A 56,194-nucleotide genomic window follows, 5' to 3' on the forward strand; every position below is an offset into this window, starting at 1 on the left:
GCAGACAACCTGGCCCAGGCTTGCCCAAGCTGCTGATTAACTGCATGGGCACCGGCACAAGTTGACCCGAGTCACATTTGGCTTTTCCCAACTTATGCTGCCAATAGGTGAGTGCATGGTAGGGGAGAGACTGGCGCCTGCAGTACTCAGCTCTGCTCAGGCCACTTCTCTGAAGAGCTTCAAGGTGCTTTTCCCAGTAACGCTTGCCCCGTGACTCCCTGGATATTGTTTGCTTACTCGTCATGGTCGCCTCCGCAAGATGAATTGGATGCGCGATTATGACATGCTGGTCTCGTTAAGAAAAGATTGGGTTTAAGAGGCGCTTACAAAACGTTATTCAGACAGCTCGTAACAGGACCAGCACAAAAGCAGAGTACAAGCGTTGCTGGGCCGGAGTGAGCCAGTCCGGATCCGACCTTGACACCCAGGTCCCTTGTTGGAGCTCTGGCCTGCCGCCCCAAGGCCGATCGTGGCACCTGGACGGCATAAAAAAAGAGAGCCTGCCCTTTGGGCAGACTCTCTTTCCTCAAACGCTGATCCCACTGCAGCCGCCAAGGCTGCAGTCTGAATCCTTAGATAGGTAGGTTTTCCCCTATCAGGCGGGGTATTTTCCGGAGATATAATCCTTGAGGTAGTGATTTTCCACCTCACTCTCCTTGATCAGGGCCTTGACCACGTCACCGATGGAGATGAGTCCCTTGAGGTGATCCTTGTCCATGATCGGGATGTGGCGGATCCGATTCTCGGTCATGATGGCCTGGATGTAATCGACACTATCCTCTTCAGAGGCAGCAAGGATATCCTTGGTCATCACCCGGCTCACCTTCTGCAGGGCACAATTCTCATCGGTACACCCTTCCTGGATGGCCTTAAGGATATCGTTGGGCGCGATGATGCCCTGGATCTGATCCTTTTCGTCAACCACCAGCAGGGAGCCGATCTTCTCAGCGAAAAACTTGTCGCTGGCTGCCATCAGGGTTGCATCCTGGCTGATGGTATGGACCTTTGAGCCCTTTACTTTGAGTATATCTTTGACTTTCATCTGTTTTTCTCCTCTAGAAAAATACTGTTCCGTGATGGTCCCTTAAACGGCAATCGGATATAAGCTAATTGCAAAGACACAGACCACAAGGATAAATGTGCAGGCAGGCGCAAATTTAAAGTCAGCCGTGTCCTCAAAACCTTCCACCGCCTCATGAAAATACATGTTGATGATCAGGCGGAGATAGTACCACATGGAGAGGATACTGCTGATGATCCCAAAGACCGCCAGGGCGACCTGTCCGGCACTGATGGCGCTGGTGATGATATACAGCTTGCCCATGAATCCTGCTGTCGGCGGGATACCGGCCATGGACAGCAGAAAGATGGCGATGGCTGCTGCCGAGTAGGGGCGTACCCGGGCCAGCCCCTTGAAGTCATCAAAGGTCTGGCGTTTTTCGTTGGCCCCTCCCAGGTAGGAGAGGGCTGCAAAGATCCCCAGGGTTCCTACGGAATAGGCACCGAGATAGTAGAGGATCACGCTTCCTGAGAAGTGCTCGCTGCTCACGGCAACCAGGGCAATCAGGAGGTAGCCGGTATGGACAATACCCGAGGCTGCCAGCATCCGCTTGAGGCTGGTCTGGCCGATGGCGATCAGGTTCCCAACAAACATGGTCAGGATAGAGAGATAAAACAGGTAGTTGACCCAGCCGGCGCGCATGGTCTCATCGACCACCAGGAAGTTGGCAAACACGGCAAAGACTGCGGTCTTCAGACCGGTGGCCATGTAGCCGGTTACCGGGGCTGCAGCACCGTCATAGACATCGATAACCCAGGCATGGAAGGGAAAGGCGGCAACCTTGAACAGGAAGGCCACCAGGATGAAGAAGGCACCGCAGACCAGGGCAGGATTGGTGAAGAAGCCGTTGGCGGCAACAGCCTGACCGATCAGGGCAAACTTGGTGGAACCGACCCCGCCATAGACCAGGGCGGTTCCCATGGTCAGGAAGGCTCCGGCAAAGGCACCGAGCATCAGATACTTCATGACCGCCTCGGCGGCCCGTTTGTTCTGACGATCGTAACCCACCAGGATATAGATGGCCAGGGACATGATCTCCAGGGAGATAAAGACGGAGATCAGCTCCTGGGACATGGTCAGGAGCAACATCCCGCAGGCCGAGAAGGCCACCAGGCTGTAAAACTCGGTGGTGCAGAAGTTATTCTGTTTAAAGTAGCTGTGGGCGCTCATGGAGGTAAAGAAACCACAGGCAAGGATAATCAGGCCAGCTACCTTGGTAAAGTTGCTGATCACCAGCATCCCATTGAAGACCGTGTCATAGGGAACGACTGCGGTCCCGATGGTGTTGGAGAGCTGCACCAGAAAGGCCAGACCAAAGACGCCCATGCTGGCCATGGAGGCCTGTTCAATGGTGACCTTATCATATGCTGCGATCAGCATTAACGCGATGGCGCCGACTCCTGTAATGATGAGCGGCATTAGTAACATAAAATCGTTTGTCATGATAAACCCTGGCCTTATTTCTGCGTTTCAACGGTGGACCCTTGGACAAGGGCGTGAGTATTGTCAGCAAGTGCGATGGTCTTGCCTGCATCAGCAGCCGCCAGATGCAGCTGGGCAGCAGGCTCGATTTTTTCCAGAAATGGTTGGGGATAGAGTCCCATGAAGATGATCAGCAGGATCACCGGCAGGAAGGTGAGCCCTTCGGTCAGGGTGAGATCCTTAAAACCTTCAGAGGCGGGCTTGGTCTTCTCGAAAAATACCCGTTGGAACATCCACAGCATGTAGCAGACGCCGATGATCAGGGTGGTGCCGGCAAGCACGCCAATGAGGACGTTGAACTTGATGGCCCCGAGGATGATCAGGAATTCACCGATAAAGCCAGAGGTACCGGGCAGGCCGACAGAGGCCAGCATGGCAATGGCAAAGAAGAGGGCAAAGACCGGAGCCGTGTAGGCGATCCCGCCCAGGTCGGCGATCTTCCTGGTCTTGACCCGATCTTCGAGGATACCTGCAAAGAGGAAGAGCACCCCGGTGGAAGTGGCGTGGGCCACAATCTGAAAGACGCTGCCGGTCAGGGCCTGGAGGTTCATACAGAACACGCCCAGGGCAATGACGCCCATATGAGAGGCCGAGGAGAAGGCGAACATCCGTTTGAAATCCTTCTGGGCAATGGCGGTGATCCCGCAGTACATCATGCCGATCACTCCTGAATAGGCCAGGAGCAGGGCATAGCGGGCAAACTCTCCATCAAAGATGGGTACCACCAGCCGGATCACGGCATAGACCCCGATCTTTGCCATGATGGCAGAGAGGACAAAGGTGGTTGCCGTGGGTGCCTCGGTATAGGCATCGGGCAGCCAGGTGTGAAAGGGAAAGAGCGGAATCTTGATGGCAAAGGCGATCATGAATCCGAAGAAGGCCAGCACGGCAACCGGACCTGCCATCTGCAGTTGGGTCATCTGGACGATGTTGAAGCTCCACTCGCCAAACTGGGCATGATAGGAGACACCGGTGTAGATGATACCCAGCAGCATCAGTAGGGAGCCGGCAATGGTATAGATGGTGATCTTGATGGTTGCAGGAATCCGGGATTCACCCCCCCAGAGGCCGAGCATGAAGAAGACCGGCAGCAGCATTACCTCCCAGAAGACGTAGAAGAGGATCATGTCGGCTGCACAGACGGCACCGGCCATGGCCCCCTGCACGATCAGCAGGTTGGCATAGTAGCCCTTGGATTTGGTGGTGAAGAGCAGGTAGACCATGGGCAGGAGCACGGCCCCTGCCAGGAGGATAAAGAGGCTGATGCCGTCGATACCCAGGGAGTAATTGATCCCCAGTGAGGGGATCATGGGAATATTTTCGACAAATTGCAGCGGTCCCTGGTTCTTGAACTTGAAAAAGATATCAATTCCAAGCACCAGACCGGCGAAGGAGATGACTCCCCCGGTAAGTCGTGCAATACCTTTTCCCGCCGGCGTGAGCAGTAATACAAGCCCTGCGACGATGGGCAGGAAAATCATGACTGATAGGACATGTTCAAACATTGTTACACCTTACCTAGTTCAACGATTGGGACAGTAACAGGCTCATTACACTCAGCCCAATGATCATGTAGAGGGCGTAGACCCGTACATAACCGACCTGAAAGACCTTAAATGCTGCACCAGCGATCATGTACACCTTGGCGGCCAGGGTAACAGGTCCGTCGGTCACAGAGGGCTCGATGGTTTTGCGGATGGCATCACCAATACGCTTGTAGGGTTGAACAAAGACCGCGTCATAGAGTTCGTCCACATAAAACTTATGATAGGCAAACTTGGCAAAACCCTGGAACTGAGGCTCTTCAGCACCTGCGCCGAACCGTTTATAGGCAGCCCGGATCCCGATGACAAAGGCCAGGACACTGGCGCCGATGGCGATGATCTCGACAAAGAGCGAGGCATGGGGATGATGCTCGGTCAGGCTGGGTGCCAGCCAGTGGGAGACCTGCTGGTGACCGCCGAAGATGGCCGGCAGGTTGAGGAAGCCGGCACAGAGGGCGCCGACGGCCAGGATGATCAGTGGCACGGTCATCACGGCCGGGGCCTCATGGGCATGGTCGTAGGCCTCCTGATCGCGGGGTTCCCCGTGGAAGACCACAAAGATCATCCGGAAGGTGTAGTAGGCGGTCATCCCGGCGACCAGCACGCCGACGATCCAGATCCCGTAGTGGCCTGTGGCCAGGGCGGAGAAGAGGATCTCGTCCTTGGAAAAGAACCCGGCAAAGGGAGGACAGCCGGCCAGGGCCAGGGCCCCGATCAGCATGGTGATGTAGGTCTTGGGCATCTTCTTCTTCAACCCACCCATCTTCCAGATGTTCTGCTCGTGGTGCATGGCATAGATCACCGCACCGGCACCGAGAAAGAGCAGGGCCTTGAAGAAGGCATGGGTAAAGACGTGGAAGATACCTGCAGAGTAGGCGGCAACGCCGACCCCGGCAAACATGTAGCCCAGCTGGCTGACGGTGGAGTAGGCCAGGACCTTCTTGATATCATCCTGAAACATCCCGAAGATGGCGGCCAGCAGGGCGGTAAGGATACCCACCCAGGCCACGATCTCACCGGCGAGCGGTACATGGGCGTAGATGAAGCTGAAGCGGGCGACCATGTAGACACCGGCGGTAACCATGGTGGCGGCATGGATCAGGGCCGAAACCGGGGTAGGACCTGCCATGGCGTCGGGCAGCCAGACATAGAGCGGAATCTGGGCAGATTTACCGGTGGCACCGACAAAGAGGAGCAGACAGACGGTCAGGGCGACTCCGGGAGCCAGCACATGGGCGTTGGCCTTCAGGGACATGAAGTCAAAGCCCTGGGCGCCGATGGCCCAGAAGAGAAAACCCATGCCCAGGACAAAACCCAGGTCACCGATCCGGTTGACGATGAAGGCCTTGTTACCGGCCAGGACGTTGTCGGTATCTTCGCAGTAGAAGCTGATCAGCAGGTAGGAGCAGAGGCCCACACCCTCCCAGCCAACGAACATGACCACCGGACTGTCACCCAGAACCAGGACCAGCATACTGCCCAGGAAGAGGTTGAGGTAGGCAAAGAACTTCCCAAAGTTCTTGTCACCGGACATGTAGCCGATGGAGTAGATGTGAATCAGGGAGCCGATCAAGGTGACGAAGAGCAGCATCAACGAGCTCAGCGGATCGGCCAGAAAGCCCATGCTGATGTTCAGATCGCCGACCTGAAACCAGGTAAAGGCCTCCTGGGTGAGGTAGCGCGCCTCTTCGGGCATGCCCTTCAGGGTAAAGAAGACCCGAAGAGCCAGCACAAAGGAGAGCAGTGGTCCGATACAGGCGAAAACACCGTAGATCTTCTCATGTATTGGCTTTCTTGTACATGTCCCCACATGGAGCAGGCCGAGGACGGCGGCTCCGATGAGAGGAAGGATCGGGATATAACCGAGAAATGTTACATTATGTTCCATGAAATCATCCTTTTAACAGGCTGAATACATTGGTATCCAACTTACCCTTGTGCTTATGCAGCAGTATCACGACAGCCAGTGCAAGCGCAGCCTCAGCTGCAGCTACAGCCATTACCATCAAGGCAAGGACATGGCCGTCCATACTCTCATGCAGTCGAGCCAGCGCCACAAACGACAGGTTGGCGGCATTGAGCATCAGCTCGATTGACATGAAAACCGTAAAGACATTTCGCCGGGAAATGACCCCAACTATCCCGAGACAGAAGAGGATCACGCTGACGGTTAGATAACTCTGGATCATTTATTGGTCCCCCTTTTACCTGCAAGTACAACGGCACCAACCAGGGATACTAAAAGCAGGATAGAGACGATCTCAAAGGGAAGCAGCCACTCGGTGAAGAGCTTAACTCCGACCTCTTTGACCCCTCCGAATCCGGCTCCGGCAATGGTTGCCTCGCTTCCTGGAAGGCTGTTCACGGCTTTGGTCAGCAACATTCCGACCGGGGCGACCACGATGACCCCTCCGATCAGATACTTGAACCGTCCCTCTTCAGCAGGGAGATCCTCTTCCTGGATGTTCAGGAACATGATGATGAAGATAATCAAGGACATAATGGCGCCTGCATAGACAATGAGTTGAATGGCAAAGATTAACTTGGCATTCAACAGGGCATAGAGCCCTGCCAGGGCAATGAGGGTAACCACAAAACTCATTGCGCCGTTCATTGGATGCTTAAATAACACCAGTCCTGCTGCTCCAACTACAGCAAATACTGTAAATAAGATAAATAGCCCATCGGCAAACATGATATCAAGCGCCCCCTTTTTTATACTCTTCTTCGCTAAATGCACCCTTCGTGGCAAGCAGATCGTCCATGGTCATTAACATGGATTCCCGCTTGTATCCGGTCACCGAAAAAATACCTGTATCCATTCGAATTGCGTCTTTTGGGCAGGCTTCCACACAATAGCCGCAATAAATACATTCCAAGAGGTCAATATCAAACTTGACCGGGACCTTCTCGGTCCGTCCGTCGGTCCGCTCACCTGCTTCGATCTGGATGCACTTGGCAGGACAGTTGGTCTGACACATGAAACAGGCCACACACTTCATGGAACCGTCTTCATGGGTGGTCAGCCGGTGACGCCCGCGCCAGCGCGGGGTGATCTCAGGCTTGACCTCTGGATAATGCCGAACGTAAAGCTTGGAATTATCAAGGAAGTTTCTCAGGAAGTGGCGAAAGGTTACTGCCATTCCCTTGAAGACTTCGATGAGATAAAGCCGTTCCTGCAAGGACTTGCCTTGCCGCACTATGGTTTTAACTTTAATGCTCATGGCTGTTCCCTCTTAGCTTAATGCTACAACAATAGCGCTGGTTACAAAGATGTTCAGAAGAGAGAGCGGCAACAGGATATTCCAGCCTAACTTCTGTAACTGATCATACCGAAAACGGGGCAGCGTCCACCGTACCCAGACATAGACAAAACACATGAAGGTGGTCTTGGCCAGGAAGGTACAGACCTGCAGCAGCGCCACCAGGATGTGATCAGCAGCTCCGCCGGAGGCAAAGACCAGGTAGAGGAAAAAGATGGCCTCCACCAGGATAACCAGACCCCAGACGATCTTGATGTAGACGTTGGCCTCGCGTACCCGGGGGTCGTTCTCCCGATCGTAGTGGCTGACGTTGTTCTTGCGGATCCAGGCAGCAACGAACTTGCCGATCACCGGCACGGCGGCCATCACCAGCAGGGCCACCGGTACGGCGAACTTCAGCAGGGTCGCGGTGTTGAACCAGGGGATCTGGTACCCACCGAAGTAGAGGGTGACGATGATGGCACTGGAGGTGAACATGGCCACATACTCGCCCATGAAGAAGATGGTGAACTTCATCCCTGAGTATTCCACATGGTAACCGGCAACGATCTCACTCTCACCCTCGGCCAGGTCAAAGGGCGTCCGGTTGGCCTCGGCAAAGGCGGCGATAATGAAGATGATCACGCCCAGGGGCTGGAGGAGGACCCCCCACATGGGAATGAAGCCAAAGAGCAGCTGTCCCTGGAACTGGGCCATCTCAGAGAGGTTGACCGTTCCGTAGACCACCAGCAGGCTGATGATCGCCAGTCCCATGGGGATCTCGTAGCTGATCACCTGGGCGGCGGAGCGCAGTCCGCCGAGCACGCCATACTTGTTATGAGAAGACCAGCCGGCCAGGATAATGCCGTAGACGGCAAATCCGGCGATGGCCAGGAACCAGAGAATCCCGATGTCCATGGGGATGGCCTGCATCACATACTCTCTGTCGCCCAGCACCAGGGTATCGGCAAAGGGAACCACCGCAAAGGAAACCAGGGCGGTCACGCAGACGATCATCGGTGCCAACACAAAGTAGAACTTGTGCTTAATATGGCCAGGGATGATGTCTTCCTTGAAGAAGAGCTTTACCGCATCAGCCAGGTTCTGGATCAGGCCACCGGCCCGGAAGCCCATGATGTTGGCACGGTTGGGACCCGAGCGATCCTGAAAGAAAGCAGCTCCCCTTCGTTCCATCCAGACGCACACTGCGACGAAGCAGAGTGGAACAAATGCTCCAAAAGCGACTCGTACAATAATTAGTAAAATATCAAGCGACGTCATTACAGCCCTCGTTAACTGGTTAGTGCTAATCCCTGCTCAGGGATCTGTTCAGGTTCGACCTCGGCAAGGGTGGGAACCGCCTTTTTCAGGGCAGCCCAGACCTGCTGATTGTTCTCCAGCTCACCACCGAGTCGGTTGACTATCTCTACTATATCTTCAGGGGGGTCATTCTTGACCACGGCCCTGGCGAACGCCTGCAGGATATTGTCGCAGTTAATGATGGACCCGCTGTATTCCGAGTAGGATGCAGTGGGTATGGCAATGGTGGCCTGCTCGCTGAGGCTGTCGCTGTTGGTGGCGATCACTGCCAGTGTGCAGCTGCCCAGGACCTTGGCCAGGCCATCCTGGTCATAGCTGCAGCCCAGGGCGTTGTCAAAGCTGACCAGCAGGTCGGCTTCGGCCATAGCGGCCTCAAAGGCCTCCCTGGTGGCATCGATGCCCAGCAGAGCCAGGCCGGCCCGGTTGGCGGCCTTATCATCCTGGATCAGGTAGTCATCACCATCTCCGGCCTTGATGTAGCCGTCGCTGAAGCCGAGGACCGTGGCGCCTGCCTGCTCTGCAAAGGCCTTGACCGCAAACTGCTGCTCCAGGGAGCTGCTGGGGGAAACCAGGAACACGGCCTTGGACGCCTGGCTGATGGCGTTGCGGAGGCTGTCAACAGCGGCGCTCTTGATGGCCTCACTGCCGTTGGCCCGCGGGGTAATCAGTCGCTGGTCGTTCTCCCACTTGTAGGTCATCCGACCTTCGTCGCAGATGAAGTAGCCGTTGACCTCCTCGTTGAGCCGCGGCCGAAAGCGGTAGATCACCTCATCCTTATACTTCTCACGGTTATGATCGATGAAGATGTTGCATCCCTTGGAGCAGCCGTGACAGATGCCCTTTTCCTTGGAGAGGAACCAGACCCGCTGCTTGAAGCGGAAGTCTGTGCTGGTCATGGCGCCGACCGGACAGAGGTCGACCACATTGAGGGCATAGCGGTTGTTCAGGGGCTGGCCCGGGAAGATGTTGACCCGGGCGGCATCGGTGCGGTTGACGATCCCCAGTTCACCGGTCTTGGTGATCTCGCGGGTGAAGCGGACACAGCGGCCACAGACAACGCAGCGCTCCTGGTCATGGACCACGCCGCAGCCAAAGTCAAGCTTCTTACCCTTCTTGACCTGGGGAACCGTCATCCGGCTCTCCTGGCCATCATACTTCATGTAGTAATCCTGGAGGGAGCACTCCCCGGCCTGGTCACAGATGGGACAGTCCGTGGGGTGGTTGATGAGTTCCAGCTCCATCACGTCCCGTTGAATTTTCTTGATATGCTCGGCATCGAGCTGGACCTTCATCCCCTCGGCGGCCGGGGTCTTACACGCCGGTACCAGAGGCGGTCTGCCATCTTCGATCCCCACCAGACACATCCGACAGTTACCGTCGGCCCCCAGGGCCGGGTGGTAACAGAGGTGGGGGATCTCAATGCCGACGGCGCTCACAGCGTCAATCAGATTTTTGCCTGATTCGACTTCTACTTCCTGTCCGTTCACGAACAGTTTTACCATTTCTGCCATGGTTCTACCTATTCCTATTGCATTGCGGTTGACAAACGAGCCTATTGAACGTAGGCCTCAAACTCATGCCGGAATTTATCGAGATAACTGCGCACCGGCATGGTACACGCCGCAGAGAGAACGCAGACGGTCTTCATTTCGATGTTGTCGCACAGCTCTCTGAGCAGGTTGACATCATCCATGGTGCCGTCGCCGTTGATGATCTTCTTGACAATTTTCAGCATCCAGCCCAGACCCTCACGACAGGGTGTGCACTGACCACAGCTCTCATGGTGATAGAAATCGATGAGATTCTTGACCAGTTTGACGATATCCACGTCCTCATCGAGGACGACGATGCCGCCGGAGCCGAACATGGTCTTGTGCTCTGCCATGGACTCATAGTCCAGGGTGGTTGTAGCCGCCTCCTCCGGAAGCAGGACCGGGGTCGAGCTGCCGCCGGGGATGACCCCTTTGAGCTTCTTGCCGCCCTTGACGCCGCCGGCAACCTTCTCGATCACCTCCATCAGGGGCAGTCCCAGGGGCAACTCGTACATCCCTGGTTTCTCGACCAATCCGGAGATACCGAACAGGTGGGTGCCAGGGCTCTTCTCGGTGCCGTGGGCCTTGTAGGCATCGGCTCCGTTGGTCAGAATGAACGGCAGGGAGCCGATACTCTGGACGTTATTGATGATGGTCGGGCAGCCATAGAGGCCTTCGACCGCAGGAAAGGGGGGCTTGCTCCGAGGCTGTCCCTTCTTGCCTTCGATGGACTCCAGGAGTGCGGTCTCCTCACCACAGACATAGGCGCCGGCTCCGCGGTGGACGGTGACGTCCAGGCGAAAGTCGTGGCCTGCTACCTTTTCGCCCAGGTAACCGGCGGCATAGGCCTCATCAATGGCTGCCTGCAGGGCCTTGGCCTGGCTGACATACTCACCCCTGATGTAGATATAGGTGTCGTGGCTGTTGATGGCGTAACAGCAGATGATGATCCCCTCGATCAGCATGTGGGGATCTTTGACCAGGATGTAGCGATCCTTGAAGGTGGCGGGCTCGGACTCATCGGAGTTGACCGCCAGATAGACCGGCTTGTCGAGCCCCTTGGGCAGAAAGGACCACTTCAGACCGGTGGGAAAGCCTGCACCACCACGGCCGCGCAGCCCACTGGCCTTGACCTCTTCGATCACCTCGCCGGGTTCCATCGCAAAGAGCTTGTCCAGGGTGGCATAGGCGCCGTTCTTCTTGGCGACCTCTATCTTATGGCCATCTTCGATATCGAATCTAGCGCTGAGTAATTTTACTTCCATATCTGTACGCCCTCCTATTTGCAAGTGGCCAGAAGTGCTTTCATCTTTTCCACGTCCATATCTTCGTGGAATTCGCCGTTGAGCTGGACCACCGGAGCGGTACCGCAGTGGCCGAGGCACTCGACCTCTTCCAGGCTGAACTTGCCGTTGCTGCTGATCTCACCGGGGGCGATGCCGATCTCCTCTTTGAGGTAGTCGACGATCTGCTGTTTGCCCAGAAGGTAACAGGACAGGGTCCTGCAGACGCAGATGTGATACTCACCCATCGGATGGAGGTTGTACATGGTGTAGAAGGTAGCCGCTTCGTAGATCTTGCTGGCAAAGGTACCGATCCGGTCAGCAAGATAGGCCATGGCCTCTGCACAGACCCAGCCTTCCTGTTCCTGGATGAGCCATAGGCCCGGCAGGATCAACGATTCCCGGGTGGGATAGCGCGTCACCAGCCGTTCAAATTCTGCATCACGTTCAGGATCAAACTGAAACGGGGTACCTGTTTCAATTAATTTTGATCTATCGCTCATCTGTCCAGCTCTCCACCGATAATATTGATGCTACTCAGGTTAATGACGGCGTCGGCGATCATTTCCCCCTCAACCATTTCATGGAAACCACCCATGGTGTAGAAACAGGGTGGTCTGACCTTACACTTGTAGGGCTGGCCTGAACCGTCGGAGACAAAATGGAAGCCGAGCTCGCCATTGGCAGCCTCAAAGGAGTCATACCACTCACCGGCAGGGGTCTGAACGCCCTCAAAGACCAGCTTGAAGTGGCTGGCCAGGCCTTCGATGTTGTCGTAGACCTCTGCCTTGGGCGGCAGACAGACCTGGTTGTCGGCGACATTGACCGGTCCCTTGGGAATCATCTTCATGGCCTGACGGACGATGGAGATGGACTGGAAGATCTCTTCGAAACGGACCATGATCCGATCATAGAGGTCGCCGTTGCTGCCCACAGGCACGGAGAAGTCAAAGGCATCGTAGTTATAGTAGGGGCTGTCTTTACGCAGATCAAACTCTACGCCGGAGGCCCGCAGGTTCGGTCCGGTAAAGCCGTACTGGAGGGCACGGTCGCCAGGCAGGACACAGATCCCCTGGGAACGATCGTGGACGATCCGGTTCTTGGCCACCAGGCCCAGGGAATCCTGGACACCCTTTTCAATGGCCTGGAGCTGGTTTTCCAGGTCGGTCTCCCAGCCCTCGTAGAAATCGCGGTACATCCCGCCGATCCGGGTAAAAGAACTGGTCAGACGGGCACCGGTCAGACGGCTGATCAGGTCATAGGCCGACTCTTTCTCGTTATAGAGGTACCAGTAGTTGGTCAGACCGCCCATATCGACGAACAGGGCCGCCAGACAGACCAGGTGATCCAGAGCGCGGTAGAATTCAGAGAGGATGACCCGCATGAATTTGGCCCGATCGGTGATCTCGATCCCCAGCCAGGATTCAACGGCCTTGGCATAGGCCACGTTGTTCATCATGGAGGAGCAGTAGTTGAGCCGGTCGGTGAGCGGGATGACCTGGTTGTAGGTCCGCTGCTCGGCGGTCTTCTCAAAACCACGGTGGAGGTAACCGATCTCGTTGACGTTGGCCACCACGGTCTCACCATCCAAGGCAGTGAGGATACGAATTGCCCCATGGGTTGCGGGATGCGCAGGCCCGATATTCAAGAACATGATCTCGGTATTGATATCTTTCATGGTGGCATCGTCCACGCCTTTGAGAGCCAGACGGGCCTTGATCTCTTTCTCCAGGCTGTCACTCTCGTAACAGACCTGGCGATGATCGATCACATAGTCCTTGCGCAGGGGGTGACCTTCAAACTGCCAGTGATTGAGGATCCGGCGCAGATCAGGGTGTCCCTGGAAGTGGATACCATACTGATCAAAGGTCTCGCGCTCACCCCAGTTGGCGGATTCCCAGAGGTGGGTCGCCGTGGGAATCCCTACCTCGGGATCGGCCACCGGGATCCGCACCTGGACCACCAGGTTCTTTGCCCAGCTGCGCAGGGTATAGACCACACAGAAGCGGGCCTCCTGTTTGGTCGGATAATCAAGGTAGTCGATGGCGGTGACATCCAGGAGCAGCCCGAAATCCAGGCTGGGCTCATTCTTGAGCCGGCTCAAGGTCTTTTCCACCTCTGCCGGCTGTACCGTAATGACTACAGAATCGATGACTGCTTCACAGGCTGCGCCCGGGAAGGCGCCCTGTATGAGTTCCAGTGCTGTGTTATTCATATCAATCAAGAATCCCTTTAAAATCTTTATGGCGATCTTCCAGCACGCTCTCCCCTTTGATCTGATCCTGGATCTTCATCAGAGCATCCAGAACAGCCTCAGGGCGAGGCGGACAGCCGGAAATATACACATCCACCGGGATAATTTCGTCAATCCCCTGTACCGTACAGTAGTTGTCGTAGACACCACCGGAACTGGCGCATGCACCCATCGCCACTACCCATTTAGGCTCCGGCATCTGCTCGTAGATCCGTTTGAGGATTGGGGCCTGCTTGTAGCTGATGGTCCCACAGACAAGCATCAGGTCCGCCTGTCTGGGGGAGAATCGTACAACCTCCGCACCCCACCTCGAGATATCGAGCTGACTGGCTGCAGCACTCATAAATTCAATGGCGCAACAGGCCGTCCCAAAAACCATTGGCCACAGCGAATACTGTCGACCCCAGTTGACCACCACGTCAAGCTTGGTGGTCAGTACCGATTCGCCCAGTTTTGCTTCTAATCCTAACGCCAATTGAGCACCCCTTTCTTTAAGATGTAAATAAGACCTGTTAAAAGCAGGACCATGAAGACCACCATCTCAGTAAATCCGAACCATCCCAACTCACGGATACTGACGGCCCATGGATACATGAACACCGCTTCAATATCAAACAGGAGAAATAGTATCGCGAGCAGATAGAACTTGACGCTGAACTTCTGATCAGCAAAGCCTATCATTCGCTTGATACCACTCTCATAGGGATCGTTTTTTATCTCGCCTCCGGCGCTTGGTCCAAGGAACTTGGCCAAACTCATGATAAGCGGGACAATTACAGCAATGCCGATCAGGGCAATTGCCGAGAGAACCAGTTCTGTTGCCATGGCTTCAACCTCTTGAGTGTGATTGAATTAAAATGAAGCTACTCGGGATTTAGTAGCTTTTTTATATGATATTAATGAAAAAAAAATGAACGGGTATTCATTAACTGTCCACTCGGCATCTGTCAAGGGAAAATAAACAATGGGTCAAAAGTGACCCAAAAAACCAGAAGACGTGTCTTTTTGCCCCACGCGACCACCTTGTGCAAACTCAACCTATTGTTCAGGACCTGCTCGTGTGCTCAGCCGGCGGTTCCCCTGGAAAGGAAAGAGAAACAGGGCGCTCGGCTCAAGCGCTCAGCACTCTGCCCACCCGGGCAGGACCGCTCCAGGCCGCCGCTTCAGCCAAGCCGTCCCTGCCGGCTCATTGCCAAAAAAATTCTCCTTACCACTTCTCCCATGGACGATTGACGCCGACAATGGTAGAAAGTAGAGACTGTAGGGTAGTTTGACAATTTCGTTTTTTCGATCAAGATCAAGGCATGGGAAAATGTCACCGCTGAGATATCCATGCTCTTCTGAGGATATAATTTTTACCTCAAGCCAGTGATTGGCAGAAAAGGCGGTTTTTCAAGGTAGCCTATAGAGAGAGCAGCACAGCGCAACGGTGAGCACGCCCTCCTACCCGGGCAGGGGTATTCTTTCCGCCTCCATCGGAGGGGAAGAGAAGCCCCAAGCTGTTGCCGGGCAACACTCCCTCCCCTGCCCCGGCAACGGGCAGAGCGGGAAACCTCCAGGGAAGCAGATGATCTTGACACGCCCCACCCCACAAATCGACACCGGTCCACGGCTTCCCCCAGCCCTTTGCCCTTTACCCCTTGCCTTCGCACCTGAGAGTCGCTCGCTCTGTTGCAGCTTTCCTCTCTCCCCTGTAACCGGTACCGGCAGCATGACGTTCCCTCATCTTCCTGTCCCCAAACTGAGCTCTGGTGATTCCTATGCCAACTGAATACCTCCCAGGCCGCGCGGCCCCAAGCAACTGGCTGAGTAACTTCGACCGCTACCTGATCGGCGAAGGGACCCATGAAAAGACCTATCAGAAGTTCGGCGCCCACCTCATCGAAGCAGACGGAGAGGCAGGCGTTGTCTTTACCGTCTGGGCACCCAATGCCCGTGAAGTCTCGGTGATCGGCGATTTTAACGGATGGCAGCCCCAGGCCCATCCCATGCACTCCTCGAACTCCGGAATCTGGAGCCTGTTCATCCCTGGTTTAGCTGAACACAGCGTCTACAAGTATCGGGTCATTACCCAGGACCTGCACCAACTGGACAAGGCCGACCCCTACGGCTTTGCCATGGAGGAACGCCCCAGGACAGGCTCGGTTGTGGTCGACCTGGATCGCTACCAGTGGCAGGATCAAGAGTGGCTGGCAGAGCGTGAGCAGCGCCAGGGTCTGGACCGACCCATCTCCATCTACGAGGTCCACCTGGGATCCTGGCGTAAGGAAGAAGACGAACAGTGGGGGAACCGCTATCTCAGCTACCGGGAGCTGGCCGCCACCCTGATCCCCTATGTGGTGGACATGGGATTCACCCACATCGAAATCCTGCCCATTGCTGAATACCCCTTTGACGGCTCCTGGGGATATCAGGTGTTGGGTTTTTTCGCCCCCACCTCCAGGTTCGGCACCCCGGAAGATTTCATGTACTTCATCGATCAATGCCATCAGGCCGGCATCGGGGTGATCCTTGACTGGGTTCCTGCCCACTTCCCCAAAGACGACTCAGGTCTGAATAATTTTGACGGCACCCAGCTCTACGCCCACCATCACCCCTTCCAGGGTGAGCATCAGGACTGGGGGACCATGGTCTTCAACTATGGCCGCAACGAGGTCCGGGCCTTCCTGATCTCCAATGCCCTCTTCTGGCTGGACAAGTACCATATCGACGGGTTGCGGGTGGATGCCGTGGCCTCCATGCTCTACCTGGACTACTCCAGGGAAGAGGGCCAGTGGATCCCCAACGCCTACGGCGGCAGGGAAAACCTGGACGCTATCCACTTCCTCAAGAAAACCAACGAAGTGCTCCATGGGGTCTTCCCCGGGGTCCTGACCATTGCCGAGGAATCCACCTCCTGGCCCATGGTTTCCCGCCCCACCTACCTGGGGGGCCTGGGTTTCAGCCTCAAGTGGAACATGGGCTGGATGCATGACACCCTCCAGTTCATGGAGACCGACGCCCTATTCCGCAAGTACCACCACAACCTGATGACCTTTGGCATGCTCTATGCCTTCCACGAAAATTTTGTCCTTCCTCTGAGTCACGACGAGGTCGTCCATGGCAAGAAGTCCCTGCTCGGCAAGATGAGCGGCGATGAATGGCAGAAATTTGCCTTTCTCAGGGCCTACCTTGGTTTCATGTGGGGTTATCCAGGAAAAAAGCTGCTCTTCATGGGAGGAGAGTTTGGCCAGTGGCAGGAGTGGAACCATGATACCGGTCTGGAGTGGAAGGCCTTAGAGAGCCCCTATCATCTGGGATTGCAGCGCTTCAGCCGTGATCTCAACCGGGTCTACAAGGCTGAATCCTCACTCCACGAACAGGACTTTGACTGGACCGGCTTTTCCTGGATCGATGCAAATGATTCAGATAACTCGGTGCTTTCTTTTCTGCGATTTGGAAAAAATCCTGGTGACTTTCTGATTATTATCTGTAATTTTACTCCTGTTGTCCGCAAAGATTACCGTATCGGTGTCCCCCAGGCCGGAAGCTACAACGAGCTTATCAATTCAGATCTTGGCGTATACTCTGGTAGTGATGTGGTGCGCAACCAGCAACTGGAGGCCACCGCTGAGCCCTGTCATGGTAAGAACTACACCCTGTCTCTTACGCTGCCGGCATCGGCTACACTGATACTTAAACCCTGTTGAGAAAAGGGTATCTTGAACACCTACGTTTTTCACTAACCGTCAAGGAAGAGGGCTAATGTAATCGCAGACATAGGAGGAGCCATGTCTGCGCCGTAATCCTGCATTGTCCGGCCAAGACTCTTTATAAAAAACAGCTGTTCGAGAAGCCTGACGTTTTGTTATTTAACGCAGTACAAACCGCAACCAAAAAGGCCTATGAAAACACGTACGATTATCCTGACAGTGATTGGTATTGTTGTTTACATCATGATCGCCAAATACCATGGCGAGTTGGTGAAAAACAACCCCCTCTCCGATGAAGATGCTGCCCAGCCGATAGCCCAGGTTGAACCGGCAGCCGGCAATGACGCCACCCACGCAACCCTTAGCGAGGCTATCCCAGAGAGCCAGGCGGAACAGGGCCACGAGGAGGCGGCCCCAGCCGGCGGTCACCAGGAAGCTCCTCCCCAGGCCGATACCGCCCAGGCTCCGCCGGCCCACCCGCCCGCAGCCGACCACCAGCCGGCAGTGACGGCCCAGGAGACCCCGGAACCGGCCCCGGACCACGAGGAGATGGCGCTTGTTGCCGCCCAGGCACAACTCAGCGACGACCTTGCCCTGAAGGAGCAACAGATTCTCGAGCTGCTCGAAGCCCAGGAGATCGTTGCCGCCAAGTACCAGCAGCTCCTCCAGCAGACCGAACGTGCCAACAGCGTGATCCTTGAGCTCAAGGGCGAACGCGACAAACTCCTTGAAGTTCTGGAGAATACAGAAGGCACGACCCAGGAGTTGATGGCGGCTCAGCTGGCCCTCCAGGACAACGAGAAGGCCATTGCCACCGCCAACGAACGGATCGTGCTCCTTGGCGAAAAAAACGCAGCCACCCTCGGCCAGCTGGATGAGGCCAAGGCCACCATCCAACAGCTCAAGGCAGCCCTGGTCGATGCAGAGTTGGCCAACACCAAATCAGAAAAGATTGTTCAGGAAAACGACGATAAGTTCACCAGCCTTCAGCAGCAGATTCAGGACCAGATCGGGGAGATCGGCCGCCTCAAAGCCAGGCTGACCGATGCCACCTCCCAGCTGGCAATCACCCGCAACTCCATCAAGAAGGCAGACCTCAAGGCCGAGGCCATGTTTCGCTTTGGTCAGGAAAAGGAAAAGCGGGTTCTGCCCCTGGAAGAAGAAATTCAGGGCCTGAAGATGCAGTTGAGCGAAAAGGAAGCAGCCCTGGAAACGGCCCTTGCCGAAGCGGTTGCCAACCGGGAGCTGATCCAGGAACAATCAACAGCTGTGGACACGCTCCAGCTTGCCGGTGAGCAGCAGACCGCTCAACTGAGCCAGCTTGAGGAGCAGGTAACCGCGCTGAATCAAGAACTTGAAGCTAAAACCACCGAGCTCGCCGCCGGGCTCGAGCTGCTCGAAAAGACCGAGGCTGGTCGCCAGGAGCTGGACCGCCAACTCACCACCCTGGGCGAGAAGGAAGCCGCGCTCCAGGTACAACTCGAGGAGTTGAACACCGCCAGGCAGAAGGCACTTGATCGGCTCGCGACCATGGATACTGCTCTGAGCGAGGCCCAGGGTGCCGCAACTGCTGCCCAGGAAGCAGCCAGCCAGTCCGGTGAGGCCCTGCAGCAGGCCGAGGCTCAGCTGGCAGAACAAACCAACGCCCTCCAGGATGCCGAGACCCGGATCCAGGAGATGGTCACCAAAACCACCACCTTAAGCGAAGAAAACCTCACCCTCTCTGCCAGGGTCGAGGCCATGGAGGCTGATCAGGAGCAGTTTGAGACCCTGAAGGCTGCCTTGGAAGAGGAGAGCAACTCCCTCACCGCCACCCAGATCATGCTGGCTGAGGTAGAGGCTGCCAACCTGGGCCTGTCCGCAGATCTGGAGGCCAAGACCGCAGCCCTGGCCGAGAGCGCCGTTCAGCTGGAGACCATCCCCACCCTGCAGGCCCAGCTCGATGAAGCCAACGCGGCCAGCGCAGCGGTTCAGACTCAACTGGAGGAGGCAACAGCCGCCTCTGCCGCAGTTCAGGCCCAGTTCGACGAAGCCGTAGCCGCCTCTGCCGCTGTTCAGGCCCAGCTCGATGAAGCCGTAGCCGCCTCTGCCGCTATTCAGGCCCAGCTCGATGAAGCCGTAGCCGCCTCTGCCGCTATTCAGGCCCAACTCGATGAAGCCATAGCCGCCTCTGCCGCTATTCAAGCCCAGCTTGACGAGACAAGCACAGCCAAGGCTGCTGTTGAGGCCCAGCTGGCGGAAGCAACTGAAGCCACTGCAGCACTTCAGGCGCAGTTAGACGAGGCCACCGCTGCCGGAGCAGCAGTCCAGGCCCAGCTGGAGGAGGCCACCGCTGCCACCGCTGCGGTCCAAACCCAGCTGGATGAGGCCAACGCTGCCGGTACCGCTCTCCAGAGCCAACTGGATGAGGCCATTGCCAAGGCAGCCAACCTGCAGACCTCCATCAAGGAAAAAGAAGCAGCCCTGGCTGAGAGCCAAAATCAGCTGAGCCAGGCCCAGAGCGGCAATGCCGAACTCACTGCCAAGGTAGAAGAACAGACCAAACAGCTCAATGAACTGAAGGTCGCACTCAGCGCAGTTCAGGAAGAGAAGGTTGCCCTGGGCGAGCAGATTTCCCAGCTCCAGGCTACGGTTACAGAGCTGGAAAAGGTCAAAGATCAACTGGCCGAGACCACCAAGGTATTGAGCGCCACCCAGGCAGAGCTGAAGACCGCCAAAGCCCTGGAAGCACAACTCAGTGAACTCAAAGGGCAGCTGGCTGACCAGGCCAACCAACTGAAAGCTGAACAGAAAGAGCGGAGCGCCGCTCAAAAGAAGGTGGCCGGCGTAGAGGGTCAACTGGAAAAGACCACAGCAGCCCTTGCTGCCAAGAGCGAGCAGCTTGCTCAACTCGAGGAGGCCCATAAAAAGGCCACAGCCAAGGTCAAGGAATTGAACACGGCCAGGGAGCAACAGGCCGCCCAGGCCAGTGCCGCCCAGGAGCAGTTGAAGGCCAGGGAACAGGCCGTAACCGAGCTCAAGGCCCAGCTGGACCAGGCCAAGGCAGAACTTGAGCAGCTCAACAGCGCCGCCGGTGCCGATAAGGAGCAGATCAAGCAGCTCGACCAGACCATCCAGGAACGGAGTGCGGCCCTGAAGGCTGCAGAGGAGAGCGTTGCCGCTCTCACAGAGTCCAACCAGGCCCTCAACCAGCAACTCGCGGCCGCCGCTGCGGCGGCAACCCAGCTGCAGAGTGAAAGCGACGCCATCAGGACAGAGCTTACCGCGCTGAAGGACGAACAGGCGGCTCTCCTCCGTCAGTCCACAGATACCGACAAGGATGGCGTCGTTGACGCCGATGACCAGTGTCCCGAGACCCCTGCAGGGCTTGCGGTGAACGAACAGGGGTGCGAACCTGATACGGACCAGGACGGCCTGGTTGATCGCCTGGACCTCTGCAATGACTCTGCCGCAGACGCCAAGGTGAATCAGTTGGGCTGCGCTGCGGCCAAGCGTATCATCCTCAGCGGCGTGACCTTCAAGACCGGCACCGCCAACCTGACCGATGCTGCCCGCAACAGCCTGGCCAAGGTGGCCGTCATTCTTGGCCAGCTCCCGGAGGTCAGGCTCGAGGTCGCAGGCTACACCGACTCTGTTGGCGATGAAAACCGCAACCTCCAGGTCTCTGAGCTCCGTGCCCAGGCCGTGGTCGCCTACCTGACCGAGCAGGGTATTGCCGGCGAGCGGCTGATCGCCAAGGGCTACGGCATGGCCGACCCGGTGGCCGATAACGCAACCCGGGAAGGACGGGCCAGGAATCGGAGGGTGGAACTCCACCAGATAGTTGAATAGGCCTAAGATCCTTTAGCCTAAACCAGCAAGGCCCTGTCACCAACGGTGACAGGGCCTTTTTTCATTGTCGTTTTAGCTTGCAGGGTACCTGCCTTGTGGCCATTAGGGTACCTTGAAAAAAACTTTTTCAAGGTGGCCAATATTTAAACAACCGACTCTTCGTATGGAAATCACTCAGCTTTCAACAGAACTCCTCTCTTTTTTATTTGTAACCGCCTTTGTCGCTGGCTTTCTTGATACCCTGGCCGGCGGTGGTGGCCTGATCTCACTGCCGGCGCTGATCTTAAGCGGGATTCCTCCACTATCAGCCTTGGGAACCAACAAGTTACAGGGTTCAATGGGCACAGCAACCGCTACCTATGTCATGCTTTCCAACAAAAGAGTGCGCTGGAGCGAAGTCAAACAGCTTATGCTGTCAGCCTTTGTTGGTTCCCTCCTGGGTACCATCGCTGTTCAGTTTATGAACCCGGAGATCTTGAACTTCGTTGTACCAACGGTGCTGGTTGTGATTTCGATCTATTTTCTGCTTGCTCCACAACCAAAGATCGATGGTGGCAGGTCACGGATTTCATCCGCTGTCTATCAGAAGACAGTAGTTCCCCTGATAGGATGGTATGACGGCATGTTTGGCCCAGGTACTGGATCTTTTTTTGCCTTTTCCGGGGTCTCACTCAGAGGTCAGGGACTGATTGAGGCAACTGCAGTGGCTAAGACGCTCAACTTTTCGACAAACTTTGCCTCATTGGCGATCTTTTTGATTGCCGGTAAGGTGGCATGGCTTGCCGGCATGGTCATGATCCTGGGGCAGTTTGCCGGTGCATGGCTCGGCTCCCATTGTCTCTTCAAAATAGATCATAAAATTTTGAGGCTGATCGTTGTTGCCATGTGTCTGCTCATGCTGCTCAGGTATACCTTTTCCATGGGATGGCTCAGCTAAAGGCGGCCTGGAGGCAGATTTCTCCAGGCAGAGTACCCTTTGATTCTTTGAGAAATCGCCTCGATTAGCCACAACCAGGGAAAGAAGATCGGCAGGGTACACCAGGGGCCGCTGCCAAGCTTCAAGGCGGGGAGTTGTGGCTGAGGTTCAAGCAGATCAGAGCAGACGCATGATCACCAGGTTCAAACAGCCGATCACAAAACCCAACAGTGCGCCAAAGAGGTTGATATACTTAAACTGCTCCTCCATGATCGAGAGCAGCAGCTGCTCCAGCTTCAGGAGGTCCAGGGAATCCACCTTCTGGGTGACCAGCTCGTTGATATGAAGCGAGCCCACCAGACCGGGCACCTCCTTGAGCAACATCTTGTTGGTGGTCAGGACGACATAATCGGTGATCCCCTGCTGCACACCTTGGGGGATGACGGCATGGAGGCACCCCACCGGCCGCTCAAGGAGCATATCCGTGGCCCGGCCCACCAGGATATGGAGCAGCCGTTCCAACCCCTCCGGGCGAAAGAACCGCAGGGCCTCGCTAACCAGGGTCTCGGTAAAGGCCGCTGGATCCTCCTGATCCTGGAGCCGTGCCAACAGGGTATCCAGGGTAATTTCACCCTGGTCTAGCCAGGACTCGATGCTCTCCTCCAGGAGGATGGAGCCTGTTTCCCCTGGACCATCACCCCTGACCATGGTCAGCAGCTGCTCCGCCAGCAGGCTGGCCAGCTCCTCCACCTGCTCGTCTCCGGCCCGGGCAAGAAGATCGGCAAGGGGCGTCTCCATGAGCTGTTGCACCTGTGCACTCAAGACCCCGGCAACCTGGGTCGCCATCGCAGGCTCCTGCAGCCAGGCAATGATATCCTCTTCCTTTTCTCCCAGATAGCTCTCAACTGTACTTTCCAGGGAATCCATATCGATAAATCCCCTGGCCATGGCGCCCACCGGGCCCAGGGAATCGATGAAGTGATCCACCCCGGAGAGTATACCGCGAATGATCTTGGCACGGATGGTCGGCTCGGCCAGTTGATAGCCAAACTGGCGCATCAGGGCAGGGGTATGTTCCCCAATCAGCCCCTGAACCATCTCCATGGTCTGTCTGGGAAGCAGTTGTTCCAGACTCTTGCCCTGGCAGGCCGAAGACACCAGCCAGGCGCGGATCATGGCCGCCAGTTGTACCGCGGTCTCAGGCTGGACAAGGATATGGTGGATGATCCGGTTAAAATAGCGGTAGAGGGTGGTCCTGGACTCGGGCGCCAACAGATCGTTGACCTGAAGACCTGCTGCGGCAGCGAGACGGGCCTCAAGGAAGCCGCGGATCTCCTGCTCCCACTGCTCCCCTGCCATGAAGCTGCTGATCCCCACCCCCAGTCGATACTTCAGGGTGGTGACGGCTACCTTGAAGTAGGCCTGAAAGCGCTCGGGTACAAAGGAGGAGACGGGTCCCAACTCCTTGCGCAGCACCCCCTGCAACCTTTGATCCACCAGGCTGTGGAGATGGTTCTGAAAGGGTTCTCTGGAGAGGGCTGTGCCGATCTCGGTGCTGGTCAGGAGGTGTTCCCCCACCATCTCACCGATGTTCACAGCCAGAAGATGACGCTTGGCAGGGATGACCCCCGGGGTCATGGGCAGCCGCATCCCGAAGAGATGCCAGGCCTTGAGCGGCCGGAAGAGCATTCGAATGGCCACCCGGTTGGTAAGATAGCCGATAAAGGCGCCGATAAGCGGTGGTCCGGCATAGCCGGCGATAACTATTAAATCTGCTGACTGCACTTCAAGATCCTCTTAATGATAAATTTTTCGGTCCCTGACCAAAGTAAACAACGATCTCTTCAGGATCCCTGGACAATGGTGATCAATTCCGCGGGATCTCCGATCAGGTAACTGGCTCCGGCAGCCTTGAGCTCTGCTGCCTCCCTGAAGCCCCAGAGAACGCCCACACTGGCGAGACCGGCACCACGGGCCGTGGCCATGTCCACCCCGCTGTCGCCCACGTAGAGTACCTTCTCCCTGGGAAGCTGCAGTTGCTCGATGATCTCGATGGCCCCGACAGGATCGGGCTTCCTGGCAACCCCCTGGCGATGTCCGTACCTGGGATAAAAACGATACCCAGGCAGCAGTTTGCTCACACAGCGCTGGACAAAGGCATCCGGTTTATTGGAAAGGATACTCAAGCCAACCCCCAGCTCCACCAAGGTCTCCAGCATGGCCTCTATCCCCGGGTAGGGAGCGGTGACCACATCCCAGTGGGCGCCATAATCCTCCTTGAACAGCTCGACGGCCCGACCCATGGCGGCAGGGCTACGCTCCTCCGGCGGCAGCATTCGTTCCACTAGTACAGCCACCCCCTTGCCGACAAAATAGCGATAGCTTTCCAGGGGATGGGACGGCAGCCCAAGCAGCTGCAGCACCCGGTTACCGCTGGCTGCCAGGTCTGCCAGGGAATCAAGCAGGGTCCCGTCCAAATCAAAAATGACGGCTTCATAGTTCATCTCGTCTTTTGCTCCTCTTCTCACGGTACTGGCTCTCTTAAGGGTCATTGAAAAATGAGATTTTTTGTTCAAGATCAGCTAAGCGCAGACTCCGAGCATGGTGAGAATGTAACCGCAGCCATCTATCTGATATTCCGAGGATACAATTTTCACCATGAGGCAGACACCATAAGGCGGCAGAGATGGGAAGAACATGCAATGTTTCAAGGTAGCCTAAAATCAGCGCCCAGCCAAATCTACCAGCATACCAGCCAGATGATGGGGTAGTAAATACTTTTCCCTCTACTTGGTTCTCAATCACTCATGGATAAGGCACCATAATTATGCATAAATATACCAAAGAGCCATAAAAAAACACTTTTTTCAAGATCCATCCGCCCTTCCCTAGCGGCTGGAACCCTTGCCTGGAGGCCGATTTGTTTTCCCTTGGAATAACCGGGAGCTTACGCTATATAGTCCTTACAGTTCAGGTGTGAGCTCTCCCGAGCAAGGCTCCTGCCCTGTTTTACCGCCCTGATCCCTTGCCGTCCAGTGGCAAGACTCAGCGGCAGATATGACCCACTCTTTGATCTTGAAAGGCTCCCTTGCCCTGAACCTGCCATGAACCCGTCGACACCTCCTGCAGAGACCATGGTTGACCTGATCAAGGTAACCAAGACCTATCAACCTGATGTTACAGCACTCTCAGAGATTACCTTTTCGGTGAACAGAGGGGAGAAGGTCTTTTTAACCGGCAGAAGCGGCGCCGGGAAGACCACCCTGCTCAAGCTGATCAGTCGAATAGAGCCTCCTACCAAGGGACTGGTGGAGATCGCAGGTATGGATATCGCCAGGATCCCCAGAGGTAAACTCTATACCCTTCGCCGCAAGATCGGCATGGCCTACCAGGACTTCAAACTGCTCCCGGAGCGTAGCGTGGCCGCCAATATCGCCATTTCCATGGAGATCGTCTATCGCAAGAACTCCTTTATCCAGAAACGTACCCGTGAGCTGCTGGAACAGCTCGGTCTCCAATCCAAGCTCAACACCCCGGCAGCCGAACTCTCCCGCGGCGAACAGCAACGCGTAGCCATTGCCCGGGCAGTGGCCAACTACCCTGAAATCATCCTGGCCGACGAACCGACCGGCAACCTGGACGCAGAGACCACCCAGAGGGTCATGGGCTTATTCAAAGAGCTCCAGCGCCGGGACACCACCCTGATCATTGCCACCCATGATCCCTCCATCTACCAGGAGCAGCGGGACCGGGTCATCCGACTCCAACATGGTCTCCAGGACACGTCCCCCCCTGTTCCAGCCCGGCCCAGCGAGGCTGTGGCCCAAGTTGATACCGTTTTATGAGCTTACTCTCTGCAGCCCTGCGTCATACGGGCCGGAACATGGCCAACACCTGGAAGTCCCAGCTCACCACCCTGTTCACGGTCTCTCTCTCCATCCTGATTTTTTCCTTCTTCTACCTGGCCTACTTCAACGGTCTCCTCATCGGCCAGGAGTTGGGGGACGACCTCCGTCTGATCGTCTACCTGGACGAGGACCCTTCCCCGCCCCTGGAGGAGGAGTATCGCCGGAAAATCGAAAAATTTGATCAGGTGGAATCCATCACCTTTGTCAGTCGCCAGCAGGCCTTTGCCAGTTTTTCCAGGCAGCTCGGGGATGACCGGGATATCCTCCTGGACCTGCCCCCTGATTTCCTGCCCCCCTCCATCCAGGTCTCGCCAATCAAGAGCCTGGACAGCCTCTCCAGGATCAAACGCTTCTCCGATTACCTCCAGACCCTGCCCGGAGTCCTCAGGGTCCAGTACGGCAAGGAGTGGATCGAGCGTTTTTACTCCGTTATCCAACTGATAAAGATCGTGGTCATCCTCTCCGGCTGCCTGTTGATCATGACCACCACCTTCATGGTGGCCCACACCATTCGTCTCACCCTGCTCTCCCGGCAAAAGGAGCTTGAGCTGCTCCGCCTGGTCGGGGCCACCAACAACTATATCCGGATGCCCTTTCTGCTGGAAGGCGGATTCCAGGGGTTGCTGGGATCCGGCCTTGGCATGGGCGCGCTCTATCTGCTCTACCGCTGGCTTTTGCTCCGGTTTTCCGGCTCCACCCTGTTTGAGCTCTTCCCCTGCTCCTTTCTGCCGCCCGCAACCATCGCCCTGCTGATGATGGTCGCCACCCTGCTCTGTGCCCTGGGAAGCTTCTCCTCAACCCGCAAGACCCTCCGCTTCTGAGCAGGCCCATGTATCGTTTCCCTCTGCTGATCCTCTGCTGCTGGCTGCCGTTGGCGGCCCTGGCCGCCGAGCCGACCCCTGAAAACCGGAGCATCCAGCGCCACACCATCAACATCGGCAAACTCCGCAAATCGATCAGGACCCATCAGGGCAAGGTTACAGCAAGTGAACAACAGTCCAAGACCCTGCTCCAGGAACTGGAGGAACTCGATCGGACCATCGAGCTCAAACAGGCCGGGATCAGGAAGATCAGGGAGCAGATCCAGCGCCAGGACCTGCTCATCCTCCGCCAGGAGGAGCGGCTCCAGGAGATTGACCGGCAGAAGAAGGAGTTGCAGCAACACCTGCTCAACCGGCTGAAGGCCTACTACTTCAGGGGGAACTCCAGGTTCCTCAATGTCACCTTTTCCGACACAAACCTGCCGGACATCCTTCTCTTCGAAGATGCCTTCCGCTCGCTGGTCACCTATGACCGGTCGGTCTTTGCCGCCTACCGGGCCAAGAAGAGCCAGATTCTCCAGGCCAAGCAGGCCAATGAACTGGAAAAAACCGTGAAGGCGGACTTTCTCAGCCAGGCTGGGGAGGAAAAAAAGGCCTTGGACTTCATTGCCGCAGAAAAGCAGGCCCTGCTCAAACAGACCAAGAAGCGCAAGGATCTCTATGCCCAGGCCCTGGTGGAGATGCACAAGGCAGAGCTTGGCCTCACCTCCACAATCAAGGAGCTTCGCAGGAAAAAAGAACGCAAAACCAAGGGCTTTCTCCTCAGCAAGGGCCAACTCAAACCGCCTGTCGGCGGCAGACTGGTCAGCGGCTTTAAGCGGGATGAGAACGGAGCGCTGAGCCATGGCATCACCATCAAGGCAGAGAATGGGGCCAGGGTGGAGGCGGTCTTCAAGGGCCGGGTGCTCTATGCCGGCTACATGCGAGGTTTTGGCAAGACCGTGATCATCGACCATGGCCTTGAATACTACTCGGTGACCTCACGCCTGGATCGCCTCCAGGTCCACAAGGGTGAGCAGGTAGGCAGGGGCCAGACCATCGGCACCACCGGCAACATCGCCACCCTCTTTGGTCGAGGACTCTACTTTGAAATCCGCCACGGCTCGAGTGCGGAAGATCCGACAGCGTGGTTCACCCCAGGGGCGCTCCTGGCCGACTCGGCCCCTTGAGCATAGTTGAGGGGCTGCCATCGGCTCGACAGAAAAGAGGATAAGCTCAGCTTAGGACCGGCCCCCAGCCGGCCTCGCCCCCATGGCTCAGGCTGGCCTGAAGATGCTGTACATCTCAAAGGCTGCCTGTTTGCACCCATAAATCCATTGATTCTCTCCCCTTTTACCGTTACCCTGAAAGAAGCGCCCCTCCCGGGGATCACAGCTCAAGCCGACAGTCAACCAGAATCGTAGCCATGAAACGACATCCTGCCCCCCTCCCCCTTCAGCCTGCTGCTCCCGGAATCCGCCGCTCCCGACCATGGCAACAGGGCCGACAACAGCTCTGCCGGCTCATCCTGTTCAGCTTCTTCCTCCTTTTGGCGGCCGTTCCGACCCGGGCCGATGACAGCCAGCTCAATCGGGAGACCTACCAGCAGCTGGAACTCTTTGCCAATGTCCTGGCCCTGCTCCAGCAGCACTATGTGGATGAGGTGGATACCAGGGAGGTGATCACCGGCGCCATCAACGGCATGCTCAACTCCCTGGATCCGCACTCTTCCTATATGTCGGCCGAGGATTTCAAGGAGCTGCAGGAGGAGACCCAGGGCTCGTTCAACGGCATAGGTCTGGAGATTACCATCCGAGACGGGATCCTGACCGTGGTCGCCCCCATTGAGGGGACCCCTGCCGCCAGAAAGGAAATAGAGGCCGGTGACCAGATCCTGGCCATCGACGGTGAGCTGACCAAGAACATGAGCCTGCTGGAGGCGATGAAGCGCTTGCGCGGTCCGCGGGACACCAGGGTCACCCTGACCATCTTTCGCCGTACCTGGCGGGAGATGCGCGACATCGAGCTCCAGCGTGCCGCCATCCCGCTGCACTCGGTCAAGGGTATGGAGCTGGAGCCGGGCCTCTTTTACCTGCGCATCTCCACCTTCCAATCCGCCACCACCAGGGATGTTCGCCAGGCCCTCCGTGAGGCCGGCAAGGCAGCAGAGCTCAAGGGCCTCATCATGGATCTGCGCAATAATCCAGGCGGTCTCCTGGATCAGGCGGTCAAGGTCACCGACATCTTCATCGATCAGGGCACCATTGTCTCCACCAAGGGCAAGGACAACAGCCAGGAGATGGTCTTTTCCGCCCACCCCGGCGGCGCCTTCAACCACACCCCCATGGTGGTCCTGGTCAACGGCGGTTCAGCCAGCGGCTCGGAGATTGTCGCCGGTGCACTCCAGGATCATAAACGGGCCATCATCCTGGGTACCCCCTCCTTTGGCAAGGGCTCGGTGCAGACCATCCTTCCCATGCCGGGAGGTGCCGGGGTCCGTCTGACCACGGCCCGTTACTACACCCCCAACGGGACCTCCATCCAGAACACCGGGATTCAACCGGACATCGAGGTCCCGGCAAGGCCCCAGCTGGACCGCCAAGATGAGCCGCAGCTGCGCGAGCGGGATCTCCCCCACCACCTCGAGGATGCTGCCGGTCAGGAGAAGCCCCAGGCCGACAGCTCAGAGGAAACAGACGGAGATACCTCGCCGGCCCTGGCTGCCAGGCTCAAGGGGGACAATCAGCTCCAAACCGCTCTGATCATCTTAAAGAGCCTGGAGATCGCAGCCGAGCGTCCCTAAAATCCGGCGGACCGGACTGAAGCCGGACTGAATCAGCTCAACCCATATTCCCGAAGGATATGCTCGTTGTTGGTCCAGTTCTTGCGCACCTTGACCCAAAGCTGGAGCCGCACCTTACATCCCAGGAGCTGCTCGATGTCATGGCAGGCCTTCTTCCTGATCTGGGCCAGCATCTGCCCCCGGTGGCCGATCATGATCCCCTTCTGGGAGCTCCGCTCCACCACGATGGTGGCGTGGATGACCACCGGCCGCTGGTCATCACTCTCCTCAAAGGAGTCGATCACCACGGCCGTGGAATAGGGCACCTCCTCCTTGGCCAGCTGAAAGACCTTTTCCCGGATGATCTCACCCACGATGAACCGTTCCGAGGCATCGGTGGGGATATCATCGGGATAGTACTGGGGGCCTTCGGGCAGGCGTCGGACGATCTCCTCAACCAGGAGTTCCACCCCGTCCCCGGTCAAGGCAGAGATGGGCAGCACCGCCTCAAAGGCGTGGAGCTGGCTGTACTCCCGGGTCAGGGGCAGGAGCTGTTCCGGTTTGACCAGGTCGATCTTGTTCAGCGCCAACAGGGAGGGCGCCTTGATATGGCCAAAGTACTCCTGATACTCCTCTATCCGCTTGGCCAGCAGTTTTGCATTCATCTTGGCACAGTCATCCATGAAGAGGACCACATCCGCCTCGGCAAGACTCTCCAGGGCCACCCGGACCATCTCCTGGTTGATCATGTCCCTGGCCTGATGAAGGCCGGGGGTATCGAGGACAATCATCTGGTGGGAGTCCCCGGTGACGATCCCCAGGATCCGGTTCCTGGTGGTCTGCGGTTTATTGGAGACAATGGCAATCTTCTGGCCCAAGAGCTGATTGAGCAGCGTGGATTTGCCGGCATTTGGGGGCCCGACGATGGCAACAACGCCCGAGCGATAGGTTTCCTGGATCACGTTATATCCTTTTTACTGAATCTCAAAGAGTTAGAACTATCTGTTCCCCGGCCGATCCCCTGGGGCCTGGAGAAAAATAATCCAAAGAAAATAATGACAAAGAGGGATATTCCTGCTATCCACTGTAGCTTACCATGACTCCCGAACTTCGCAATGTGTTAGATGATGATCACTCCCGGTACCCTTGTTGAATATCTTGATGGCGGCAAATTTATCTGCTCCCTGGTTCTGAGAATCTCAGAAAAACGGCTCCATCTCATCAATCAAAACGGCAGAGAAATCAGCCTGCCCCAGTCCCGGGTCATCACCTTCTCCCGGCAGCACCATTCGCTGGACTGTTCCCGGGAGCAGCAACTCCAACTCCTCCAGGAGGCGGCCAAAAACCGCTCGGCCCTGGCCGAGACCATCGCCATCGAGGAGTTGTGGGAGATCCTCAGCGAGGAGGAGGATCGAAAATTTTCCTCCCGCTTCCTGGCAGAACTGGCCCTGGGGGACGGCTTTGATGATGAGCAACTGGCCGGCTTTGTCCGGGCGATCTTTGCCGACCGCTTCTTCTTTAAGTATAAAAACGATCAGATCACTGTCCATACCCCGGAACAGGTCGAACACCTCAAAGACGAGTTTGCCAAGCAGCAGGAAAAGGAGCAAATCCTGGAGGCAGGGGCCAGACACCTGCGCACCATCCACCAGGGTGAAAACGTCGACGCAGAGCAGTGGCCTGATCGGGATCGCTGCCTCGACTGGCTCGCCGAATTCGTGCTCTACGGCAACGACTCAGAGGAACCCGCCCTGATCCGCAACCTGCTGAAAAAGGCGGAACTGACCCTGCCGGGCTGCGGCTATCGGGTCCTGGTCAATGCCGGGGTCTGGGACCGGGACGAGAACCTGGCCCTGCTCAAGTCTGAACAGCCCGTGGACTTCCCCCAGACCAGCCTGGACAGCGCCGCCCGGATCAAGGAGCCCAGCCTGGAGGCGCTCCTGGCCGATCCCAAGCGCAAGGATTTCCGGGAACTGGATATCCTGACCATTGACGGCGCCTTTACCCGCGACTTTGACGACGCCCTCCACTTTGAGGAGCTGGAAAACGGCCAGGTCCGGGTAGGCATCCACATCACCGATGTGAGCTACCACATCTCCCCCCAGGACGCACTCTTTGCCGAGGCCCAGGAACGGGCCACCTCGCTCTACTTTCCCGAGGGCCATGTCCCGATGTTGCCCAAGGGCCTGTCCCTGGATGTCTGCAGCCTGATCAAGGGCAAGATCAGGCCGGCGGTCAGCTTCCTGGTCACCCTGGATCAGGAGGCCAACATCGTTCGCACCCGCATCGTCCCCTCCATCATCCAGGTGAAACGCCAGCTCAACTACCGGGATGCCGATGGCATGCTGGAGTCGGACCCAGCCCTTGCCGGCCTGAATAGGGTCCGGGAACAGCTGCGCCGCAACCGGGTGGCCAACGGGGCCCTGCTGCTGCCCTTCCCTGATGCCAACATCGATATCCGCAACCGGGATAACATCCAGATCTTTCTCTCTCCGGTGGATACGCCCTCGCGCAACCTGGTCTCTGAGTTGATGATCCTGGCCAACGGCGTTGCCGCCGAATACCTGGCCACGCGTGAGGCTCCGGGCCTGTTCCGCTCCCAACCTCCGCCGAAACGGCGTCTGATCGCAGGGGTCAACAACAGCCTCCAGGATATCGCCCTCCAGCGCAGATTCCTCTCCAGGGGGGAACTGACCGCCCACCCTAAACCCCACAGCGGTTTGGGGCTGAACAGTTACACCACCATCACCTCGCCCATCCGCAGGTTCCTGGACCTGGCCATGCAACATCAGCTCAGTCACATGATCCACGGCAAGGGTATCCTCTTCTCCGCCGAACAGTGCAAGACCTTTGCCGGGCTGATCCAACAAAAACTGAGCCGGGCAAACGGGGTGCGCCAGCAGCGCCACCGTTACTGGATCCTGCGCTACCTGGAGGGGAGGGTCGGCCAGCGGCTCAGTGCCCTGGTGGTTGGGCGGGGCCCCAAACGGGTCAACCTGCTGCTCACCGACTGCCTCTTTGACATCGATCTGCCGACAAATCCCCACTTCCCGGTGGAACCAGGCGATACCACCAAGATCACCATTACCCGGGTCAAGCCCATGGAGAATATCTTCAAGGTCGACTGGTAGCCCACCCCGCCATCCGCCCTCTCAGGCGTAGAGCTCGGCATCCTTGAACAGCACCGCCTCCTCATCCTTGGCCGAGAGCTGCGGCTCCCCTTTCAGGGGCCAGTCAATGGCCAGCTGGGGGTCATTCCAGATGATGGCCCGTTCATGTTCCGGGGCATAGTAGTCGGTGGTCAGGTAGAGGAACTCCGCCACCTCGGAGAGGACCACAAAGCCGTGGCCAAACCCGGGAGGCACCCAGAACTGCTTCTTGTTCTCTGCAGTGAGACGGATCCCGGCCCACCGGCCAAAGGTGGCTGAACTCTGTCTGAGGTCCACCGCCACATCGTAGACCTCCCCCTGGATGACCCGTACCAGCTTACCCTGGGCTTGCCTGATCTGGTAATGCAATCCCCTCAGGACATTCTGATGGGAGCGGGAGTGATTCTCCTGGACAAAAACCGTATCCAGGCCGGTCATCTCCTGCCAGCTTCTCTGGTTGAAACTTTCAAAGAAAAAACCCCTGGAATCGCCAAACACCTGGGGCTCGATGACGAGCACCTCAGGAATTTCCGTTGCTGTAACCTGCATAATCTCTTGTCCGCTCCTTATCTGTTGGTATACATTTTCTCATAGTACTGCTGGTAGGAGCCATCCATCACCGCCTCCATCCAGGCGCTGTTGGCCAGGTACCACTCCACGGTCTTGGCAATCCCCTGCTCAAAGGTATAACGCGGCGTCCAACCCAGTTCCCGCTCAATCTTGCCGGCATCTATGGCATAGCGACGGTCATGCCCCAGCCGATCTGTGACAAAGGTGATGCTCTTTCGCCTGGCTTCCCCTGAGGCCAGCAGTCCCACCTTGGCATCCAGCATATCGCAGAGCAGTTCCACCACCTCCAGATTCTTCTTCTCGTTATGACCGCCGACATTGTAGGATTGGCCGACCCTGCCCTTCTCGATCACCGCTGCAATGGCCTCACAGTGATCCTCGACATAGAGCCAGTCGCGAACATTGGCGCCATCACCGTAGACCGGCAGGGCCTTGCCCTGGAGGGCGTTGTTGAGGATAAGGGGTATCAACTTCTCCGGAAACTGATAGGGGCCGTAGTTGTTGGAACAGTTGGTGATCAGAACAGGCAGGCCATAGGTATGGAAATAGGAGCGCACCAGGTGATCGGAAGAAGCCTTGGAGGCGGAATAGGGAGAACGCGGATCATAGGGGGTCTCTTCGCTAAAAAAACCGGTAGCCCCCAGAGAACCGTAGACCTCATCGGTCCCCACATGGAGAAAACGTTGACCTGCGGCCTTCCTGCCCTCGGCCAACCATGATCTCCTGGCCGTCTCCAACAGACTGAAGGTGCCGAAGACATTGGTCTGGATAAAGGCATCGGGATCGCTGATGGAACGGTCTACATGGGATTCTGCAGCAAAGTGAACCACCGTGTCCACGGGATAGTCGCTGAAGATCCGTTCCACCAGGGCACGATCACAGATATCCCCCTGGATAAAGGTGTATCTGGGATCTGCCGCGACCTCTGCCAGATTCTGGAGATTACCGGCATAGGTCAGTTTATCCAGATTGAGCAACTGCCAGTCAGGCTGGGCCTCCAGCATGGAACGAATAAAATTAGCACCGATAAAGCCGCAGCCTCCGGTGACGAGTACCGTCCTTTTCATAGAATTATTCACCTATCTGTTCTCGTTTAGCAGACGACTGATCGCTGCAGCTTCTCTGCCGACAACCGTGCCCGGGAAAATATGGTTATATAGAATACCGCTCCGGATCTGTCAAACCCTGTGGTGTTGCCAGGCCTCTTTAGAGCTCATCCTCCAGATCCTCTTCCCCTTCCCTGGCAAAAATCAGGGCCCCTCCGCTGGTCAGGGCCTGGGCTGTTTTTTTCCTTGCCGCGGTCAGCAGGCGCTGGACGGTTCCTCTGGAAACGCCCATCCGTTGACCGGCCTCCTCCTGGATCAACCCCTCCAGATCACAGAGGCGCAACACTTCCAGCTCATCCTGATACAGGGGGATCTTTTTCAGATCGTGGAGAGGCTCCCCGGCCGGCTTAAACGCCCTCTTACAAAACGGCCCCTGACAACGGCGCTTTTTTTTCGGTCTTGGCGACATACTCCCCCTTATCCTGTAAAATCAATCTAACCGGCGCCAGGCCATCCTCTTGGTCGGTCGAGGGTGTGGATCCGGATAGCCGAAAGCCGCCTGCTCATGCCTGGGCATGTCATACCTATATTGGTGCCATTATACAAGAAAACTACCAGAAAACCGCAGCAGCCGGGACCTTTTCTTGCTGGTTCCGCTTTGCAGCTGGCGCCTACCCTGGCAAATCAACTCTTCTGTTCAGGCTCAAGGATTGCCTGAATAATGAAGACGCCCACCCTGAGACGGAAAGAAAAAGCACCTTTTCAGACTCGCCTTCAGACTCGCCTCATGTTCCCGGACCCCCCTTTGCCGAGCGTTGCCCACACCCGGGCAGAGCCCCCCGGCTGCTCATGGTTTGGCAGATCCGGACAGAGCCTTTTTTTTCAACATCAGCCAGAAAGCGGGCAAAACAACAATTATTCAAGCTGGCACGGCGATTAGGACGGCAAGAGATGGACAAAATCCTGAAGATAAAGTAGAATCACTATTTTTTGAACCATCCCTTTAAGCTACGATACCATCCGGCCCAAGAGCCGCTGATCAGCCCCTATGAAAGCCCTACTACGCCCACTCCTGCTCATCCTCTTCGCCCTCCTGCTCCTGGCCCCCGGCTCCAACGGAGCCGTGAAGGAACGCTCCCCGGAACTCAAGGACATCATCGTCACCACCTCCAACAGCGAGCTGCTGCTCTTTGCCACGGTGGCCAACTGCTTTACCCCGGAGATGATCACCGGCGTCCAGAACGGCATCCCCATTAGCTTTGTCTTTCAAGTTGAACTGAGCAGGGAGCGAAGCAGCTGGTTTGACGCCACCCTGGTAGAGACGGTCATCACCCATACCATGACCTACGACAGCTTAAAGCAGCAGTATCAGATTCAACATTCCAACCGCGCCGGCAAGCTCCGCACCACCCGCTCCCTGGAGGAGGCCAAACAGTTGATGGCCGAGCTCAACGGCATCCATGTGGTGCCCTTAACCGAGCTGGAACCGGAGTCCCCCTATAGTCTCCGCCTCAAGGCCACCCTGGAAAAAAACACCCTGCCCCTGGGGATCCACTATATCCTGCCCTTTACCTCACTCTGGGATTTTGAAACCGATTGGCGCACCGTGGAGTTCCGTTACTAATATCCTCCCAGGAGGGTGCATGCTCACACCTGAACAAAAGAGAAAGAAACAACGCCTGATCCGCTACATCATCGGCGGCTGTATTCTTTTAATTCCGCTGCTGGGCTACCTCCAGCGAGGACTGCTCAAGGGCGACTTCAACCTCCCCTTTTCCAGCACCGTCCTGATCTTTGCCCTGATCAACATCAATGGGTTGCTGCTGCTGCTCATGCTCTACCTGGTGCTGCGCAACCTGGTGGAACTGGTCTTTGAGCGCAACCAGAAGATCCTGGGCTCCAAGCTCCGCACCCGCCTGGTGGTCTCCTTTGTGGCCCTCTCCCTGGTCCCCACGATCCTCCTCTTTTTCATTGCCCTGCGTTTTGTCTCCACCTCCATGGATTACTGGTTCAACTCCAATGTGGAGGACTCCCTCCAGGCCTCGTTAAAACTGGCCCAGTCCATCTTCCATGACACCGAGCAACGGGCAGAGAGTATCGGGGACCAACTGGCGGAGCTCCTCGAAAACGGGACGGTCAGGATCAAGGATCTTGGCGAGCTGGAACAGCTCTTTCGACGGACCCTGGCCATTGCCCCGCCCGGTGCACCGGACAGTATCTCCCTGATGGATCACAACCACCATCAACTTCTCTCCCTCCGCGGCCCCAGGCTCCTCTCCACCGCCCTGCCGGCCATCCCCTCCGAGGCGATGCGCCAGGCAGCCAACAGCAAGGCCACCAAGATCATCACCCTCAACACCAGTGACGGCGAGTTGATCCTGGCCATCGTGCCTGTCCAGCTGGAGCCGCCCCAGCGCTCACCCGCAATCCTGGTCACCTCCCTGCTCATCCCCAGCGACCGCCTGGAGCAGATGCACGCCGTCTCCCAGGGCATCACCGGTTACCGCCAGCTGGTGATCCTCAAGGCCCCGATCAAACTCAGCCTGATCATCATGCTCCTGATCATCACCCTGCTGATCCTCTTTGGAGCGATCTGGTTCGGTTTTTACATTGCCCGCAGCCTGACCGGGCCGATCAATAAACTGGCCCTGGCCACCAGACGGGTGGCAGACGGGGATCTCAACTTTATCCTGGACAAGGAGTCTGATGACGAGATGGGGCTGTTGGTGGATTCCTTCAACTCCATGACCGCCGACATCAATGCCTCCAACAAGAAGCTGGCCCTGGCCCACCAGGCCCTGCAGCAGAGCAACCTGGTTTCCGAACAGCAGCGCCGCTACCTGGAGACCATCCTGGAGAGTGTGGCAGCCGGGGTCATCGCCCTGGACGAGAACAACAAGATCACCACCATCAACCGCTTTGCCGAAGAGTTGCTCCATATCAAGCCCTCAAAACTCGTTGGCAAGGATTTCCACCACTTTCTCCCCAAGCCCCATATCATGATTGTGGAGAGTTTCCTGGCCGAGTTGCTCTCCACCGGGAAGAACTCCATTGAACGACATCTCCGGGTCACGGTCCGCCAGGGAGAGACCCTCTCGCTCCAGGTCAACATCACCCGGATGGTGGACAAGGAGCACAAGCCCATCGGCTTTGTAATCGTCTTTGACAACCTGACCAAACTGGAAAAGGCCCAGCGCTTGGCAGCCTGGCAGGAGGTGGCCCGGCGGATTGCCCATGAGATCAAGAACCCCCTCACCCCGATCCAGCTCTCTGCCCAACGCCTCCGCAAACGCTACCTGGCCTCCATCCAGCAGGATCAGGATATCTTTGATCAGTGCACCACCACCATCGTCAACCAGGTGGAGGAGATAAAACGGCTGGTCAGCGAGTTCTCCGACTTTGCCAGGATGCCCAAGATCAACAAAGAGCGCTCCGACCTGCTCAAGATGGTCGAAGAGGTCTTTGTCCTCTACAAGGAGGCCCATAAACATATCCGCTTCAGCCTGGATACTCCGGAAAAGCTGCCCTTGGCCGACTTTGATCCGGTCCAGATCAAGCGGGTACTGATCAACCTGCTCGACAACGGGGTGGCTGCCCTGGAGAACAGCGGCGAAATCTCGATTTCCCTCTTCCACCGCCGGCAGCCTGACTGCTGGGTCGGCTTCTCGGTGGCAGACAACGGCCCGGGCATCAGCGAAGATGTCAAACTCCGGTTGTTTGAGCCCTATTTTTCCACCAGAAAGTCGGGAACCGGCCTGGGGTTGGCCATTGCCCACACCATTGTCAGTGAGCACAACGGCTCCATCCTGGTCCGTGACAACCAGCCCAGCGGCACGGTCTTTACAGTTGAGTTGCCCCTGGATAGCTGATAAGGTAGGGACAGGCTCCTGCTCCACCAGGCCGTGGTCAGGGGCAAGGCCCAACCCCATACCTTTTAGCTGCGACTCTTTCTCTGTTGTTATGTCCAAGAACATCCTGATCATCGACGACGAAGCCTCCATCCGCGAATCCCTTGCCGGAGTACTGGTGGACGAGGGCTTTGCGCCGCGAACCGCCGGCTCTGCCGAAGAGGGACTCCAACTCCTGGCCGAAGAGGAGATCCAGCTGGTCCTGTTGGACATCTGGATGCCGGGGATGGATGGCCTGGAGGCCCTCAAGCTGATCAGGGAGCGCTACGGCCTGCCGGTGATCATGATTTCGGGCCATGGCACCATTGACACGGCTGTGCAGGCCACCCGCATGGGCGCCTTTGACTTTATTGAAAAGCCCCTCTCCTACGACAAGATCATCCATACCGTTGACAAGGGGCTCCACGTGGCCCGGCTGGAGCTGGAGAACCAACTGCTGCGCGAGAGCGGGCCGGCAAAACCTGATATCACCGGCCGAACCGCTATCGTCGAGACCCTGCGGGAACAGATAGAACGGGTCGCCCCCACCGATGCCTGGGTCCTGATCCGGGGCGGCCACGGCACCGGCAAGGAGTTGGTGGCCCAGACCATCCACCGCCGCTCTCCCCGCCACCTCCAGCCCATGATCGAGGTTAACTGTGCCGCCATTCCCGAAGAGCTGATCGAGTCAGAACTCTTCGGCCATGTCAAGGGGGCCTTTACCGGTGCCACCGAGGCCAAGAAGGGCAAGTTTGACCAGGCCAACGGCTCCACCCTGTTTTTGGATGAGATCGGCGACATGAGCCTGAAGAGTCAGGCCAAGGTGCTCCGTATCCTCCAGGAACGAAAATTCGAACGGGTCGGCGGTGCCAAGACCATCAAGGTGGATGTCCGGGTCCTGGCTGCCACCAACAAGAACCTGGAAGAGGAGATCAAGAAGGGCAACTTCCGGGAAGACCTCTTCTACCGCCTGAACGTGGTACCCATCACCGTTCCCTACCTCAGGGAACGCAGAGAGGACATCCCCCTGCTGGTTGCGGAATTTCTGCGCAATTACCGCCACAAGGGGCTGGGAGAGAAGAGCATGTCACCGGCCGCCATGGCGCTGTTGATGCGTCACGACTGGCCGGGCAATGTCCGAGAGCTGCGCAACATGATCGAACGGCTGGTGATCATGAGCCCCAACGATGTGATCCATGACCAGGATGCGGCCCTGTTCCTGGGCAAGGACCTGCCGCCGGCTGCCCCCATCAGCCTGGAGGAGCATCAACTCCACCAGCTGCCCTTCAAGGAGGCCCGCAAGGCCTTTGAAGTCACCTATCTCAAGGCCAAGCTGGCGGAAAATGAGAACAACATCTCCAAGACCGCCGAACAGGTGGGCATGGAACGGAGCCACCTCTATAAACGGCTCAAGGCCCTGGAGATCGAGGTAGGCAAGTAGGTCGCGGACGCAGCCGCGGCAGGTCTCCGGATGAGAAGGGCTACAACCCCGGGCCCCTTGAACGGCAGGATCTCTTCCAGGAGATCGGCCAGGCCGCTGCTTCGAGCCTGCCCCAGAGAGCGGAGCAGAGAGCTCTCAGCCAAGGTGAACCGTATATACCCCATAAACCTTCAGGGTATCTTGAATAGCCAGAACGTCTATTCAAGGTGCCCTTTACTTATTCCCCATTACCATCTACAGGTGTCCCATGGTTTTTCCTGAATATCGTCCGCGCAGAATGCGGCAGACCGCTACCCTTCGTTCCATGATCCGTGAAACCATCCTGGTTGCCGATCAACTGGTCTATCCCCTCTTTGTCCTCCCGGGTAAAGGCAAACGCGAAGAGGTCCCCTCCATGCCCGGAGTGTTCCGCCTCTCCATCGACCAACTGGCCAAGGAGGCCAAGGAGTGCCTGGAACTGGGGATACGCTCGGTTATCCTCTTTGGCCTGCCGGAAAAGAAGGACGGACTCGGCTCTGGGGCCTATGCCAGAAATGGCATCATCCAGCAGGCCATCAGAGAGCTGAAGAACAAGGCACCCCAGCTCAACGTGATCACCGATGTCTGCCTCTGTGAGTATACCGACCACGGCCACTGCGGCTGCCTCCACGGTGAAGAGGTGGATAACGACGCCACCCTGGAGCTGCTGGCCAAGACCGCCCTCTCCCACGCCGAGGCCGGAGCCGACATGGTGGCCCCTTCGGACATGATGGACGGTCGGATCAGCGAGATCCGCGCTGCCCTGGACGAGAACTCCCACCACATGGTGCCGATCATGTCCTATGCGGTCAAGTATGCCTCGGCCTTTTACGGTCCCTTCCGGGATGCCGCCGACTGTGCGCCCCAGTTCGGGGACCGGCGGAGCTATCAGATGGATCCTGCCAACTGCCGTGAGGCCCTGCGCGAGGCTACCCTGGACGTGGAGGAGGGGGCGGATATCCTGATGGTGAAACCGGCGGTGGCCTACCTGGATATCATCCGGCAGCTGCACGATGAGTTCGACCTGCCGGTGGCGGCCTATCACGTCAGCGGTGAGTACGCCATGATCAAGGCTGCTGCTGCAAAGGGATGGATCGACGAGGAACGGGTCATGGCCGAGACCCTGCTCAGCATCCGCCGGGCAGGTGCAGACATCATCCTGACCTACTTTGCCAAGGATATGGCCCGACTGCTGAGGAAGAACCGTTAAGGCTTAACCCTGCAGTAGATCCCTGCAGTAGAGACCGGCAGCAGCCCCTCTGAAGAGAGCGGGGCCGCTGCCCGGGTCTTGGCCTCTGCTGAAGGCAGGAAGGCGCTTGTGCTAGCGCCCGGACAGACCTGTTTTCCCGTCTCCGGCAGCAGCGGGCCGCGGCCGGCAGAACTCATGGAGACGAAGGCTCGCTACGGCAATGCAGCCGCCCAGGGTATCGGCCAGCAGATCACCGACAGAAGGCTCACGCCCGGGGATGAAGGACTGATGGAACTCATCGCTGAGCCCGTAACAGAGGCAAAAGAGGACAAGCCCGACCATCACCCCGGATGGGTGACGCCGCCGGAACTCAGGGGGCAGGGCGTAGCCGGCGGCCAACCCCAGGCAGGTGTAGACCATGGTGTGGAGGAGTTTATCCAGATTCACCACCCGGGGAAGATCAAAGCTGTGACCGGGTTGGTGGGAGAGATAAAAGATGATCCCCATGACCATGGCCACGGGGATCAGACGTAACAGCTTCTTGGGAGGGGGCAAGCTCATTACCGCTCCTGCGCGCCTTCCCCGGACTCCCCCTTGGAGAGGTGAACCTGCTCCAGCATCTCCGGGGCATAGCGTTTCCTGACCCGACGCACGGCGGCATTGATCTGCTGACAGGGCGCATCCTCCAGACGATGCTCGGCCTTATCTGCATAGGCGGTCAGATAGAGCTGTTTGGCGCGCATCGCAAAGGTGTGACTCCAGTTCATTTCAATGGTCTCACTATCCTCTTCAATGGGCACCTCCAGCGCCCTGCCCGCCTCAGCCACCTGAACCGCATCGGAATCCGTGACCTCCAACAACCAGGCATCTCCTGCCGCGCTGCTGAAAAAGATAAATACCCCCAGCTCAAAGAAACTCTCTCGCTGTTCGGCCGCAGCCTGTTGAATCTTTTCAATGGCCTGGGTCAGGGTCACCCTGATCTGATGCTGCTCCAGGACCTGGGTCTCCAGCTGCCGGGCGCTCAGACAACAGTGTTTATACTTCTTGCCCGAGCCGCAGGGACAGGGTTGGTTTCTGCCGATTTTTGCCATATCTCTATGTTCCTCTTCCGATTTCTCTTCATTGCCAGCTGTAATCAACCATCATGCTCACGCTGCCAGATCCAGGAAAAAGATGTAACAAATTACCGGCCTCCGGGCAACCTGGAAACCGTATCTTCCGGCTGAAGCCAATCCAGGATGGAGCCCCTGGTAACTCGCCGCAGCTCCGGGGGCATGGAGCAAGTCCAGGGCCCCTCTCCTAATCTCTCCTAACCTCTCCTAAAGGCAACAGCCACACCTTAGGAGCACTTGGAGTAGCCGCAGTCCCGGCAGATCTCACAGCCCTCTTCAAAGACCAGCTTGCCGGTACACTCGGGACAGACCGAGGCAAACCCGTGCTGGGTCCCTGCCATGAAGGACTTGAGCAGTTTGCCCAGCTGGGCCGGCAGATCGAGCATGTGGCCGCTGGAACGATCCAGCTGCTTGATGATCTCGTCCATGGGGATCTGGTAGCGCAGGCAGAGGGAGACCAGCCGACAGGTGGTGGTCCACATGGTGGACTTGTCCTTCAGATCCACCCGGTTATCAAAGGGGAACTTGGCAAAGACCTCCATGGGATTCTCATTCTCATCGAAACAGACGATCAGGTAGATGGTATTCTGGTTGGCATCCTTTAGGCGGTAACGCTTGGCGCTGAGCACATCCGGGAGGGTGGCCTTACGCACCAGGCCGGCAGCAGAGACCATGGCGGTCTGCTCCTCGCTCTCGGTGGCGGTGGTGTTGAGGACCTGGTGGTCGCGGGAACCGTCGCGGTAGACGGTCAGTCCCTTGCAGCCCAGCTCAAAACCGAGCTGATAGGAGGTCTCCACATCTTCCCGGCTGGCCGATGAGGGCAGGTTGATGGTCTTGCTGATGGAGGAATCCACCCCGTTCTGCTGGAGGATGCCCTGCATCCGGATATGATTCTCCGGGGAGATATCCTGGGCCGTACGGAAGATCTCCTGCCAGCGTTCAGGGATCTCGTCATGCCCGATCACCGTGCCGCTGGCCGCGACCTTCTCCAAGAGGTCCGGAGAGTAGAAGCCCTCCCTGCGCGCCACCTCTTCAAAGAGCTTGTTCACCATCAGGAAGCGGTCGCCGTCCATGACGTTTTTTTCCATGACAATGGAAAAGTAGGGCTCGCAGCCCGAGGCGCAGTCGGCGATCATGGAGACGGTACCGGTGGGCTGGATGGAGGTCATGGCGGCATTGCGCCGGGCAGGATAGTCGTTGAGCTCCTTATCATAGGCAGGAAAAGGGCCTTTGACCGCGGCAATGGCTGTGGAGGCGACCTCGGCCTCTTTGCGGACAAAGGCCATGGCAGCGGCCGAGGCCTTGCGCCCCTCTTCGGTGCCATAGGGCAGCTCCAGCTGAATCAGCATGTCGTGCATGCCCATCACCCCCAGTCCCACCTTCCGGGTCTTCTGGGTCATCTCGGCGATCTCCGGGATGGGGAACCGGTTGCAGTCGATGACGTTATCGAGGAAGCGGACCGCCAGGTGCACGGTATTGGCCAGCTCATCCCAGTCCAGCTCGCCGTTACGCACATAGCGGCCCAGGTTGATGGAGCCCAGGTTACAGGACTCGTAGGGCAGCAGCCACTGTTCGCCGCAGGGGTTGGTGGCCTCAAACTCACCCAGTTGGGGGGTGGCGTTGTCGCGATTGGCCGCATCGATGAAGAGCACCCCGGGCTCGCCGTTATGCCAGGCCAGGTCGATGATCTTGTTAAAGACCTTCAGGGCCCGCAGGGTATTGACCGCCTTGCCGGTAGAGGGATCCACCAGGTCATACTCCTGGTCGTTTTTCACCGCCTCCATGAAGCGATCGGTGATGGCCACACTGAAGTTGAAGTTGGTGTAGCGATCCTGCTCTTCCTTGGCAATGATGAAGTCGAGGATATCCGGGTGATCCACCCGCAGGACCCCCATGTTGGCGCCCCGCCGTTTGCCGCCCTGCTTGATGGTCTCGGTGGCGGCATCAAAGACCGCGGCAAAACTTAGCGGCCCCGAGGCCACCCCCTGGGTGGAGCGGACCGCGGAGTTCTTGGGCCGGAGCCTGGAAAAGGAGTAGCCGGTGCCGCCGCCGGTCTTGTGGACCAGGGCCCCGTTTCTGATGGAGGTAAAGATCCCGTCCATGGAATCATCCACCGGCAGCACAAAGCAGGCCGAGAGCTGACCAAGATCGGTGCCCGCGTTCATCAGACAGGGTGAGTTGGGCAGAAAATCAAGCTGATAGATCATCTTGAAAAACTCTTCCCGGATCTGTTCATAATCGTCAAGATCCTGATCCACCAGGGCTACGGCATTGGCCACCCGGCGACACAGGGTCTCCCAGTTCTCGATGGCCAGGCCCTGTTCGTCTTTGAGGTAATAGCGGCGGTCAAGTACCGCCTCGGCGGTCTCGGTCAACTGATGTTTCGGCATCTCTTTGGTCATTCTTCCTCCCCTGGATGAAACAGCTTGTTGCGGTGACGCAGTCCTGCCTGGACAGGTGACGCACCTGTTTCACGGCCGAACCAGCCCGGCGGGCCAGCGGCGATCCATCGTATTCGGCTTGTCTGTTACGGTATGAAAATGGACACAAAAAAAATCCACCAAAAGAAGCCTTGGGTTCATGGGCTGAACCCCTCTGCACGGACCCTTAAATCTTGTTCAAAGGTATGCCTGCTCCTCCCTGGTGGAAGATCATGTCCTGCTTGATTGTTGAAAATAAAGACGCACATACAGGAAGAAGAATGGGCTCTGCTCCCTGTGGCATCGACAACAACGTATCACAACATATGGGACGCTTCAACCATAAAGCGCCCCACATATAGTGTTTTTTCCAACTTTCAAGAAAACTCCACATTTTCAATGGCTTCAGGATGGGGAGGGCAAATCTGTCCCTGGCGGAGCTGATCCGGGAGGAAACAGCGCCCCTCTGGGGGGCTGCTGTTCAGAGGGCAAAATAGCAGCGCCAGCGGAGACCAAGCTGCAGGGTTGGCTGGTCAACATCACGCCTGATGGCAGCCTCCGCCACCAGGCTGGAGTTGGTGCTGAGCTGGAAGGTGTTGAGCCACTCCAAGCGATAGAGCAGTCCTGTCGGTTTAAGCAGCAGGGGGGTAAGCTCTGCCCGGATACCGCTCTGCCAGCCCTGGCTGACCCCGGTCCAGAGACCGAAAAAGCACGATGGTCCCAGGTTGAACCGGTCCACCAGTTGATCTGAGGCCAGCACAGAGCCACCCAGGAGCGCATAGGCCATGGACTTCGGAGAGAGGGCCACGCTCCGGCCAAAGCCAAACTCGCCCCTGGCTGCCAGGCTTCGCCGATCGTCTTCAAATCGATACCGTTCCATGGCCAGCCGCCCCTTCCAGGCCAGGGGCTGACTGACCCCGTCTCCGGGTGCAGCAGCAAGGATGTGGACCAGCTCAAGGCCCTCCAGGCTGAGCTGCTCCTGCTCCGGGGAGTAACGAAACCTGGAGGAAAACAGCTCGATCTCCGCCCCTGGATCGTAACCCGGGAGCGGGTCAGAGAGGTCGTGGAGGGCAGGCCGCAGGCCCAGCTCAAGGAAGCTGCGCCCCCCTTCCCTGCCAAACCCAAGCTCCAGCCGAGCAGGCGGATGGCCCTGATCAGGCCGCCTGGCCGGCTGGCTCACCTGGTAGCTCTCGCCCCCGGCTGCAGGCAGGCCCAGGCGGCTGCGCGCCAGATTCAGCTCATGGCCGCGCCTCCCCTGCTCCGTGGCTTCAGCTCCCTCCCCGGCAGCGCCATTCCTGCCTTCACCAAGGTCTAGATAGCTCGAATCAAGATAGCGCAGATAGAGCTGGGCAAACTCCAGGACCTGGGCCTGCCGCTCAAAGGCAAGGGCCAGGTAGCCTGCTCGATTCAGCCCCCCATCTGCCCGGGCCATGGTTTTGGCCAGCTTGACCAGCTCCGGGCCAAGCCCCGCTGCCCTGGCCTGGAGTTGGCGACGCAGACTGGGCCGGTAGCTCACCTTCCCATCCCGGCCCATGGTCTCAACCAGCAGGCCCACCGTCTCCACCGGCATGGTCCAGAACCTAAAACCTGAACTGAGATCCAGGGAGGGGCGAACCGCCTCCAACAGGGCCAGCAGCTGGTAGGAGCAATTTTCGGAAAAAAAGAAGTAGGCAAACTCAGCCTGCTGCAGCTCCCAAAGATGGTAGAGCAGGTAACGGGTCTCTGCCGGGCTGAGATCCAGAGGATACTCCCAGATATCCCGATTCTCGAGCTCACCGTAGCGCTGGGCCTGGAGATAGTAGGGCTCTGCTGAAAAACGTCCGCTGTAGCCGCCGAAGATCCCCTTCAGGGCATAGCCGAGGCCGTGTTCCTCCTGGGTGACCGCGGCAAAACCGATGGCTGCGGCCAGGAGTGGGTGGTGGGGTGAGAAGTCGGCCGAATCGATCCGCAGCAGGGTATGACCGAACATGGAGGCCGGATTATTCAGGTAGGATACGGGAAAGGCCAGGGTAACCCCGACCCCGTTGATCCCCTTAAGCCAGGGGCCCAGGCGGGGACAGCTCAGCTCCGGCAGGAAACCGGGCCCGGCGCCTGCCCCCCCAACCGGCGGCTGCTCGGGAGCCAGGGCCCTGAGCAGCAGATCGTACCTGGCCGGATAGCGACAACGCAGATCCTCCTCTCCCCCCTTAGGCCCGGCAAAGAGCGCCTCCAGGGTGGCCTCGCCTTCGGCCCCTGGATCCTGCTTACCTCTGGGGGCCAGAAAAAAGGTCCCCCCGTCTATCCGGCTCTGTCCGGGAGCACCTCCCCGGGAGCGGGGATAGTGGAGCAGCCCCAGCCATCCGGGCGATTGCCAGAGCCCGGACTCCCCTGCCCGGCGCTTCAGCTCGGCAAGTCGCCCGGCCGAGGCTGCAGCAACAGCCTCCCGGGGCAGGGTGATCAGGAAGAGCTGGCAGAAACAGAGCACCGCCGCAAGGGCCAACATCCAGCCCTGGATCCGTTGAATCATCATGCTGCGCAGAGAGGCAGGATCCAGGGAGCGGACGGCTCGATCAGGGCAGCAGGCCAAAATGGTGGTCATGGAGACCAATACGCTCCTGGCAGCCAATACCGACCATTGCGCCCCTACAGGGCCTGACTGGAGAGCTCGGCCCGACCGAGACTGATCCGGAGAGCAGCCAGCATCTGCTCGGGACTGGTACCGGCCGCAGGATAGAGCCAGCCATACTCCTGCTGGACCGTCTGGAAAAAGGCAGGCTGCTCCTGGGCAGGGATCTGGAGCAAACCGGCCAGGGCAGCCAGGTGCTCGCCGCTGCCGGCTGCCATCTCTGCCTGCAGGGCTGCGTAGTTGGCCCGGGTAAAGGCGGCGACTCCGGCACTGCCGCTGCCGGAAGATCCGGGGCTGGTACTGGAGGTCAGGTCCAGAGCGGCATTGGTGGTTTTATCAAAGGTTTTGGTGGAACTCTCGGTGGGTGCCGTGGTGGTGGCACAGCCGCTCAACAGGGCAAGAGCGAACAGCACCGAGAGAACAGCGTTGATAGAGTTGACAGACTTCACAGACAGACCTCATCATTGTTTAAGGGGGACCTTGAAAAATTCAATTATCGAGCAAGATCAGGCAAGCGCAGACTCCGAGGCATGAAAAAAAGTGTACCGCAGGCATAGAACCGATATTCCGAGGATACAATTTTCAGCATAGGGCGGCGTGGGCCAGCATACGGCAGAACACGGTGGAAATTGGAAGATAACGCCTTTTTCCACGGCAGCCTAAAGAGACGCCTTGACCGCCCGCATACAGCAGAGCACGGGCAGCAGAGGATATTACAAAACATGGCCTGCCGTCAACGCTATCCTGCAGTGCCTTCCTGCAGTGCCCTCCTGCAGCGATCATCTGCAGCGTTCTCCCTTGAGCCGACAACCGCCCTCACCTCTTCCGTACCCCTCTGGGACGCTTTCAGGGCAAGAACCCTGCCAGCAGAGCTGCTCTGGCTCCGGGGTTTCAGGTTGCTGCCTGAACCGGGACGGTCTCCGACCCCAGGAACCAACGCCTGAAGATGAAGTGGTTGTAGCGGCTTACCCTGTTCTTGCGCCTTGCGGATTCCCTGGAGCGACATTATAGTAGGGCCTTGTTATAATTTGTCGTCACTCCCGGACTGCCGGGAACTCCACTGTCTCCTTAACCGGGAATCCAGCCATGCTACGCATCCTCTTCCTCTGTATCCCCCTGCTCTTCTCCCAGACACTCTATGGTGCAGAGGCCGCTAAGGTCCAACGCACCGGCAACCTCAACTGGTCCGAAATAACCAGCTGGAAGATCCAGGCCAAACCCCTGGCCATGGTCCAGTCCCTGGACAAGAAGCGAACCTTTATCCTGGGTAACGATGCCAAGGTCCACATCTATACCATCACAGGCAAGAAGCTCGGCGCCCTGCCGGTCTCTCCGGATATAATCGACATCGATATTGCCCCGCGGGGCGAGGCCATCTATCTCTTAAACGGCACCGAACAGAGCTTTACGGCCATTGACATCAGCTTTACCCAGGAGATCGACACCTCCACAGCCCCTCTGCTTGGCGATCCCGAGGCGCCCCTCACCCTGGTGGAATTTTCCGATTTTGAATGCCCCTACTGCAGCAAGGTAAAGCCGATCCTGGACAAACTGCTCAAGGCCAACCCCGGCAAGATCAAGATTGCCTTTAAACATCTCCCCCTGCGGATGCATGCCCAGGCCAAGCCTGCTGCCCGGGCCGCCATTGCCGCCCAGCAACAGGGTAAATTCTGGGAGATGCATGACCAGCTCTTTGCCACCAAGAAGATCAGCAGCCAGTCCATCAGCGAGTCGGCCGCCAAGATCGGCCTGGACATGGAGACCTTTAACAGGGACCTGAACTCAGCTGCCACCGAACAACAGCTAGCCAGGGATATGTATGATGCCCAAAAGGCCGAGGTCAGCGGCACCCCCACCCTCTTTCTCAACGGTATACTGGTCAAGAGTCGCTCCCTGGAGGCCATGCAGGCCATGATCGACAAGGCGCTGCAGCAGGACGGGAACCAGTAGCGTGAAATCCACCAATAAACTCAACACCCCGATCAGCAGAGAACTCGACTTCAGCGATAACAGCTCTGCCCAGATCCTGTTTGGCGACTTCAACAAGAACCTTCAGACCATCGAGCAGGCCACCGGCACCCGGATCCATGTCCGCGGCAGCCAGGTCCAGTTGGAAGGCAGGGCCCATGCCGTGGAGATTGCCCAGTCCACCCTGGAACAGCTCTATGCCCTGATCCAGAAGGGGTACCCGGTCTTTACCCAGGATGTCGCCTTTGGGGTCAAGATCCTGGAGTCCTCACCCACCACCAGGCTTGAAGAGATCTTCCTGGACAAGGTCTACATCACCTCCCGTAACCGGGTGGTCTCGCCAAAATCGGTCAACCAGAAGCGCTATATCGAAACCATCCGCAACCACGACATCGTCTTCGGGATCGGCCCGGCCGGAACCGGCAAGACCTATCTGGCCGTGGCCATGGCCGTATCGGCACTCACCAGTGAACGGGTCAACACCATCATCCTGACCAGACCGGCGGTTGAGGCCGGAGAAAAGCTGGGATTCCTGCCCGGCGACATGGCCCAAAAGGTTGATCCCTACCTCCGCCCCCTGACCGACGCCATCAACGACATGCTTGGCCAGGAAAAGGCCCAGGAGATGCTGGAACGCGGGATCATCGAGGTGGCCCCCCTGGCCTTCATGCGGGGCAGAACGCTCAACGACGCCTTTATCATCCTGGATGAGGCCCAGAACACCACCCGTGAACAGATGAAGATGTTCCTCACCCGGATCGGCTTCAACAGCCAGGCCGTGATCACCGGTGACGTCACCCAGATCGACCTGCCCGGCAGCCAGCGCTCCGGATTGATAGAGGCCAAAAAGATCCTCAAAGGAATCAACGGGATAGGATTCAGCACATTTAACAAGTCCGATGTAGTCCGCCATCCGCTGGTCCAGGAGATCATCCATGCCTATGAAAAGAAATCACAGAAAAAAAACTGATCAGCGAGCTCAACCTTGAATACCAAGACCATGAACCTTTCCATCACCCCGGATGTCGCCCATCACCCCCTCAACTCAGAGCTCCTGGAACAGCGCTGTGCCCAGTTGGCCGCCCTGCTCGAGCTGGGTCCGAGCCAATGGAATGTGGTGCTGATGAGCGATTCGGAGATGGCCGGCTACAACCAACAGTACCGCCACAAGTCGGGCCCGACCAACGTCCTCTCCTTCCCCTGTCAGGACGGTGACGACGACTTCCCGGCCATGCTCAAGGGCGGTAACGAACTGGGCGACATCCTCATCGCCGTGGAGACGGCCGGCCGCGAGGCCGCCGAGCTGGGGGTCAGCCTCCATCATCGCCTTAGCCAACTCATCATCCACGGGCTCTTGCATCTTCTCGGCCAGGACCACGAGCGTTCCGAAGAAGAGGCCATTGCCATGTGGGATCAGGAACAACTGCTCTTTCAACAGCTTCAAACCTTCAGGAGAAACACCATGCCACATCTTGCCATTAATGTTGACCACGTTGCCACAGTCCGTCAGGCCAGAGGTATCGCCGAACCTGATCCGGTCCTGGCCGCAGGCCTCTGCGAGTTGGCCGGGGCCGAAGGGATCGTGGTCCATCTGCGTGAGGATCGGCGCCATATCCAGGACCGCGATGTCCGCCTGCTGCGCCAGACCATCAAGACCAAACTCAACCTGGAGATGGCCATTGCCAAGGAGATCATCGAGATCGCCCTGGAGATCAAGCCGGATATGATCACCCTGGTCCCGGAAAAACGGCAGGAGCTGACCACCGAGGGCGGTCTGGATGTGGTGGCGAACAGCAAACGGGTCCGCAAGACCGTTGCCAAGATGGACCGAGCCGGGATCCCGGTCTCGCTGTTCATCGACCCCGACGCGACCCAGATAGAGGCCGCAGCAGAGTGCGGGGCGACCTTTGTCGAGCTCCACACCGGCCGCTACTGTGATGCGGTTACGGAAGAGGAGCAGCAGCAGGAATTCCGCCTGATTGAACAGGCAGCGGAGCTGGCCTTTGAATCCGGCCTGCGGGTCTATGCCGGCCATGGCCTGGATTACCGCAACACCGCCGCCATCGCCGCCATCCCCTATATCGAGGAGCTCAGCATCGGCCATGCCGTGATCAGCAGGGCCGTGATCGTGGGCCTGGACCAGGCGGTGCGGGAGATGCTGGCCCTGGTCAAGGGCCAATAAGACTCGCCGACACGCCCGAAACAGCGACGGAGTCTGTGCCGGCAGCTGAAATACTGCTTCAGCCGGACTCCGCCCCTGATTCAGGGAAACCAGGGTAGCCCTGGTCAGGGAAGGGCTGGGGAAGGGACTTAGAGTTCCGTGCCCAGGCCGGTGATGTCCTCGTAGGAACCAAGGACGATCAGGATATCGCCTGAAAGGATGCAGGTGTCGGGTTTGGGGTTAAAGAGCATGGCCCCGTCTTCACGCTTGATCGCCACCACGATCACATCATACTTCTTGCGGATCTCTGCCTCGATCAGGTTCTTGCCGATCAGGTGCGAGTCGCAACTGACCCGCAGCTCCTCCATCAGCAGATCCAGCTCTCCTGCCCGCATGGTCAGGTCGATGAAATCGGTTACCGTGGGACGGACGATCAGGTGGGCCATCCGCTTGGCCCCGATGGCGTAGGGTGAGATCACCTTGGAGGCCCCGGCCCGCATCAGCTTGGTCTGCACCCCGGTGGCACCGCTGGAGCGGGCCATGATATAGAGTTCGGGATTCAAGCCCCTGGCGGTCAGGGTGATGTAGAGATTATCCGCGTCGGTGGAGACCACCGAGACCAAACCCTGGGCACGTTTGATCCCGGCGTTGAGCAGGACCTCATCATCCGAGGCCTCCCCCTCATAGGCCAGATAGCCCAGTTGTTCGACATCCTTGACCACCTCCGCATCGTTGTCGATCACCACAAAGGGGCGATTATACTCCTTGAGGATATTGCAGATCTCTCTGCCGATCCTGCCGAAACCGCAGACCAGGTAATGGTCGTGGAGTAGGGCTACCTGATGATCCATTTTTCTCCTCTTAAAGAGTCCACGTAACTCTCCCTCGATCATGGTTTCGGTGATCTTACTAAAGGTATACATCACAAAGCTGACACTGGTGATCACCAGAAAAACGGTAAAGACCTTGCCGGCAGGATAGATGGGCACCACATCACCATAGCCCACGGTAAAGACCGTGATAATGGTCAGGTACATCCCGCCCCAGAAGCTGGTATTTTCCAACAGCATATAGCCGAAGGTGCCGCCCAGGAGGAGCAAGAGGAAAAGAATACCGATGATAAGGGCTTTACGCATCTGTTAACCGCTGGAAAGAGACCTATAACACGTCAGATAATTGCAAATGCTACTGATAATTCCGGACAGCTACGAGCCGCGCCGGACGACACAGATGTGCCCATTCGGAGTCTGCGCCGGGCTCTGGGAGAGCGAGTTACCCACCGCTGCTGCCAAGCGCGCAAACAGGTACGAAAAGGTTGCGGGGATCCCCCCTGCCGGCCTGGAGGATCCCGAACTCCCCTGTCGCTGCGACTATACCATAACTGGGAATTATTTTCCTGTGTTAACCCAAGCTAGTACCCAATATCAAAAGCTCAAATCTGGTTTGACAAATTTCCCGGGGCTGTGTATAAATTAGCCACCTCGCCCGGATGGCGGAACTGGTAGACGCAAGGGACTTAAAATCCCTCGGCCGTATGGCTGTGAGAGTTCGATTCTCTCTCCGGGCACCATGGAATATCAAGGGGTTAGCTGACGCTAACCCCTTTTTTTATTGGAAGAAAAACAGGCTCCAATTTCCCACAATTTGCCACATTTTCAGAAAGACGTTTGATATCGGGCAGGTAAGAGGTTCCTCACCTGTTCATCAAAATAAGCCCCTGGCCATGACAGCCAGGGGCTTTTTTTTTACTGGTACCAGAAAAAATATTACCAGCGGCAGGATAGATCTGGTCCCTCTGTGTCAATGTGGGTGAAGCTCGGGCATTTACCCCAGACCACACCAGCCGGGCTAGATGATCACCCCAAGGGGACTCGATACCCTGCTGCCAGCGTAAGAGCCCGGTGATTAGACTACACCTCCGTTTTTTAGCTGGTTTTCTCCGCGATTACTCCTTTGGCATTCGTCCAAAAACTTCTAGCCTCGTCCAGAAAATCCAGTAAGAGGGACCTGATTTTTGAATAAACTTCACGACGCTGCCACTGTGTAACACCCTGAACTTATAGAACAAGCACTGGCTATCACAATGTAGTGCGTATATACATGGCCTATTCCCGGGATATGCCGGCGTTGCAATGGCTTGAGGGCAAGCAGAGCTTTCTTTGCTCTCTCTGGAAGCCAAGTTTTAACGTAGAGGAACACTCTTGAGTTTGGCTGGGGAGTATTTTGTGAAGAAACCTTATCAGGAAACATATTCACCACATTAGGCCGAGAGCAGCTTAGTCCTGCCAGTGCTAATATTGAAACCATGGCTGCACGATACTACCGCAACTGAATCCTTGTTGCCGAGCAGGCACGCTTTCTGTACAACCTTACTAAAGTCGTGTTATAGAGTCTCTATAGGCCATTCTTAACAAAGTAACAGGCGAGCTTATATTTTTTTAATTAACAAACAGGACAGAAGCATGCTTACCTTCAAATCCGCTATGGTCTGCTTGAAAAAAGGTTTGTCTAAAATTTCCCCAGGGCCTTCGGTCATTTTATTGATAATTTGCCTAATTACAACTGGTTGCGCCCTAATAAAATTACAGAATGAGAATATCGAAGCCTTATCCTCCACCGTCCTGGTCGGACGTATATCTGCTACCTTTCCAGGTAAGGGGCCCATTATTGTGGCTGCCTACTCGATAGTTCAGGGAAAAAGAGAGGTTGCCCACTATACCGTCCTGCATGATTCCGGTGAGTACGAACTCATGGTTGCCAAAGGAGATTATTACGTATTTGCGTATTGGGACAAAAACAGCAATCTCATTTATGACGCAGACGAGCCGGCAGGGCAGTATGGTGGACAAAAAATGGTTACCGCACCGTCTGGAGGAGTTGTTGGGAGCATCAATATTTCTATTCCGGAAAAGATTCAAAATATTGAGGTGCCCTTCGGATTTGAAATCTCATCGGTTAAGCCCCGTAAGCTTCACAGTCGGCTTGCGGGAGCAATAATCGAACTGGATGATGAACGTTTTTCAGAGGAGTATGGGAGCAAAGGCTACTGGGAAGGTGTTTCCTTTTTTAAGGAGTTTGGCGGCAATATCTTTTTTATCGAGGAATACGATCCTCAAAAAATACCTATCCTCTTTATACACGGCGCTACAGGCACGCCAAAAGGATGGAAGTATTTTATCGATAACATCGATAGAACGCGTTTCCAACCATGGTTTTTTTATTATCCAAGCGGGAGCCGCATTCAAAGCATGTCCTATCTGTTGCTTTGGAAGTTACAAAACCTGCAAAGCAAATATCATTTTGACCAGCTCTATATTACCGCTCACAGCATGGGGGGACTGGTTGCCCGCTCTTTTGTCGTTGACCACAGCGCCAACTTTCCATATGTACAACTCCTTGTTTCACTGGCGACCCCTTGGGGAGGCGACGGGATGGCCGAATACGGCGTCAAGCAATCTCCAGCAGTCGTCCCGTGCTGGATTGATATGCAGCCGGAAAGTCCTTTTATCCAATCTCTATACAGAACAAAGATGCCCGAGACCGTCAGCTTTTATATGTTTTACGGCCATAGGGGTAACCGCAACCCATTTCGATCAAATAACGACAGAACTATTGCTTTTTCCAGTCTGTTAGACCGCAGGGCTCAGTCAGAGGCGCAAATGAATTATGCCTTTAATGAGGACCATACCAGCATCATTCACAGCAAAGAGGTATTGGAACAGTACAATTCGATCATCAACACCCTTGCCGAAAACCAAGGTACTTCTCCCCGCCAATTAGGAGGATTTCTTAAGATCCATTTTTCATACGACTATCCCTTCGAAGGAGAAAGGTCGCCTCCTACTCTTATACTGCAGCCCGTTGGCAAAAAGAATGCGGAAACGGTGATAGAATTAAGTGCTAATGATAATGGCAGAGTACTTGGCCCTTTCCCAACCGGGGACTACTTGGCAACTTTCGGCGCTTTAACTGCGACCGGAGAGAAATTTGTGCCGGTTACAATTGAGAATAATAAAACAGGTGAACTGAGGTATAAACTAACCCGTGATAATATAATCTATGGGAGCTTGATATCCCCTTTGCAATCGGAAGATTGGGTTGCAGGGATGCCATATGAGGCGAACTTCAGGGTAAAATCAATTACATTAAATGGTACAGGTATTGATCGAAAACTCCATGTGCTTGAAGGGGAAGATGACAATATCTTTGACTATACTCTTTCACGTACTGATTTGTACTACAAAGGACATTTCATTTTCTTTGGGTTGGTCCCTGGAGAATATGAGCTCATTATCCGTGTGCAAGGCTATAAACCCTTCGTGAAAAGGTGCCTTGTCAGGCCAGACATCCAATTAGATCCTATGCTTATTGAATTGACGCCAGAATAATGGAGATGGCACTTCTTGTTTCGCATTTTTTAGAAGGGAACAAGGAGGCGAGTCGGCACTTGACACGTGTCGTATTGGTCAGAACATATCGAACATCTCGGGTCGGGCCGACGCAACAGCTTGTTATTTACTGGTAAACATTCCAAAGATGGTTGTTATTTTGACTTAGCCTTGCAACCATATAATTCAGGACCACAAGACCATATCTTTGTTTTGCCTTGTAAAGCAATTCCAACCAACGGTTCCTGTCTCGGGCAGACTTAAGGGTTCCTTGAAAATTAAATACAGTAATTCGCAGCATCTTGACAGTTAACTTGCTGTTTTTGCATAAATTTGGTACAATTCTGTCGATTTGAGATCAAGCGGTAACCTTACTCGATGGAGACAACCATGATTCAGCCCGGCTTTTTCGATCTGCAGGATAGATTGCTCAAAATTGACAAGAATGGTGACCCCCTCGCTAGGCTGAATGAGGTTATTGATTGGGAATTGTTCCGACCGGCTATCGAAAAAGTCCGCAATAAGAAACGAAAGTCAAACGTTGGCCCCAGAGGATACGATGCGATATTGCTGTTCAAGATCCTTATCCTGCAG

At 56.9% G+C, this 56,194-nt stretch carries 43 protein-coding genes, 1 tRNA gene and 1 pseudogene; 18 read left to right on the top strand and 27 right to left on the bottom strand.

Annotated elements, in window-relative coordinates:
- The 15 genes from tnpA to G494_RS0113070 form a co-directional block, all read right to left on the bottom strand.
- A partial coding sequence (gene tnpA, locus G494_RS28105; protein WP_408608384.1) for an IS66 family insertion sequence element accessory protein TnpA occupies positions 1–244 on the bottom strand: 244 nt, incomplete at its 3' end.
- A gap of 351 nt (positions 245–595) precedes the next feature.
- Entirely contained in the window at positions 596–1,042 is a 447-nt protein-coding gene (locus G494_RS0113005) for a CBS domain-containing protein (protein WP_028584894.1), read from the bottom strand.
- 42 nt (positions 1,043–1,084) lie between these two features.
- Entirely contained in the window at positions 1,085–2,503 is a 1,419-nt protein-coding gene (locus tag G494_RS23370; protein WP_084456799.1) for an NADH-quinone oxidoreductase subunit N, read from the bottom strand.
- Positions 2,504–2,517: 14 nt separating this feature from the next.
- Complete coding sequence (locus G494_RS23375) at positions 2,518–4,047, bottom strand: complex I subunit 4 family protein (protein WP_084456801.1); 1,530 nt, start codon at positions 4,045–4,047, stop codon at positions 2,518–2,520.
- A 13-nt stretch (positions 4,048–4,060) separates the two neighbouring features.
- Positions 4,061–5,974 (bottom strand): NADH-quinone oxidoreductase subunit L, encoded by a 1,914-nt coding sequence (nuoL, locus tag G494_RS0113020; RefSeq protein WP_028584895.1) that lies wholly within the window; start codon positions 5,972–5,974, stop codon positions 4,061–4,063.
- 4 nt (positions 5,975–5,978) lie between these two features.
- Positions 5,979–6,275 (bottom strand): NADH-quinone oxidoreductase subunit NuoK, encoded by a 297-nt coding sequence (gene nuoK, locus G494_RS0113025; protein ID WP_028584896.1) that lies wholly within the window; start codon positions 6,273–6,275, stop codon positions 5,979–5,981.
- Entirely contained in the window at positions 6,272–6,781 is a 510-nt protein-coding gene (locus tag G494_RS0113030) for an NADH-quinone oxidoreductase subunit J family protein (RefSeq protein ID WP_028584897.1), read from the bottom strand. The genes nuoK and G494_RS0113030 overlap by 4 nt, the downstream gene beginning before the upstream one ends.
- A 4-nt stretch (positions 6,782–6,785) precedes the next feature.
- Positions 6,786–7,310 (bottom strand): NuoI/complex I 23 kDa subunit family protein, encoded by a 525-nt coding sequence (locus tag G494_RS0113035; RefSeq protein WP_028584898.1) that lies wholly within the window; start codon positions 7,308–7,310, stop codon positions 6,786–6,788.
- Positions 7,311–7,322: 12 nt separating this feature from the next.
- Positions 7,323–8,609: a complex I subunit 1/NuoH family protein gene (locus G494_RS0113040; RefSeq protein WP_028584899.1), complete on the bottom strand. Its 1,287-nt coding sequence runs from the start codon at positions 8,607–8,609 to the stop codon at positions 7,323–7,325.
- A gap of 11 nt (positions 8,610–8,620) precedes the next feature.
- The gene (locus tag G494_RS23380; protein WP_084456803.1) at positions 8,621–10,159 is read right to left on the bottom strand and encodes a 2Fe-2S iron-sulfur cluster-binding protein; all 1,539 of its coding nucleotides are present in this window, start codon (positions 10,157–10,159) and stop codon (positions 8,621–8,623) included.
- A 41-nt stretch (positions 10,160–10,200) separates the two neighbouring features.
- Entirely contained in the window at positions 10,201–11,445 is a 1,245-nt protein-coding gene (gene nuoF / locus G494_RS0113050) for an NADH-quinone oxidoreductase subunit NuoF (protein ID WP_028584900.1), read from the bottom strand.
- Positions 11,446–11,459: 14 nt separating this feature from the next.
- Positions 11,460–11,966, bottom strand: a complete 507-nt coding sequence (locus G494_RS0113055) for an NADH-quinone oxidoreductase subunit NuoE family protein (protein ID WP_051305681.1) — start codon at positions 11,964–11,966, stop codon at positions 11,460–11,462.
- A complete protein-coding gene (locus G494_RS23385) occupies positions 11,963–13,678 on the bottom strand; it encodes an NADH-quinone oxidoreductase subunit D (RefSeq protein ID WP_084456805.1) in 1,716 nt (571 codons plus the stop codon). Before G494_RS23385 ends, G494_RS0113055 begins: the two co-directional genes overlap by 4 nt.
- A 1-nt stretch (position 13,679) precedes the next feature.
- Entirely contained in the window at positions 13,680–14,192 is a 513-nt protein-coding gene (locus G494_RS0113065) for an NADH-quinone oxidoreductase subunit B (protein WP_028584903.1), read from the bottom strand.
- Positions 14,183–14,542 (bottom strand): NADH-quinone oxidoreductase subunit A, encoded by a 360-nt coding sequence (locus G494_RS0113070; protein ID WP_028584904.1) that lies wholly within the window; start codon positions 14,540–14,542, stop codon positions 14,183–14,185. The genes G494_RS0113065 and G494_RS0113070 overlap by 10 nt, the downstream gene beginning before the upstream one ends.
- Positions 14,543–15,477: 935 nt before the next feature.
- Here G494_RS0113070 and glgB point away from each other — a divergent pair.
- From glgB to G494_RS0113085, 3 genes are all read left to right on the top strand, one after another.
- Positions 15,478–17,406: a 1,4-alpha-glucan branching protein GlgB gene (glgB, locus tag G494_RS0113075; RefSeq protein WP_028584905.1), complete on the top strand. Its 1,929-nt coding sequence runs from the start codon at positions 15,478–15,480 to the stop codon at positions 17,404–17,406.
- A gap of 195 nt (positions 17,407–17,601) precedes the next feature.
- Positions 17,602–21,240, top strand: coding sequence for an OmpA family protein (locus G494_RS25555; RefSeq protein WP_084456807.1), 3,639 nt, complete (start codon positions 17,602–17,604; stop codon positions 21,238–21,240).
- Between the two features lie 163 nt (positions 21,241–21,403).
- A complete protein-coding gene (locus G494_RS0113085) occupies positions 21,404–22,177 on the top strand; it encodes a TSUP family transporter (protein WP_028584906.1) in 774 nt (257 codons plus the stop codon).
- A 156-nt stretch (positions 22,178–22,333) separates the two neighbouring features.
- On the opposite strand, the gene G494_RS0113090 is transcribed toward G494_RS0113085, so the two are convergent.
- Both G494_RS0113090 and G494_RS0113095 read right to left on the bottom strand, forming a co-directional pair.
- Complete coding sequence (locus G494_RS0113090) at positions 22,334–23,941, bottom strand: DUF445 family protein (RefSeq protein WP_028584907.1); 1,608 nt, start codon at positions 23,939–23,941, stop codon at positions 22,334–22,336.
- A 59-nt stretch (positions 23,942–24,000) separates the two neighbouring features.
- The gene (locus G494_RS0113095) at positions 24,001–24,660 is read right to left on the bottom strand and encodes an HAD family hydrolase (protein WP_028584908.1); all 660 of its coding nucleotides are present in this window, start codon (positions 24,658–24,660) and stop codon (positions 24,001–24,003) included.
- 600 nt (positions 24,661–25,260) lie between these two features.
- Here G494_RS0113095 and ftsE point away from each other — a divergent pair.
- The 4 genes from ftsE to G494_RS0113120 all read left to right on the top strand — a co-directional run bounded on the left by ftsE (position 25,261) and on the right by G494_RS0113120 (position 29,667).
- Positions 25,261–26,001: a cell division ATP-binding protein FtsE gene (ftsE, locus tag G494_RS23400; RefSeq protein ID WP_084456809.1), complete on the top strand. Its 741-nt coding sequence runs from the start codon at positions 25,261–25,263 to the stop codon at positions 25,999–26,001.
- Complete coding sequence (locus G494_RS0113110) at positions 25,998–26,885, top strand: cell division protein FtsX (protein WP_028584910.1); 888 nt, start codon at positions 25,998–26,000, stop codon at positions 26,883–26,885. The genes ftsE and G494_RS0113110 overlap by 4 nt, the downstream gene beginning before the upstream one ends.
- 8 nt (positions 26,886–26,893) lie before the next feature.
- Positions 26,894–28,054, top strand: coding sequence for a murein hydrolase activator EnvC family protein (locus G494_RS0113115; RefSeq protein WP_028584911.1), 1,161 nt, complete (start codon positions 26,894–26,896; stop codon positions 28,052–28,054).
- A gap of 236 nt (positions 28,055–28,290) precedes the next feature.
- Entirely contained in the window at positions 28,291–29,667 is a 1,377-nt protein-coding gene (locus G494_RS0113120) for a S41 family peptidase (protein WP_084456810.1), read from the top strand.
- A gap of 32 nt (positions 29,668–29,699) precedes the next feature.
- Here the strand turns inward: G494_RS0113120 and era are convergent, their stop codons facing one another.
- A complete protein-coding gene (era, locus tag G494_RS0113125; protein WP_028584913.1) occupies positions 29,700–30,608 on the bottom strand; it encodes a GTPase Era in 909 nt (302 codons plus the stop codon).
- A gap of 162 nt (positions 30,609–30,770) precedes the next feature.
- Here era and G494_RS0113130 point away from each other — a divergent pair, with 162 nt between their 5' ends.
- Complete coding sequence (locus G494_RS0113130) at positions 30,771–32,777, top strand: ribonuclease catalytic domain-containing protein (protein ID WP_051305683.1); 2,007 nt, start codon at positions 30,771–30,773, stop codon at positions 32,775–32,777.
- A gap of 21 nt (positions 32,778–32,798) precedes the next feature.
- Here G494_RS0113130 and rfbC read toward each other — a convergent pair whose 3' ends face one another.
- The 3 genes from rfbC to G494_RS0113145 all read right to left on the bottom strand — a co-directional run bounded on the left by rfbC (position 32,799) and on the right by G494_RS0113145 (position 34,880).
- Entirely contained in the window at positions 32,799–33,344 is a 546-nt protein-coding gene (gene rfbC / locus G494_RS0113135; RefSeq protein WP_028584915.1) for a dTDP-4-dehydrorhamnose 3,5-epimerase, read from the bottom strand.
- A gap of 17 nt (positions 33,345–33,361) precedes the next feature.
- Positions 33,362–34,432, bottom strand: a complete 1,071-nt coding sequence (gene rfbB / locus G494_RS0113140) for a dTDP-glucose 4,6-dehydratase (RefSeq protein WP_028584916.1) — start codon at positions 34,430–34,432, stop codon at positions 33,362–33,364.
- Positions 34,433–34,571: 139 nt separating this feature from the next.
- Positions 34,572–34,880: a DUF134 domain-containing protein gene (locus G494_RS0113145; RefSeq protein ID WP_035246465.1), complete on the bottom strand. Its 309-nt coding sequence runs from the start codon at positions 34,878–34,880 to the stop codon at positions 34,572–34,574.
- Positions 34,881–35,459: 579 nt separating this feature from the next.
- On the opposite strand from G494_RS0113145, the gene G494_RS0113150 reads away from it, so the two are divergent.
- The 4 genes from G494_RS0113150 to hemB all read left to right on the top strand — a co-directional run bounded on the left by G494_RS0113150 (position 35,460) and on the right by hemB (position 40,967).
- Positions 35,460–36,035, top strand: a complete 576-nt coding sequence (locus G494_RS0113150; protein WP_028584918.1) for a DUF4390 domain-containing protein — start codon at positions 35,460–35,462, stop codon at positions 36,033–36,035.
- A gap of 19 nt (positions 36,036–36,054) precedes the next feature.
- Positions 36,055–38,280: a sensor histidine kinase gene (locus tag G494_RS0113155; RefSeq protein WP_028584919.1), complete on the top strand. Its 2,226-nt coding sequence runs from the start codon at positions 36,055–36,057 to the stop codon at positions 38,278–38,280.
- A 91-nt stretch (positions 38,281–38,371) separates the two neighbouring features.
- A complete protein-coding gene (locus tag G494_RS0113160; protein ID WP_028584920.1) occupies positions 38,372–39,739 on the top strand; it encodes a sigma-54-dependent transcriptional regulator in 1,368 nt (455 codons plus the stop codon).
- A gap of 247 nt (positions 39,740–39,986) precedes the next feature.
- Positions 39,987–40,967, top strand: a complete 981-nt coding sequence (gene hemB / locus G494_RS0113165) for a porphobilinogen synthase (protein ID WP_028584921.1) — start codon at positions 39,987–39,989, stop codon at positions 40,965–40,967.
- A 111-nt stretch (positions 40,968–41,078) separates the two neighbouring features.
- On the opposite strand, the gene G494_RS23405 is transcribed toward hemB, so the two are convergent.
- The 5 genes from G494_RS23405 to G494_RS25560 form a co-directional block, all read right to left on the bottom strand.
- On the bottom strand, positions 41,079–41,507 hold the full coding sequence (locus G494_RS23405; protein WP_035246467.1) for a VanZ family protein: 429 nt from the start codon (positions 41,505–41,507) through the stop codon (positions 41,079–41,081).
- Positions 41,507–42,037, bottom strand: a complete 531-nt coding sequence (locus tag G494_RS0113175; protein WP_028584922.1) for an SEC-C metal-binding domain-containing protein — start codon at positions 42,035–42,037, stop codon at positions 41,507–41,509. The genes G494_RS23405 and G494_RS0113175 overlap by 1 nt, the downstream gene beginning before the upstream one ends.
- 248 nt (positions 42,038–42,285) lie before the next feature.
- Positions 42,286–44,460 (bottom strand): adenosylcobalamin-dependent ribonucleoside-diphosphate reductase, encoded by a 2,175-nt coding sequence (locus tag G494_RS0113180; RefSeq protein WP_028584923.1) that lies wholly within the window; start codon positions 44,458–44,460, stop codon positions 42,286–42,288.
- Positions 44,461–44,959: 499 nt separating this feature from the next.
- Positions 44,960–47,056: an Lnb N-terminal periplasmic domain-containing protein gene (locus G494_RS23410; protein ID WP_051305684.1), complete on the bottom strand. Its 2,097-nt coding sequence runs from the start codon at positions 47,054–47,056 to the stop codon at positions 44,960–44,962.
- A 44-nt stretch (positions 47,057–47,100) separates the two neighbouring features.
- On the bottom strand, positions 47,101–47,532 hold the full coding sequence (locus G494_RS25560) for a DUF3015 family protein (RefSeq protein ID WP_051305685.1): 432 nt from the start codon (positions 47,530–47,532) through the stop codon (positions 47,101–47,103).
- Between the two features lie 637 nt (positions 47,533–48,169).
- On the opposite strand from G494_RS25560, the gene G494_RS0113195 reads away from it, so the two are divergent.
- From G494_RS0113195 to G494_RS26200, 3 genes are read left to right on the top strand one after another with little or no spacing between them, the layout of a single operon-like run.
- The gene (locus G494_RS0113195) at positions 48,170–49,033 is read left to right on the top strand and encodes a thioredoxin domain-containing protein (RefSeq protein ID WP_028584924.1); all 864 of its coding nucleotides are present in this window, start codon (positions 48,170–48,172) and stop codon (positions 49,031–49,033) included.
- A 1-nt stretch (position 49,034) separates the two neighbouring features.
- Entirely contained in the window at positions 49,035–50,021 is a 987-nt protein-coding gene (locus G494_RS23420) for a PhoH family protein (protein WP_051305686.1), read from the top strand.
- A gap of 15 nt (positions 50,022–50,036) precedes the next feature.
- On the top strand, positions 50,037–51,233 hold the full coding sequence (locus G494_RS26200) for a pyridoxine 5'-phosphate synthase (RefSeq protein WP_232362552.1): 1,197 nt from the start codon (positions 50,037–50,039) through the stop codon (positions 51,231–51,233).
- 128 nt (positions 51,234–51,361) lie between these two features.
- On the opposite strand, the gene G494_RS0113210 is transcribed toward G494_RS26200, so the two are convergent.
- Complete coding sequence (locus G494_RS0113210) at positions 51,362–52,348, bottom strand: potassium channel family protein (protein WP_028584926.1); 987 nt, start codon at positions 52,346–52,348, stop codon at positions 51,362–51,364.
- 347 nt (positions 52,349–52,695) lie between these two features.
- Between G494_RS0113210 and G494_RS0113220 the strand changes: the two genes are divergently transcribed.
- The 3 genes and pseudogenes from G494_RS0113220 to G494_RS27420 all read left to right on the top strand — a co-directional run.
- Positions 52,696–52,782: transfer RNA gene (locus G494_RS0113220), tRNA-Leu, on the top strand.
- Between the two features lie 892 nt (positions 52,783–53,674).
- The gene (locus tag G494_RS0113225; RefSeq protein WP_028584928.1) at positions 53,675–55,600 is read left to right on the top strand and encodes an alpha/beta hydrolase; all 1,926 of its coding nucleotides are present in this window, start codon (positions 53,675–53,677) and stop codon (positions 55,598–55,600) included.
- Between the two features lie 390 nt (positions 55,601–55,990).
- A pseudogene (locus G494_RS27420) lies at positions 55,991–56,194 on the top strand (IS5/IS1182 family transposase); the annotation flags it as partial.

It is taken from the genome of Desulfogranum mediterraneum DSM 13871, from assembly GCF_000429965.1.
GTDB classification, from domain to species: domain Bacteria; phylum Desulfobacterota; class Desulfobulbia; order Desulfobulbales; family Desulfobulbaceae; genus Desulfogranum; species Desulfogranum mediterraneum.

Excerpts from the sequence above, each read along its gene's own strand:
- G494_RS0113005 (WP_028584894.1), bottom strand. The coding sequence starts at position 1,042 with ATGAAAGTCAAAGATATACTCAAAGTAAAGGGCTCAAAGGTCCATACC.
- G494_RS23370 (WP_084456799.1), bottom strand. The coding sequence starts at position 2,503 with ATGACAAACGATTTTATGTTACTAATGCCGCTCATCATTACAGGAGTC.
- G494_RS23375 (WP_084456801.1), bottom strand. The coding sequence starts at position 4,047 with ATGTTTGAACATGTCCTATCAGTCATGATTTTCCTGCCCATCGTCGCA.
- nuoL (WP_028584895.1), bottom strand. The coding sequence starts at position 5,974 with ATGGAACATAATGTAACATTTCTCGGTTATATCCCGATCCTTCCTCTC.
- nuoK (WP_028584896.1), bottom strand. The coding sequence starts at position 6,275 with ATGATCCAGAGTTATCTAACCGTCAGCGTGATCCTCTTCTGTCTCGGG.
- G494_RS0113030 (WP_028584897.1), bottom strand. The coding sequence starts at position 6,781 with ATGTTTGCCGATGGGCTATTTATCTTATTTACAGTATTTGCTGTAGTT.
- G494_RS0113035 (WP_028584898.1), bottom strand. The coding sequence starts at position 7,310 with ATGAGCATTAAAGTTAAAACCATAGTGCGGCAAGGCAAGTCCTTGCAG.
- G494_RS0113040 (WP_028584899.1), bottom strand. The coding sequence starts at position 8,609 with ATGACGTCGCTTGATATTTTACTAATTATTGTACGAGTCGCTTTTGGA.
- G494_RS23380 (WP_084456803.1), bottom strand. The coding sequence starts at position 10,159 with ATGGCAGAAATGGTAAAACTGTTCGTGAACGGACAGGAAGTAGAAGTC.
- nuoF (WP_028584900.1), bottom strand. The coding sequence starts at position 11,445 with ATGGAAGTAAAATTACTCAGCGCTAGATTCGATATCGAAGATGGCCAT.
- G494_RS0113055 (WP_051305681.1), bottom strand. The coding sequence starts at position 11,966 with ATGAGCGATAGATCAAAATTAATTGAAACAGGTACCCCGTTTCAGTTT.
- G494_RS23385 (WP_084456805.1), bottom strand. The coding sequence starts at position 13,678 with ATGAATAACACAGCACTGGAACTCATACAGGGCGCCTTCCCGGGCGCA.
- G494_RS0113070 (WP_028584904.1), bottom strand. The coding sequence starts at position 14,542 with ATGGCAACAGAACTGGTTCTCTCGGCAATTGCCCTGATCGGCATTGCT.
- glgB (WP_028584905.1), top strand. The coding sequence starts at position 15,478 with ATGCCAACTGAATACCTCCCAGGCCGCGCGGCCCCAAGCAACTGGCTG.
- G494_RS25555 (WP_084456807.1), top strand. The coding sequence starts at position 17,602 with ATGAAAACACGTACGATTATCCTGACAGTGATTGGTATTGTTGTTTAC.
- G494_RS0113085 (WP_028584906.1), top strand. The coding sequence starts at position 21,404 with ATGGAAATCACTCAGCTTTCAACAGAACTCCTCTCTTTTTTATTTGTA.
- G494_RS0113095 (WP_028584908.1), bottom strand. The coding sequence starts at position 24,660 with ATGAACTATGAAGCCGTCATTTTTGATTTGGACGGGACCCTGCTTGAT.
- ftsE (WP_084456809.1), top strand. The coding sequence starts at position 25,261 with ATGAACCCGTCGACACCTCCTGCAGAGACCATGGTTGACCTGATCAAG.
- G494_RS0113110 (WP_028584910.1), top strand. The coding sequence starts at position 25,998 with ATGAGCTTACTCTCTGCAGCCCTGCGTCATACGGGCCGGAACATGGCC.
- G494_RS0113115 (WP_028584911.1), top strand. The coding sequence starts at position 26,894 with ATGTATCGTTTCCCTCTGCTGATCCTCTGCTGCTGGCTGCCGTTGGCG.
- G494_RS0113120 (WP_084456810.1), top strand. The coding sequence starts at position 28,291 with ATGAAACGACATCCTGCCCCCCTCCCCCTTCAGCCTGCTGCTCCCGGA.
- G494_RS0113130 (WP_051305683.1), top strand. The coding sequence starts at position 30,771 with ATGATGATCACTCCCGGTACCCTTGTTGAATATCTTGATGGCGGCAAA.
- rfbC (WP_028584915.1), bottom strand. The coding sequence starts at position 33,344 with ATGCAGGTTACAGCAACGGAAATTCCTGAGGTGCTCGTCATCGAGCCC.
- rfbB (WP_028584916.1), bottom strand. The coding sequence starts at position 34,432 with ATGAAAAGGACGGTACTCGTCACCGGAGGCTGCGGCTTTATCGGTGCT.
- G494_RS0113145 (WP_035246465.1), bottom strand. The coding sequence starts at position 34,880 with ATGTCGCCAAGACCGAAAAAAAAGCGCCGTTGTCAGGGGCCGTTTTGT.
- G494_RS0113150 (WP_028584918.1), top strand. The coding sequence starts at position 35,460 with ATGAAAGCCCTACTACGCCCACTCCTGCTCATCCTCTTCGCCCTCCTG.
- G494_RS0113155 (WP_028584919.1), top strand. The coding sequence starts at position 36,055 with ATGCTCACACCTGAACAAAAGAGAAAGAAACAACGCCTGATCCGCTAC.
- G494_RS0113160 (WP_028584920.1), top strand. The coding sequence starts at position 38,372 with ATGTCCAAGAACATCCTGATCATCGACGACGAAGCCTCCATCCGCGAA.
- hemB (WP_028584921.1), top strand. The coding sequence starts at position 39,987 with ATGGTTTTTCCTGAATATCGTCCGCGCAGAATGCGGCAGACCGCTACC.
- G494_RS23405 (WP_035246467.1), bottom strand. The coding sequence starts at position 41,507 with ATGAGCTTGCCCCCTCCCAAGAAGCTGTTACGTCTGATCCCCGTGGCC.
- G494_RS0113175 (WP_028584922.1), bottom strand. The coding sequence starts at position 42,037 with ATGGCAAAAATCGGCAGAAACCAACCCTGTCCCTGCGGCTCGGGCAAG.
- G494_RS0113180 (WP_028584923.1), bottom strand. The coding sequence starts at position 44,460 with ATGACCAAAGAGATGCCGAAACATCAGTTGACCGAGACCGCCGAGGCG.
- G494_RS23410 (WP_051305684.1), bottom strand. The coding sequence starts at position 47,056 with ATGACCACCATTTTGGCCTGCTGCCCTGATCGAGCCGTCCGCTCCCTG.
- G494_RS0113195 (WP_028584924.1), top strand. The coding sequence starts at position 48,170 with ATGCTACGCATCCTCTTCCTCTGTATCCCCCTGCTCTTCTCCCAGACA.
- G494_RS0113210 (WP_028584926.1), bottom strand. The coding sequence starts at position 52,348 with ATGCGTAAAGCCCTTATCATCGGTATTCTTTTCCTCTTGCTCCTCCTG.
- G494_RS0113225 (WP_028584928.1), top strand. The coding sequence starts at position 53,675 with ATGCTTACCTTCAAATCCGCTATGGTCTGCTTGAAAAAAGGTTTGTCT.